Below are 43776 nucleotides of genomic sequence, written 5' to 3' on the forward strand. Positions count from 1 at the left end.
AACCGCTCGAATTCCTTGCGCACATTGGCAACGCGAACTTCCATTTAAAGAACCTTCTAATGCCCGCGCGTCGCGGCGAGTTCGGCGCCGTAGCGCATCTCCAGCAGTGTTTTCAGGACCAGCGTGACCAGCGCCAGCCCGGCCAGCAACGAGGCGACGGCGAAGGCGCCGACAGCGTTGTACTCGTTGTAGAGGATTTCGACATGCAGCGGCATGGTGTTGGTCAGGCCGCGTATATGGCCCGACACCACCGAGACCGCGCCGAATTCGCCCATGGCGCGCGCATTGCACAACAGCACGCCATAGAGCAGCCCCCATTTAACGTTCGGCAAGGTGACGAACCAGAAGGTCTGCCAGCCATTGGCGCCGAGCGAAAGTGCTGCCTCCTCATCGCCATTGCCCNACTCGTTGTAGAGGATTTCGACATGCAGCGGCATGGTGTTGGTCAGGCCGCGTATATGGCCCGACACCACCGACACCGCGCCGAATTCGCCCATGGCGCGCGCATTGCACAACAGCACGCCGTAGAGCAGCCCCCATTTGACGTTGGGCAAGGTGACGAACCAGAAGGTCTGCCAGCCATTGGCGCCGAGCGAAAGTGCTGCCTCCTCATCGCCATTGCCCNGCAAGGTGACGAACCAGAAGGTCTGCCAGCCATTGGCGCCGAGCGAAAGTGCTGCCTCCTCATCGCCATTGCCCTGTTCCTGCATCAGCGGGATCAGCTCGCGGGCGACGAACGGGAAGGTGACGAAGACGGTGGCCAGCACAATGCCCGGCACGGCGAACAGGATCTGGATGCCATGTCCCTTCAGCCACTCGCCGAGCAACCCTTGCGCGCCGAACAAAAGCACGTAGACCAGGCCCGAGATCACCGGCGAGACCGAGAAGGGCAGGTCGATCAGCGTGGTCAAAAACGCCTTGCCCTTGAATTCGAACTTGGCGATCGCCCAGGCGGCGGAGATGCCGAAGACGACATTGAGCGGCACCGAGATCGCGGCGACGAGCAATGTCAGGTGGATGGCCGAGCGCGCATCCGCTTCGCCCAGGGCCTGCGTATAGGCACCGACGCCTTTCNCGGCGAACAGGATCTGGATGCCATGTCCCTTCAGCCACTCGCCGAGCAACCCTTGCGCGCCGAACAAAAGCACATAGACCAAGCCCGAGATCACCGGCGAGACCGAGAAGGGCAGGTCGATCAGCGTGGTCAGGAAGGCCTTGCCCTTGAATTCGAACTTGGCGATCGCCCAGGCGGCGGAGATGCCGAAGACGACATTGAGCGGCACCGAGATCGCGGCGACAAGCAATGTCAGGTGGATGGCCGAGCGCGCATCCGCTTCGCCCAGGGCCTGCGTATAGGCACCGACGCCTTTCGCCAGCGCCTCATGGAAGACGATGATCAGCGGCAAGAGCAGGAAGACGCCGAGGAAGGCAAAGGCGATCGCCATCAGCACGGCCTGGGCCGGGCGGCTTTCGGTCACCGCCGCCGAGCGGCTCTCATGGTAGGGTTCCCAGGATTTGATTTCGGGATCAGCCATAGCGCTTGCGGCTCCATGTCTGCACCAGATTGACGACCAGAAGCATGACGAACGACAGAGCCAGCATGATCGCCGCGATCGCGGTCGCCGCCGGATAGTTGTATTCCTCGAGCCGGATGACGATCAAAAGCGGCGCGATCTCGGATTTGTAAGGCAAATTGCCGGCGATGAAGNATGGAAGACGATGATCAGCGGCAAGAGCAGGAAGACGCCGAGGAAGGCAAAGGCGATCGCCATCAGCACGGCCTGCGCCGGACGGCTTTCGGTCACCGCCGCCGAGCGGCTCTCATGGTAAGGTTCCCAGGATTTGATTTCGGGATCAGCCATAGCGCTTGCGGCTCCATGTCTGCACCAGATTGACGACCAGAAGCATGACGAACGACAGAGCCAGCATAATCGCCGCGATCGCGGTCGCCGCCGGATAATTGTATTCCTCGAGCCGGATGACGATCAAAAGCGGCGCGATCTCGGATTTGTAAGGCAAATTGCCGGCGATGAAGNTTGTATTCCTCGAGCCGGATGACGATCAAAAGCGGCGCGATCTCGGATTTGTAAGGCAAATTGCCGGCGATGAAGATGACCGAGCCGTATTCGCCGACGCCGCGGGCAAAGGCCAGCGAAAAGCCGGTGATGATGGCCGGCGCCAGGCCCGGGAACAGCACGCGGGTGATGATCTGGAAGCGGCTGGCGCCAAGCGTGGCGGCGGCTTCCTCGACCTCCTTGTCGATCTCTTCCATGATCGGCTGCACGGTGCGCACGACGAAGGGCAGGCCGATGAAGACCNGATGGCCGGCGCCAGGCCCGGGAACAGCACGCGGGTGATGATCTGGAAGCGGCTGGCGCCAAGCGTGGCGGCGGCCTCCTCGACCTCCTTGTCGATCTCTTCCATGATCGGCTGCACGGTGCGCACGACGAAGGGCAGGCCGATGAAGACCAGGGCGATGACGATGCCGAGCGGCGTGTAGGCGACCTTGATGCCGAGCGGCATCAGGAGTTTGCCGATCCAGCCGTTCGGCGCATAGAGCGTGGTCAGCGCGATGCCGGCGACCGCCGTCGGCAACGCGAAGGGCAGGTCGACCATGGCATCGACGATGCGGCGGCCGGGAAAGCGGTAGCGCACCAGCACCCAGGCGACCAGCGTGCCGAAGACGACATTGACGATCGCCGCGACAAAGGCGGTGCCGAAGCTGATCTCCAGCGCGTTGATGGTGCGGCGGTCGGTGGCGATCGCCCAGAAATCAACCCAGCCAAGCGCGGCCGAGCGCCAGATCAGCCCGGACAGAGGGATGAGGATGATGAGGGTGAGGTAGGCAAGCGACAAGCCGAGCGTCAATCCGAAACCCGGAATGACGCTCGGCTGCCTGAACCGCCACCCCGCCTGCGCGGGTGCTGTGNGGGATGAGGATGATGAGGGTGAGGTAGGCAAGCGACAAGCCGAGCGTCAATCCGAAACCCGGAATGACGCTCGGCTGCCTGAACCGCCACCCCGCCTGCGCGGGTGTTGTGGTCGCGAATGTTGCGGTCATCGAGTTCAGGGGAGTCCCTCCCGCTCAACCAGGATTGCCCCCGCTAAAAGCTCCAAGAGGTTGGCGTGCGCAAGTTGTTTGAACGATCCCTGCCACTACGTCTATTCGCTCAGTGGAATTTCGCCTCCGTTGCCATTCGGAATTTTTGCGGTCGTACAGCTACCACTTAGTGAGCGGATAATCGGGCTAGGCCGGGTAGGCCCCTCCCCGAAATGATAAGGGCGACCCCATTTTCAATCGGCTCATACTCCACCGCTGGAACACGCGCCTGCATATGCGGGTGCGATATCGAAAGTGTCCTGCCGTGTACCACCATGTCGATCTGCAGCGCTCCGCTGTTGAATGTCGGCACGAAAGGCAACAGGCAGGTGAAGCCGAAAGTATAGCCATCCCCAACAGAATAGGTGGGGTGAGCCTTAATAGCATCTCTCGCAATACCCTTGGAGGAGTTCTGCGTAGGGCCAAGCCAACGTAATAATAAAGGGGCTGGCTGGATATCGATCGGGGAGGAGAAGGAAATGGAGAGCATTTCAAAAGAACTGATGAAACTGGCAGAACACATCCGCCCGGCGCGAGAAGCGTTCGCTGAAGCGGATAAAAGGAGGATCGAATCCGCCTTGGAGGCGGGACGGCTTCTCTGCCAAGCCAAGCATGACTGCCCACACCAGCAATGGCTGGCTTTCCTGACATTGGCCGATATCTATGAGCGACAGGCGCAAGAGTTGATGCACCTGGCCCGCGCGGGATTGACGGCACACGTCGTTTCCGAAATCGGCGGCATCGATGCGGCGCTGGCCTACCTGGTGAAGGCAAGATTGCCCGAGCCGGGCGAATGCCTGACTGTCGGACGGATAGGCTGGCCTGAAAAGAACACGCCCTTCGCCATCATCAAGCCCAACGCCACCCATCCTGGTTACTATGACGTGGCAATCGCCGACATGTGGGCCAATCCCGCAACGGTCTTCTCCTCCACCAAGCCGCTGAAGGGGGGAAGTGTACGGCTTGCCGACGGGTCATTCTTCGACAACCTCTGGCGTATTGTCGATAGGGAATTGGACGTACCGCACTCGCAGCGCGAATTCCAAATGATGCCGGTGGATCTGTTTTCCCAGGATGGAGCTTTCCTCTTCGCAAAACCGGCCACCATTGCAACTGCTGGTTCGAAGACAAACCGGGCTCCCAACTACGCGCATTGACTTCGTCGCATGAGCCGGGCCTGTCGGCAGGTCTCCATTGCGGCCACGGAAATGAGGGGGCGCTCCAGCCAATACCGCCACAGTGGAGAGATCGATGAAAAGTCACCGTGCCAGGGCCGGCGCACTGTGCTTGGCGCTGATGATGATGTCGGAACACTCCATTGCGCAGTCCCAACTAAGCCAGGCAGAAATCTATCGAGCCCAGGCGCGGCTGTTCGAGAGCAATTTCCTGACTCGTATTCCCGACGGCAGGATTGGTCAGCGGACGTTGGATGCTCTGAGAGCCTGGCAGCTACAGGCGAAGCGGCCGCAGACCGCGGAATTGACGAAGAAAGAGTTCGACCAGCTGATGCGTTTCGATCCCGGCAAACACGCTTGGGAAGCGATATCCGGTTCAACGGACGGGACCTGGATCGCGGTTTGGGGACATCGCTCCGGGGTAGAAGCAGCCAAAAAGGCCTTGGCGGGGTGCCAGAAGAAATCGTCTCGGCCCGACGATTGTTCGTACGTATCCAATTCCGTTGATCGGAGTGGCCCAGGGTGGTCTGCTGCCGTTTTTTGCGAACAGCGAGGTCTCTTTCGAAAGAAAGGTCAGATGTTCCTGCACAATGGCTTGAGCCGGAAATCAGCCATGGACCAAGCGTTCACCGCTGCATCGACCGCGAAATTCCGCCCATCTCAATGCACTCTCGTGAAAGCATTGAACGGAGACGGACAACAGTGAACCATTTCAACAGCGTTTGCGAATGGGCGCCGAGGTATCGCTCGGGCCCAGTCCAGCGGGAAGACCATCCACATTAAGCGTAGTCAAACCGCGCTGACCGACATTTTCAGATTGCGGCGGTCTCGGAAGAGGTAATGCCATACCCGATTTCGCGCTCCATTTTCTTGATCGCTGCAGGCTTAATCGGACGGCATCATAATCAGGGTGGCGAACTCATGCGCATTGCGGTTGTCGGCTCAGGGTATGTCGGTCTCGTGTCTGGAGCATGCTTGGCTGACTTTGGTCACAAAGTCGTCTGCATCGACAAGGCAGAAGCAAAAATTGTCGATCTTCAGGCTGGAAGAATGCCGATCTATGAGCCTGGTCTCGAAGACCTCGTCGGCAAGAATTCCGCGACAGGGCAGCTCGCCTTCAGCAGCGAACTCGCGCCAGCGGTCGCAGACGCTGATGTGGTGTTCATTGCCGTCGGGACGCCTTCGCGGCGAGGCGACGGTCATGCCGATCTTTCCTATATTTACGAGGCGGCGCGGGAAATCGCGGCCGCGGTCCGCCGCTTCACGGTGGTCTGTGTCAAATCCACAGTGCCGGTGGGCACCGGAGATGAAGTCGAACGGATTATCCGCAACTGCAATCCGACGGCGGATGTAGCAATTGTGTCGAACCCTGAATTCCTTCGCGAAGGGGCTGCCATCGACGATTTCAAACGCCCCGACCGGATCGTTATCGGCCTGCCATCGGACGAACGCAGCCGCGAGGTGATGGCGGAAGTCTACCGGCCGCTCTATCTCAACCAGGCGCCGATCATGTTCACCGGACGTCGCACGTCAGAACTGATAAAATATGCGGCCAACGCCTTCCTGGCGCTCAAGATTACCTTCATCAACGAGATGGCGGATCTTTGCGAGAACGTGGGCGCGAACGTGCAGGAGGTGGCGCGCGGTATCGGGCTCGACAATCGCATCGGCTCGAAATTCCTGCATGCAGGCCCAGGGTACGGAGGATCCTGTTTTCCCAAGGATACGCTGGCTCTCGTCAAGACGGCGCAAGATAGCGGTGCGCCGCTCCGGCTGATCGAAACAACCGTCGCCGTGAACGACCAGCGAAAGCGAACCATGGCCCGCAGGATCGTCCTCGCCTGCGGCGGCAACGTGCGCGCAAAGACGATAGCCGTGCTCGGCCTCACATTCAAACCCAACACGGATGATGTCCGTGACGCACCTTCCCTCTCGATCATCCAGGCTTTGATCGATTTTGGAGCGCATGTCCGCGTGTATGACCCGGAAGGCATGGAACAGGCCAAGCTGATGCTCGGTGCGAGCGTCGAGTACGCGAAGGGAGCATACGAATGTGCCAAGGGCGCTGATGCCTTGGTGATCGTCACCGAGTGGAACCAGTTCCGCGCCCTGGATTTTGAACGCCTGTCACGCTCCATGTCGAAGCAGCTTGTGGTCGACCTTCGCAACATCTACAGGCGCGAAGAGGTCTGTAAGCATGGCTTCGAGTACGTCACCATCGGCGAGGGTGTGGCAGAAGACGGATCTGTTTTTGCCGCGGCCGCCGAATGAGGTATTTCGTCACCGGAACCGCCGGATTTATCGGATTTCATCTGGCGCGCCACCTGCTGGGCGAAGGTCACTCCGTGACCGGCTTCGACGGGATGACGCCTTATTACGACGTTGCCTTGAAGCAATCCCGACACGCCCTGCTGCAACGATACGGCGCCTTTCGCTTCCACATCGGGCAGTTGGAGGACATGGACGCCCTGCGGCGGGCAGCAGACTTGGCGAAGCCCGATGTGATTGTCCATCTGGCCGCGCAGGCCGGCGTGCGATACTCGATCGACAATCCGCGAAGCTACACCGACAGCAATCTGGTCGGTTCCTTCAACGTGCTTGAGCTTGCCCGCGATTTAAAGCCAAGGCATCTGCTGCTTGCCTCCACCAGCTCGGTCTACGGTGCGAATGATACGACCCCGTTCGTTGAGACCGACCAGACCGATTGGCCGCTGACGTTCTACGCCGCCACAAAGAAGGCGGTGGAGGCGATGTCACATTCGTATTCGCATCTTTTCCAGATTCCAACGACGTCCTTCCGCTTCTTCACCGTGTATGGGCCATGGGGCCGACCCGACATGGCGCTCTTCAAATTCGTTGACGCCATCGAGAACGGTCGCCCGATTGAAATCTATGGCGAAGGCGCGATGAGACGCGACTTCACCTATGTCGACGATCTTGTTGAAGCCATCGTTCGGCTCATCGGATGCGCGCCCGTTTCCGGCCAGCCGGTGTCGGGCCCTGATGTCATCGATACGCTGTCACCCGTGGCGCCATGGCGTGTGGTCAATATAGGCGGCGGCCAGCCGGTGGAGCTGTTGTCTTTCATCGAGACAATCGAGAACTGCCTCGCCAAACGCGCCATCCGCAAGAGCCTGCCGATGCAATCAGGCGACATGTCGGTGACATATGCCGACCCGCGCCTCCTGCAGGCCCTGACAGGCTTTCGCCCCGAGACCAGCGTCGAGGACGGGGTGGCTGCCTTCGTGCGCTGGTATCTGCAAGAACGACCAGCGCGCCCGACAATCGCCGCCTAGGCATTTCTTCGCTCCAAGCAGGCGGCAAACATGGCCCTCAGGCCGACACCAGCTTGGCATGCACTTTGGGCTTGCTACCGCGCCAGGATGTCACCTCAATGGTTTCTCCGTCGCCGCAAAGCACTGCAAAACCGCTGCCGGTATGAGCCTGGACCTGGCCACTCAGCCCTATGTAGCGCCCTCGCCCCGCAAACATGCGTGCCTGGTCGACGAAGATTTTGCTGCCCCCGTCGAGAGTGAAGGCGCCTGGATAGGGGTCGCCGACAGCGCGGACAAGGCGAAGAATGCTTTCAGCCGTTTGCGTCCAATCTATCGATCCGTCGTCCGCCGAGCGCTTGGCGCAGTAGCTGGCGAGCGAGTCATCCTGCACGACGCCGACGCTGTTGTCGCGAGCGATCGCCGACACGACGAGAGGTGTCATTTCCCGCAGGGCCTGCTTGTGCTTTTCGTAAAGCGAACGCGCGGTCTCGTCCTCCGTCACCGGAAAAAGCTTCTGCATTACAATGGGACCGCTATCGACACCTTCGTCGAGCCGAAAAAATGTGGACCCGGTCTCCTTCTCGTCGGCGATGATCGTCCACGGGATCACCGCTCTGCCCCGAAAGCGCGGCAGTGGGGCCGGATGGAAGCCTATCGACCCAAGGCGGGCGATCGCACGAAATTCGGCTCGGCAGATCTGCGACCAACCGACGACCAGCGTCAAATCGGGGCGCCCTTCCGCGAGCCAGGCGATTGTGTCGGGCGCGTTGATGTTCCTGGTCAGATGGACCGAGGCTCCCGCTGCGCGCGCCGGAGCTGACAGATCGACGAAATCGGAATGGCGTGCGGAAGCCTCGTCCGCCAAGGTGACAAGCAGCGAGGGAGCCATGCCCGCTTCGACGAGGGCGTCAAACGCAACACGGGACCCCTCCACCGCACCGACGAATGCTATGCGCATGAAATCCGGACTCCAATACAGTGCCGCCGCGACAGTGAGACACTGACCTTTTCTATTGTGCGGTTCGATCCTACGCCCAAGTCCAACTTTAGAGGTAACCGGTCGTCTCCGATGCATCCCAATGTGCAACTCTTCGCAGCGGCAAAAAGCTGGATAGTTGGGTGGATCGGAGTTGAGATTGGAACGGTTGATGGACTGTGGCGCCAGCCTGACACTTCTGGATCGCGATGCCTTCGCGGGTGAACCCCTGCGCGTCGGCTCCAGCCGGCCGCACGTGGCGATCGTCCTGCCTGGACTGGGCGCCGGCGGCACCGAACATGTCGTCAACGTTCTCGCCAACCAGTGGGCAGCAAGAGGCTGGCATGTGACGCTGGTTACATTCGAGGCCCCCGGTCCCCCGCCTTACTATCATTTCGATCCCGCGGTCAGGATAGAGCGGTTGGGATTGCCGCAGATGAAGCGGTCCAGGCTGGGGGCAATTGGCGCAAGCGCACGCCGGATATTTCTCCTGCGTCGAACGCTCAAGAAACTGGCTCCGGATGTGGTCCTGAGCTTTCTCACGCGCACGAACGTGATGTCGCTGGCGGCAAGCCGGGGGCTAGGCCTCGACGTCGTGGTTTCGGAGCGCAACAATCCTGCACTGCAGGACGTGGGCCCCGTCTGGCGGTTCCTTCGGGCAAAGCTCTATCCGTCCGCCTTCGGATTGGTCACCATGACCACCGGCGCGCTGAACTACTTCAGCCCTGCCATGCGAAGGCGAAGCTGGGTTATTCCCAATCCCGTCGATCTTCCCGCAAAAAGCAAACCGCGCCGGAACGGCGCCGTGCTCGTCGCTGTCGGCCGCCTGGTCCCGCAGAAAGGCTTCGACCTGCTGCTGAAGGCATTCGCCAACATCCGCCGCGATTTTCCCGAATGGAAGCTGGTCATCTGGGGCGAAGGTCCCGACCGTGCCGAATTGGAAGCCGAGCGGGATCGCCTGGGCCTACAGGGTTGCGTTGAAATGCCCGGGGTAACCAGCCGGCCCGGCATCTGGGTGGAGACCGCCGACGCCTTTGTCCTTTCGTCCCGCTATGAAGGTTGGGGGATCGTGCTGCTCGAGGCAATGGCGGCCGGCCTGCCCGTCATATCCTTCGACTGCCAGTGGGGTCCCCGCGAGATGGTCGATAATGAGAGGGATGGACTTCTCGTCGAGAACGGAAGTGTCGACGCGCTCGCGCAGGGCCTGCAGCGGCTGCTTGGCGATGAAACGCTCCGCAAAAAACTCGGCGCGGCCGCAGCGGCAAGTGCTGCAAGGTTCACGCCTGAATATGTGATGCAGAATTGGGACCAGGTCATTCACGCCGTCCTGGCGGCGCGCGGCAATGAAGAGCTCTCGCCATGCTAACCACCCAGCGCGCCCTGCGCAAAATGGAAACGCGCATCAAGATGACCTGGGCCGCCTCCGGGGCGGACGCGTTCCTCGTCTCCTACCCGAAATCCGGGCGGACCTGGTTCAGGCATATCCTGTCAGACTACTTCAGCCGGACGGCTCACGACGGAAATGTCGACCTCTTCCGCATGTTCGAAGTCCTTCCAAACTTCGACCTCGATCCGGAGCGTGGGATTCCGGCTTTCCGTTACACTGAACAGCGCTCCCGGGTGCCGCTTATCCTCGTTTCGCACCTCAACTACAGGCATATGCTGTTCTTGCACCGGCCGGTCATTTTCATGGTTCGCGATCCTCGCGACGTTGTGGTGTCAGCCTATTTCCACGCGACGCGCCACAAGCATCGATTCGAAGGCGATATGGATGCTTTCATCTGCGACTATCAGCAGGGCCTGCCGGCCCTTATCGTGTATCTGAACAGCTGGGCGAAGGGCCTGAAACATCACAGGCATGCCGTCTTGAGCTATGAAGAACTGACCGGTGACCCTGTCGGCACGTCCTCGCGCATTCTGAGATTTCTACGGCACGATCCGTCCGCAGCTGACCTCGAGGAGGCCATCGAGGCTTCCCGTTTTGAAGCGATGCGTGAACATGAGGTGGCGGGGGGCCTGCCGGCGCATGTGTATGACAGAGGCGACGCCGAAAGCCGGCGCATGCGCCGCGGAAAGGTCGGAGGGTTCGCCGACTACCTCACCGACGCGCAAGCCGAACTGATTGAGCGGACCTGCTCCGAGTGGTTGACCTCGGCCGCCAAGGAGTTGCTTTGCCGCGGTGGAATCCACTTCTCGCGGTACAATTGAAGTCTTGTCCTAGGTTCGTCAGTTCGAGCCTGTCTCGCCCCCGGATCGTCCGGATCGCGGTTGCCGCAGCCTGCGGCGAAGACGGCAGCCTTAAGCGCTCTGCATTGGTTCAGCGTCTCAACTTCGTGTTCGTCATTCACCCCCACGATCGTTCGATCTGCAAGGCTGGCAGGCACGCGGCGCATCGTGCCGGCGTGTCTGCGGTGAGACACTATGCGGGTCGAATACATGACCAGACGCGGCGCACCCGGGATTTCCTTACCGCTAATGGGCTAGGCCATCAGTCGTAGCAGCCATCCGATGCTGACTGATTGAGGTTGCCACAGAGCCAAACTTGGTTGTGGCGGGCTCTTCCTTTCCGCCGATGATGGGTGACGCCAGCAGCGATCTGGCGCGAATCCTGGATCTGCATTGCTCCGCAAGGACGGAGTGTGGGGTGAGTTTGGCAACCATAGCGATGACCACAGGCCTGATCGGACGTGTGATGGAGGCCCTCAAACGCAGGAGCGCCGGCCGCACGCGCCTGGCCAATATCGCACACCTTTTGACCGGCAATTTTCTCGGTTCATTGCTCGGGCTCGTGGCATTTGCGCTTTCGGCGCGCGCCCTTGGCGTGGCGAATTATGGCCAGCTTGCGTTGATTATCGCGTTCACCCGGGTGGTCGAGCGCGTTGTCAGTTTCCAGTCCTGGCAGCCAATCATCAAATATGCGGCGGGCCTGGACGCGTCCTCGGATCGCGATGCACTGCGCATTCTCATGAAATTTGGCCTGCTTATCGATGTTGGCGCCGCCGTTTGCGCCTGGGTCATCGCCATGGGCGCCGCACTTCTCGTCGCGCCGTTCTTCGGTTGGTCCGCGGAAGTCGTGCAACTTCTTGTCCTGTATTCCAGCGTCCTGCTGTTCCAGATCTCAGGCGTTCCGGTCGCGGTGCAGCGCATGGCCGGCAACTTCCGCCTCCTGGCCTACGGGCAGCTGCTCAATGCGGTTTTACGGGTTTTGCTGTGCTTGCTCGGGGTGCTGCTCAAGGCTGATCTCGCCTATTTCACCGCGGTTTGGGCGGGAACACAGATCCTCGGGTCCCTGACACTCTTGACGCTGACGATGCGCGCGCTGCACAGGCAGGGTGTTCGCAAGATCCTGCGGGCCCCTTTGACCGGAATCACAAGCCGCTTTCCCGGCATCTGGAATTTCGCCTGGTCTTCGAACATTTCGCTGACATTGCGCGTGAGCGCTCAGGAACTCGATACGCTGCTGGTCGGGTTCCTCGCCGACCCGGCTTCAGCGGGCTTGTACCAAATCGCCAAGCGCATAGGGCGCGTCGGCCAGCAGGTCGGTCCACAGGTCCAGAATGTTCTCTATCCCGACGTGGCCCGCTTTTGGGCGCAGGGAAGCATCGGAAAATTCAAACGCGCGGTCTTTCAAGCCGAAGCCATGCTGTTCGGCTTTGGCATCCTCTGCATATTGGTCGTCGCGGCGTTCGTCCGGCCGCTGCTCATGTGGACCGCGGGGCCTGCTTTTCTCGGCGCGGCCAACCTCGTCATCGTGCAGATGGTGGCGGTCGCGTTCGTGCTTTCGGGCTCCGCTGCCCGCTCAGCACTGCTGGCCATGGGCAAACAGCGCGAGGTGTTGCGGATCGTCGTCGTTGCGACGGCCGCCTTCCACATCACGGCACTTCTGCTGATCCCGCGCATCGGTGCGATGGGCGGCAACATCGCCCACATCGTGCTGGGCATATTGTGGACCGCGGGCTTGGCCCTTTCATTGAAACAAGCGTTGAAGACCACCCACTCCGACAGGCTGACCAGGCCGGTGGACAGCCTCGATCAGGCAGATCTTTCTCCTTCAAAGGCAATCTAGATGACCCTTGCGACCCAAGCTTCAACCACCGTGCCCATAGCGTCGCGACGCCCTGGTCCGTCATCGCCGACCCTTACGCATCTGCAGCGGCTCGAGGCTGAATCGATCCACATCATTCGCGAGGTGGCGGCCGAATTGCGCAACCCGGTGATGTTGTATTCCGTGGGCAAGGACTCGGCGGTGATGCTGCATCTGGCGATGAAGGCCTTCTACCCATCGCAACTGCCGTTTCCCTTGCTCCACATCGACACCACCTGGAAGTTCAAGGAAATGATCCGCTTCCGCGATGAAACCGTCGCGCGGCTTGGCCTGGACCTGCTGGTGCGTAGCAACGAAGCCGGTCTTGCCGAGGGCATCACACCGTTTACCCACAACTCATCGATCTACACGCAGATCATGAAGACGGAAGCGTTGAAATCGGCGCTGTCCTCGTTCGGTTTCGATGCCGCCTTTGGCGGGGCGCGGCGAGATGAAGAGAAAAGCCGTGCGAAAGAGCGGGTGTTTTCGCTTCGCAGCGAGAACCATGGCTGGGATCCGAAGAACCAGCGTCCGGAGTTGTGGAACCTCTACAACGGCCGGCTGAGGCCCGGCGAATCCGTTCGCGTCTTCCCCCTCTCGAATTGGACCGAAACCGACATCTGGCAATACATCATGAGGGAGAAGATCCCCATCGTCTCGCTCTACTTTGCCGCAAAGCGCCCGGTGGTGGAGCGCAACGGACAGTGGATCATGGTGGACGACGATCGTCTGCCGCTACGCCCGGGCGAGGTGCCCGAAATGCGTTCGGTGCGCTTCCGCACCCTTGGTTGCTATCCGCTGACCGCAGCCACCGAAAGCACGGCCGCTACTCTTCCCGAGGTGCTTCAGGAAACACTTGCCACCCGGACGTCCGAGCGGTCGGGCCGTTTGATCGATCACGACGAGGCGGCATCGATGGAAAAGAAAAAGCGTGAGGGGTACTTCTGATGCTTGGTGTTGCTCAAATCGCGGATCTCGAAGCTTCCCTGGAGAGCCAGGCCGCTTCCCAGCATCTTCATGCCCATGAGCGGAAAAGCCTGTTGCGGTTTCTCACCTGTGGCAGCGTGGACGACGGCAAGTCGACACTGATCGGCAGGCTGCTCTACGACACCCAGCTGCTGATGGAGGATCAACTTTCGGCCCTTGCGGCCGATTCCCGGCGACACGGCACGACTGGCGACGATCTCGACTTCGCGCTTCTGGTTGACGGCCTCGCCAGCGAGCGCGAACAAGGCATTACGATCGATGTGGCCTATCGCTTCTTCGCCACCGAGCAGCGCAAGTTCATCGTCGCCGACACACCCGGCCATGAGCAATACACCCGCAACATGGCCACCGGCGCATCCAATGCCGACCTCGCGGTCATCCTTGTCGATGCGCGGCAGGGGATCCTCACCCAGACCCGCCGGCATTCCTTCATCGTCTCCCTGCTCGGAATCCGGCACGTTGTTCTGGCAATCAACAAGATCGACCTGATTGGCTATTCGCAGGCTGTGTTCGATGAGATCGAGGCGTCCTATCGAAGTTTCGCGGAACCGCTCGGCTTCCTCTCGTTGCAGGCCATCCCCCTGTCTGCCCGTTATGGCGACAATGTTCGTTCCAGAAGCGCGAAACTGCCCTGGTATCAGGGCCCGACACTCGTCGAGTACCTGGAGTCCGTCGAGGTCGACAGCGACCGCCGTGCGGCCCCGTTCCGGATGCCGGTGCAATGGGTCAATCGCCCCAACCTCGATTTTCGTGGATTTGCCGGCACGATCGCGGCCGGGGTGGTGAGGCCGGGAGATCGTGTGGCGGTGGCGCGCTCAGGCGTCACGAGCCTGGTGAAGCGAATTGTCACCTTCGATGGCGACCTCTCCGAAGCCGGCGCCGGCGAGGCAGTCACGCTGATGCTCGAGGACGAGATCGATGTCTCCCGCGGTGACGTTCTGGCAGCCGCGGCCGAGCGACCGGAAGTCTCCGACCAGTTTGCGGCGCATCTGCTCTGGATGCATGACGAGCCATTGATCCCCGGCCGTCCCTATCTCATCAAGCTTGCCACCAGCGTCGTAGGGGCAAGCGTCACGCACATCAAACACAGGCTGGACATCAACAATTTCGCAAAGCTCGCCACGAAAACGCTCGAGAAGAACGAAGTTGGCGTCATCAATTTGATGACACAGGCGCCGCTTGCTTTCGATCCTTTCAGCCGGGTGCATGAGACTGGTGCTTTCATCGTCATCGACCGTATGACCAATCACACGGTTGGCGCCGGGATGATCGACTTCAGCTTGCGCAGGGCAAGCAACATTCATTGGCAGGCGCTGGACGTGGACATGAACGCGCGCGCGATCGCCAAGGGCCAAAAGCCGGCGGCGCTGTGGTTCACCGGCCTCTCCGGCGCCGGCAAGTCGACGATCGCAAATCTCGTTGAGAAGCGCCTTCACGCGATCGGCAAGCACACGTACCTTCTGGATGGCGACAATGTCCGCCACGGCCTGAACCGGGATCTCGGCTTTACCGACGCTGACCGCGTCGAGAACATTCGTCGTGTCGCTGAAACCGCCAGGCTGATGGTTGATGCGGGCTTGATAGCGCTGGCTTCCTTCATTTCACCATTCCGGGCGGAACGCCGGATGGCCCGCGACCTTTTCGGCGAAGGACAGTTTATCGAGATCTTTGTCGATACGCCGCTGGCAGTGGCGGAGCGACGTGACCCGAAGGGTCTGTATCAACGCGCCCGAAACGGGTTGATACAGAACTTCACCGGCATCGGCAGTCCCTATGAGCGCCCCGAGGCTGCTCATATCACGATCACCCCAGATTTGAGCGCCGAGGAGGCCGCCGAACTGATCGTCAGCTACCTTGATCGTGGCAGCTATCTTGGAAGCGCAACCGGGTAGCAGGCGATGAGTGCTGAGACCGGTCGAATTCGGGTTTGCTTTCCATTTGTCGGTGACGATGTCGGCGGAAGTCACATCTCGGCACTGAAGCTTGTCCAGAATCTCGACACCTCAAGGGTCGCACCCGTCCTGGTGCTTCAGGACATCACGGGGCCGCTCGCAGACTTTCTGAAGATGGAGGGCCAGCCCTTCATGGGTTTGCCTCCTTTGACGACATTGCCCGCGAAAGGAACGACCTGGGGAGGTGTCGCCACCTATTTGACCAGCACGCTGCCGCATTTGAGCCGCTTCATCCGGGAGCAGAGGTTCGACATCATTCACACCAATGATGGAAGAACGCATATCAATTGGGGCATTGCCGCACGGTTTGCGGGTGCCCGGCTGGTCTGGCATCATCGCGGCGATCCCGATGCAAAAGGCGCCAATATTCTCGGGCCGTTCATTGCGGATCGCATGGTGACGGTGTCGCGATTCTCGCGGCCGAAGCATCCGATCAGATCCCTCAACGGACGCCTCAGCGTTATCCATAGCCCCTTCGACCACCCGTTGGACATCCCTGACAGGGCTGCGGCCAAGGCAAAGCTTCTGGAAGAGCTTGGCCTCGCGCCAGACACGCACGTTCTCAGTTTCATTGGCGGCCTGATCGAGCGAAAGCGCCCGCTTCTCTTCATCAACATCATTGAACGTTTCCGACGCGAGCATCCGCACATCCCGATCGTCGGCTGCGTGTTCGGCAACTCGCCGGCAGGCTCGCATGATCTTGAATTTGCCGCTCGCGCGCTTTGCGTCGAGCGCGGGCTGGATCGGATTGTGCGTTTCATGGGCTTTCGCAGCCCTATCGAGCCATTCCTGGCGGCGACGGATGTTCTGGTCGTTCCCGCGATAGGGGAGCCTTTTGGAAGGACCCTGATCGAAGCGATGTTTCTCGGCACGCCGGTGGTTGCGACCGATCACGGCGGCAACCCGGAAGCCATCGAGAATGGACGGACGGGATTTCTGGTCGCCCCTGAAGACACCAAAGCTTTCATGGAGCCGCTGTGGCGGTTGCTTTCGGACCCTTCGCTGTGGGCACGCATCAGCCAGGCGGCCCGCAAGCAAGCTTGCTTTTCCTATAGCACGCAGCAGCACGTCGAAAAGGTTATGGAAGTTTATGGGCAAGCACTCCGCACTCCGGCGGCGGCCAGCTTGGCTTGCAATACGACAGGTGAGAAATGATCCAAGAGGGTTCGACAATGCAGGCAGAGGATATCGACTTCCTTATCATCGGCGCTGCGAAATGCGCCACGACCTGGCTGCAGCAGTCGCTGCAGGCCGATCCGGACGTCAGCATGCCGGATCCCGAGCTGCATTACTTCAGTCGCCATTACGATCGCGGCGACGATTGGTACTTCCGCCAATTTCATAAAACTCGTCCTGGACAGCTGGTCGGTGAGAAGTCGAACTCCTACCTGGACACTCCGTCGGCACCGCAACGGGTTCACCGGCTGCTCCCCCATGTCAGGCTGATCGTGCAGCTTCGCAATCCGGTCGAACGTGCGTACTCGGACTATTGCATGCTCTTTCGCCGTGGCGAGGTCGACCGCGACATAGAATCCTACCTTGACGTGGGCAGGGATTCGCCTGGGCGTTTTCTCGCCGGCGGCCTCTACAGCGCACAGTTGCAGGCCTATCTGGATCTTTATCCGAAGGATCGGCTGCTGGTTCTGTTTTTCGAGGAAACGGTCGCAAGGCCTGTCGAACAGTTGAGCAAGGTCAGGACGTTTTTGAACCTCCCCGCGAGCGACGTGGCTTTGCCAGTGGCGAAAAAAGTGAAGGACCGCAGCGAAGCCATGGTTGGACCGCAGCTGCGCAACATGATGAAGCCGTTGAAACCTCTGGTTCGTCCCTTCCGGAACACCTCTCTCTTCGAGGCGGCCCGGGGTGCCCTGGCCGGAAAGATTGCCTATCCGCCTTTCCCCCCAAGGCTTCGATCCCAGCTCGTCGACTTTTACGCAGCCGATGTCGAGCAGCTTGGCGCACTGGTGCAGCGGGACCTGTCTGGCTGGCTTGTCCAGACTGGCGGAAGTACCTCTTTGGATTAACTCGCGAAAGTTCCTCTCGCGGTTCCGATAGCTACTCCCTGCACAAAAGCAGGTGTTGCGCCAAAAGCAGGCAAGGCGCTCCATAGCAACGATAAATCGTAGCCTCGAATCCGAACGATAGCAGGCCAACCTGTTCTTGATTGAACAAGGTCCTGGCAAGCGCGGATTTGTGTCTGCGGGGTTCAAACAGCCGATAATCTTGACGTGCTCCTGGAGCGCGGCGGCTAAGCTTTGTCGAGGTCCTAGGATGAGCCAGTTAGATCAGCCGTTTGAGGCAATCGGTCCCCTCGGAGGCCAATCGCTTTTGATAGCCACCGCAATCGCCGTCGGCCGTCTTGTCAGCAAACCACGTACAATCGTCCATGTTCTGTCGTACCTGCGTCGCAGGGTGATCGGGCGCGCCAAGGCCGTCGGCAAGAATCTTCATCTCTACATCATCGATCTGGCGATGGCGCTCGCGGCCCTGTCCTTTGCCTCATTCATGCGATTGGGCCTTGATGGAGAGGTCACCAGTCCGGAAAGCTACCATTCGCTGCTTTTTGCACTTCCATGCTTCCTGTTTACATGCGCCGTGGTCTTCCCGGTGACCTGCCTCTACACCCGCAATTGGCGATATGCTTCCGTCGGCGACATGCTCGGCATCCTGCGCGCGGTGATCGTCGCATCGCTCGCCTTCGTGTTCATGATGTTCGTGGCGACACGGCTCGATTCGATCCCGCGCTCGGTGATGGTGATCGAGGTTCTCTTGCTCGTGCCGCTGCTCATTTCGGTCCGCATCCGCTCCAAGCTCATCGAGACAGGCCGTTTTGGCCCGGCCGCGAACAGGGCGAGAAACGGACGCGACATGGTTCCCGTGCTGCTGATCGGCGCAGGCGATGCGGCTGATCATTATGTCCGGGCACTGCAGCGGGATCCGGATGCACGCCACTGGCCCGTCGGCCTGCTCGACAACGCCGCGACGACGGAGGGGTATTTCCTGCGCGGCGTGCCGGTCCTGGGCAGCATCGAAGACTTCGATACGGTGATCAGCGATCTGGAAATCCGCGGCATCAAGCCCCGGCACGTGATCTTTACCGAAAGGATGCCTGGTCTCGTCGACCCGGCGCTCGAAGCGCTGATCGACCGGGCCGAACGCCTGGGCATTGCGGTTTCGCGGCCGGCCCCCGTCCTCGAGCTGCGCAATCCCAAGCACGAGAGCCGCTTCGAGTTGCGCCCGATCGAGCTTACCGACCTGCTGGAAAGGCCTCAGACAGTGCTCGACAAAGCTGCGTTGTCCCGCATGATCGAAAACAGCCGCATCGTCGTTACCGGCGCCGGAGGCTCGATCGGCGGCGAACTCACACAGCAGATCGCCGCGCTTGGCCCGGCGGAACTGATCCTGATCGATAACAGCGAATACAATCTATACGCCATCGATCTGGAGCTGGCGGAGAAGTTCCCGAATGTGCACCGCAAGCCATACATCTGCGATGTTCGCGACCCGGCTCGCCTGGGCGAGATCTTCCAACGGCATTGCGTCGACCTGGTCTTCCATGCAGCGGCGCTCAAACATGTGCCGATGGTCGAATTGAATCCCTGTGAGGGCATTCTCACCAACGTCATCGGTACGATGAACGTGGCAGAGGCGACCCGCCTTTGCGGTGCCAAGGCGATGGTCCAGATCTCCACGGACAAGGTCGTGAACACCACCAGCGTCATGGGCGCCACCAAACGCCTGGCTGAACTCTATTGCCAGTCCCTGGACCTGGCTTTCGTCGCCGGCGAAACTCCAGCCCGCTTCATGACCGTTCGTTTCGGCAATGTTCTGGGTTCCAGTGGGTCGCTGATCCCGCTGTTCAAGCGCCAACTCGCCCATGGCGGTCCGCTGACCGTAACCGATATGGAGATGAAGCGCTTCTTCATGACGATAAGGGAGGCGGTTGAGCTCACCTTGCAGGCGTCGGCCCATGGCTTGGAGAAAAGCCTGGGACAGGGCGAAATCTTCGTTCTGGACATGGGGGCGCCAATCAAGATCATCGACATGGCGCGCCGCATGATCAAACTCGCCGGCTTTCGGCCGGATGAAGACATCAAGATCAAGATTGTCGGTTGCCGGCCTGGAGAGAAGCTGTTCGAGGAACTCTTCGACGAAAGAGAAAGACGTGTCGACGTTCCGATCTCCGGGGTCTTGGGCGCTGTGCCCAATCCGGTGCCGCTCGAGACCCTTCGCAAGGAATTTTCGCAACTGCGCCGCCTGGCGAAAGCCGGCGACACCGGGGGCGTGCTGGACCTTGTTGCCCGGTTGCTTCCCAGCTACCACCGAGAGGAAACAAAACCTGCGGCGGCGACGGCGACGCCATTCGTGCCTCACGTGATCCGCGGCTCGGCCAAGGCGGCCACGCCTCCACGCGAAGCCGCAGCCTGATGCCGGCGGGAGCGCGGCCGTGCTAAGGCATATCGCTTCGGCTCTGGTTGTCGCGCTGTCCTGCGGCACCGCACTGGCCGGCGAGCCTCAACCGACCGTCGCCGAGGCACGGGGCGCGATCGAGCACGCGGGCGCGTACTTCCGCGATCACCTCGGTGTGGCCGGAACCTATGTATGGAAATATTCGCTTGATGGCCAAAGGAGGATGGGCGAAGGCGGCGCCGTGCCCACCAGCGTTGGCTGGGTGCAGCCACCCGGGACTCCGGCGGTCGGAGCTGCCTTCCTGCGCATTTTCGAGGTTACCGGGGACAAGCAATGGCTTCAGTCGGCCCAGCTCGTGGCAACGGCTCTGGTCAAGACGCAGTTGGAGTCCGGCGGGTGGTTTTACAGCATCGAGACGGACCCGCAAAAGGCGGCCACCTGGTGTTATCGCTCACTGAAGACAGATGGAAACGCCTGTCACGACATCAAGGACAATCCGCATCGCAACGAGACCGTCCTCGACGACAACAACACACAGAGCGTGCTGAATTTCCTAATGTGGTTCGACCGGGCGAGCGGCGGCGCGGATCCGGATGTCCGGTCCTGCATCGACAAGGCGCTTCATCGATTGATGCGGGTGCAGTACCCGAACGGGGCCTTTCCGGTCTTCCTCAAGGGAGCCGCGCCGGGTGCGGATGTGGAGACGGCCGCCAAGGCGAGCATTCCGGCCAGTTGGTCGCACGAGTGGCAGAAGCCCGACAGTCCGCCCTACTTCATCGTCAATGACAATCTCCCTCGCGATATGGGCCGTCTCTTTCTCAACGCTTACCGTACATATGGTGATCCCAAATATCTCCAGGCAGCCGAAAAGGTCGGCGATTTTCTCCTCGCGGCCCAGCTCCCTGCGCCGCAACAGGGCTGGGCCCAGGGGTATGATCGTTCCATGCAGCCGGTGTGGGGCCGCAAGTTCGAGCCACCAGGCGTGGTCTCGCGCGAAACCGCCGGCAACATCGATTACCTGATCGAGTTGAACGAGCAGAACAAGGATGCGCGGCTGCTGGACGCGGCGGAGTCGGCCGCCAAATGGTTGCTGGCGGCGCGCCTGCCCGACGGCAAGTGGGCACGCTTCTATGAACTCAACACCAACCGCCCGCTCTACATCGACGATGATAACCAGGTGACCTTCGACGACAAGAACCTCCTGCACCACTACGGGATGAAAACGGGGCCCGAGATCGAGCCGGTGTTCGCCCGGCTGGAGCTTGCCAGGCGCGGCTTGCCGGTTTCCCGCCAACAGCTGTGGATCAGTGGCATGGATGAGTTGAGCGCCGGCGACCTGAGTTCGAAGGTGCGTCAGCTCATCGACAGTCAGGATGCCCAGGGGCGCTGGGTCGAGGGCCGCTTTGTAATGGGACAGGACTTCATCGACGGCGTGTTCGCTCTCGGTCGCTTTATCTCCCCGCAGGCGTCCGCGCCGGAGAAGTAGCTGCACGTCGTCCGCTCTAATCCATATCGAGATTTCGACCGGGCCTTCGCGATCGCCGACTGGCCGTGTCAGGCCGGCAAACTCAGCCGCAGTGTGACCTAGTTTGATCGACGTTGAAGAAGCTGTAGCCGGCCACGCGTGGAGCGGGCGTTACGAAGGAAGCCCACGACCGCTCCTGGCACTGGTCCCCCGCGCAAAATCGCAACGCTGGGCGCTATTCCAAGCAGCAGGGGCACGACAAAAAAGCGGCTGTAGAGATGCGGCAGCGCGTTGGCCAACGCGGCGAAGAGAAGCACTGTCGTCAGGGTGCAGATGGCGGATATTCGTCCTTGGCGAAGCCGCGCGGCGAGCATGCCGATGATTATTCCGGCGACCAGCATGAGCAGAAAGCCGATCAGCCCAAGTAGTCCCGCCTCGACCCATATCAAGAGATAGACGTTGTGGACTGGAGCATGCAGCTCGCTGAAATGTCGATACTGGTCGGCGCCGATGCCAAGCAGCGAACTGCTGTCCGCCTTGGTGATGGCCTCGTGGATAAGCCGCATGCGGTCTGCAAACGTGCCAGCCTCGTCAATGTCGCCACTCTGCAGCGCATTCAGCACGCGGCGCTGGAAGATCGGGGGCAGGAAGTCGCGGCCCCACGTGACGACGACAAAGAACGCGCCGAGCGACGACACCGCCAACAGGATGATGCGGCGCCACGAGCCCGTCATGGCAACGAAGACGGTGAGCGCGACGACTAGGCCGATCAGCCCGGTATTGGAACCAGTCAGAACAATGCCATACGCAAAGAGCGGCACTCCGATCCAGGCCCAGCGCGGCCGGGCGCCCCCTGAAGCGACCAGCCACAACAACAGGGGGACCGCGAGTGCAATCAGTGTCGCGCATTCGTTCTCGCGTTCGACCCAGCCGATAAAACGGCCATTGCCGCTGGTCAGGTATGTGCCTTGTTGCTTGAGGATGTCGATGACCACAATGCCGTGAATGCACATCAAGCCGATCGAGCAGATAAGCGCCTTCGTAAGCAGAACCGTTTCGCTCCAGGGCCTCGACGCCAGCATGAAGGCCAGGAGAAAATAGGCATACAGATACTGCGCCGAGATGATGAAGCCGCGCTGCGGATCACCATTGATCAGGCTGCTGAGCAGCAGCATGCCGCACAGCAGCGCCACCCCGGTGTTCCAGAGAAGCGTCCCGGCTGCCAGGGGGGCGGGCGAAAGGGATTTCCCCAGCACCATCGCAAAGACGGCGGCCAGGGCGAAGGCATCGCTGGCGGTGAAGTAGAACGTGTCGACCCGCAGGATGTTGAAGGGCGTGAGAAACACGGAGGCCATTGCCAGCCAGAGGCCGATCTTGCCGGTCCCATTTGACAACGACGCCGCAGCCGGCCTGCGGTCGGGCTTTGCCCAGTACCCGCGAGGGACCCCGGCATGATTCATCGTCACTCCTGAAAACTATCTTTTCACCAGCCTCCATGGACGTGCAGTTCGGTACATATGCCAAGATATGCCCGCGGCCACCTACGCTATCCTTTCGGATAATCCCATGGCCGCGACTAAGCCTCTTGAACGCGCTGGCGTCCGTGTATCCGTGCTAAAAACTTGTCGCTTGGTTGGGTCTCGAACTCGGCTTGAAGACCCGGTGAGATCGATAAGAATAGGGGCGCGATCAGTGAGCTTGGTAGACGAAAACAGCGTGTGGAACCGACTGGGGCCATTCCTTCAGGAGTCACCCGAACCCTTGGAAGAACGGACGTTCGGCGCGCGCGAACTTTACAGTCTTTTCCGCAGACGCCTGCTCCTGATCGTTGCGATCGTCATTGCAGGCACCGCACTCGCACTCATCGCCGCGGTGGAACTTCCCAAGACATATACGGCTCGTTCCATGATCGTCGTCGAAACCGACGATCCCAATCCTCTCGACACCACGCAGGCGCAGCCGAACCAGCAGCCTGACAAGTCGCGGATGGACACCGAGGCGGATCTGATCGCCTCTCGCGTATTCGCCAGCCTGGTGGTCGACAGGCTAGACCTCATCCAGGATCCGGACTTCAACACCTATCTGCCGCCAGCCGTCGCCGGAGGAACCTCGGATTCGAGCGGCGGTGTGCTGTCACAGGCAGTCGGCCTGATTGTCTGGATACCGCAAAAGCTATTCTCGCTGGTCGCCGGCTCGGGCCCGCAGGATGCCACATCCCTGCCGCCCAAGGATGTTCAGCAAGACCGGGCAATTTCGGCATATCTGGCGAACCTGTCAGTCGATCGCTCCGGTGAAAGCGCGGCCATGACGATCTCGTTCTTCAACGACGACGCAGCGACCGCGGCCAAGATTGCCAATGCAACTGCCAGACTGTTCGTGGAATGGTCTCGTGACAACAAGCGGCAGGACATCAAGGATGCCGTCGGCTTTTTGAGGCAGCAATCGACCGAGCTCGCATCACGGATTGCCGCGATCGAGGGTCAGATCGCCAAATACGCGACCGAGCATGGCGTCTCCAGTGATCCACGCGATGATCTGCTGCGCGCCTCAATCCAGCAGGCCAATGAACAGCTCAGCACCGCCAGGGGTGAATACACGCAAGCACAGGCGCGCCTTGCCCAGGTCAGGCTAGCGGCCAAGAACGGCGACACCGGGGCCGGCGTCGACCCGTTGCTCACTTCGGACTTCCTGACGTCGCTGCGCAACGATGAAGCGACGGCGATGAGGGATCGCGCGCAGCTGGCCGGCAATTACGGCCGCAATCATCCCCTGGTCCAGGAGGCCGATGCGAAAGTAGCGGCCGTCCGTGCGATGATTTCCCAAGAGATGCTGCGAACGATCGCAGTCCTGGAAAATGACGTGCGCGTCGACGAAGGCCGGGTGAACCAACTTGTCAAAAGCCTGGAGGCCTCCAACGAGGAGCTGCGTCAAAGGAGCCTGGCGGAGGCCAAGCTGCGTGAACTGAACAACAATCTGGCGACCGAGCAAAAGCTCTACGACCTCGTGTCCGGTAAACTTGGCAGTCTCGATCCGTTTTCGGAAGCGGTCGAACCCGGCGTGCGAACCGTCTCCACGGCCGAGATCCCGACGAGCCCTTCCTTTCCCAAGCTTCGTCTGATGCTTGCGGGCGGTTTGGCCGCGTCGCTTGTCCTGGCCCTGATTCTGGTGCTGACACTTGAAAGCATGGAAGTCCGGATACGGGACTTGCGGAGGGCATCGAAGCTGATACGCGCTCCCCTGCTGGCGTCAATTCCGCGGTTGCCCCAGAAATTCCTGCGTCCCGCCCTGCCCCCTCTCGAAACCCTGTTGTCACGGCCGCGGTCTGCTTTCTCCGACGCTTTCCGATCGCTTTACAATGCCTGCACCCGGATGAACGGTGGACGGAGCAAACATGTCGTTCTGGTCAGTTCCGGCTTGCCGCAGGAAGGCAAGACGACAACAGCCATGGGCCTTGCCATGGCAGCGGGCATGGATGGCGCGCTGACCGCCCTGATCGATCTGGATTTACGAACCCGCAGCCTTCACACAGCCATGGAGCTGGGCTCCGCCAGCAGGACACTCGGCGACTATCTGCAAGGCGATTGCGCTCTGGCGGAAATCGTCCAGACGCTGCCTGATATCCCGCAGCTCGATGTTCTAGCGCCATCCGCCGACGACCAGACGCTGCCGGAATTCCTCAATTCCGGCCAGCTCACCAAATTGCTGGAGGCGTTCCGGCTTGAGTACGATGTGGTGATCATCGATGCTCCGCCGGTGCTCGTTGTTGAAGACGCGATCAGGATTGCCGCCTCGGTCGACACAATCGTCGTCGTGGCCGCGTTCGACAGCACCACTCAAGAGGCTCTTTCCCAGGTTGTCGAGCGCTTGCGCTTCGCCGGCGGCCCATCGATTGGCTGGGTGTTCAACCGCGTCGACCCCTTCCAACAGGCTCGCGGCGCCCTGCGGAGGGCCTACATGAGGCGGCAGCAGATCCGGCGTTACTTCTTCGCTGATAGCCCGTGACCGCACAGCCGGTCACGCTCGGCCGGTTACAGTCCCATCGACTCGAGCAAGGTACGGTTCACCTTGTGCACATCGAAGCGTTCTTCCGCGAGCCTTCTTGAGCTGGCACCCATTCTGGCGGCGAGTTCCTCGTCTTCGAGAAAAGCCCGCTGCGCCGCGGCAAGCGCATTCACGTCGCGTGGCTCGATCCGAAACCCGTTCTCGCCGTCGATAACCGTTTCCTGACAGCCAGGCGCGTTGGTCGTGATGATCGGCCGGCCCGTCGACAAGGCCTCCAGCGCGCTGCGGGGAATGCCCTCACGATAGTAGGACGGCAGCACAAACACCGTGGATGCGGTCAGATAGGGGCTGACGTCGTGCGTTTCGCCGAGATACTCCACGGCTCCTTCCCTGGTCCACTGGTCCATCTCGGCTTTCGAGATGGCGAGAGGACTGGGATCGAACGGACCGAGAATCTGGAAACGCGCGGTACGGTGCTTGGCCTTCAGGATGCGCGCGGCGGCGGCAAACTCGGCAATCCCTTTCTCGCGCAGCAAGCGAGCAATCAGCAGGAAGATGGGCGGCCCGGGTGGGGGCCGGCTGGCTGCGAACAGTGTCAGGTCCACCCCGGAACCCGCAACCTTGATCACCGGCGTGGTCGCGGAAACCATCCCGTGGCACCGGATGTCGAGAGCATCGGCTTCATTGTAGGCGAAAACAGCTTCGCAGCCCTTCAGGGCCGAGCGGTAGAGACCAATGCTCAACCGGCGCAGGACAGTTGCACGCAGGCCCGTAACGCTGCCGCTGAATATGAAGCCGAATCCCGTGAAGAGGGCAAACCGCCGAGGCACGCCGGCAAGCCGCGCCGCCAGCCCGCCATAGATGATCGGCTTCATCGTGTAGGGCAGGACGATGTCGGGAGCCAGGCGGCGCATCAGCCGGTAGAGCGCCTTGAGCGTTCGCAGATCGGCCAGCGGATTGGTACCCGTCCTGGCCATCGGAATCTGTTGGAAGCTGACGCCGATCGCACCCAGCCTGGCGATGGCCTGCTCATCATTGTCGGGGGCGAGCGCGATGACCTCGTGCCCGGCGGCGAGCATCGCTTTCAACAATTCAAGGCGAAAATTGACGAGCGAACGCGTCAGGCTTGCGATGACGACGATCCGCTTGCGGCGCATCGCATCGTTCCCGCCGGCGGGAAAATGATCTCGACCATTCGCGTGCATGACAACCACCAGTCACTCCTGTCAGCTCGAGATATGGCGACGACGGCCCAGAGCTGTTGCGTAGAGTTCCAGGTGCCGATCGACGTAAAGCGATAGTGAGAAGTTCTCCATGACGCGGCGACGCGCCTGTTGGCCCAGAGCGCGCCGCTGGGCCGGTTCAAGGCCGACAAGCCTGACCAAGCCGGCGGCCAGTGCCTCACTGTCCCGGGGCGGAACGACCACTCCACTGTCGCCGACGAGCCAGCCGGAGTCGCCGACCGCCGTCACCACCGCCGGCACGCCACTTGCCATCGCCTCGCCGGCAGCAAGGGAAAAAGCCTCGCCCCACGCTGAACAAAGCGCGTAGACATCGAAGCCGGGCATAAGATCGGCAACGTCACCGCGGATGCCCGGCGTCGTAATACGGTCATCTATGCCGAGATCGCGGGCGGCGCGCCGCACCGGCCCATCGGCATGCCCCTCCCCGATAAACACGCCCTGAACGTCGTACCCCTGCGCCAGCACACGGCTGATGGCCCGAACCAGGCTGATCTGGTCTTTCATGGGATGAAACCGTGCCACATGGCCGATGATCAGCCGTTCGGGCGGCAAGCCGAACAGATGGCGCAATTTCGCACCGGCGTCGGCCGCGGGAGAAAACTGATCGCAATCCGTTCCGTTCGGAATCACCACCCTGCGGCGCGGATCAAAGCCCAGACGCTCGTGATCGTCGGCGGCCACGCGCGAGCAATACGAGATTGCGCTGGCGCGGCTCGATAGCCGGGCCGAGAGCCGGATCAGCTGGCGCGTCAATGGTTTCTCGTCGGCGAGGTCGCGAACCGTGTGATGGATACTCCAGATTACCGGCGAGAAGTTGAAGCCCAGCACCGAGCCGAGCGTTGCCGCGACGTTGCCGTGATACATCCATCCGTGAAGAAGGTCGGGCGCCGCCCTGCTTATCGACCGGGTCAGCCGAAAGACATCGCGCGGCCGCGGCCGCTCCGTCATGCTGATCGACACGAGCCCGGAATTTGCATGCTTCACCTGTGCGGCCAACGGCCCAGGTGAAAGCAGCGATAGAACCGAAGACGAGAAGCGGTTTTGGTCGATCCGGCCAAGAAAACGGGCAAGCATGACCTGGGCGCCGCCAACGTCGAGACTGGTGATCGTGTGAAGAACACTTGTGTGCACGCAAGCTTCCCAGCTGTCTGCGGCGCTCCGCCACAAGGAAGCGTTCAATCGGCCGACAGTATCCAGCCGCACCATACGTTGGTTACGATCGACATCCAGTTAGCCAAATTGGGTGGGCACGAGACCGAAGGTTGTCTCTGCTCCACCAAAGGTATGACTCATTGTCCGCGCACAGGTGTCGCTAAGGTCTTCACAGGAAATTTCTGTGGTGGGCTTCCATGGCGTCTTTTTGCAATCCGGCACGGAGCGGGCGATCGATAGGCTCGTGGACCAGTATCCTCGCGAAAGCGTTGAAACGTGCCCGGATCACGGTCCCCGCAGTTGTTGCGATCCTGGCTTGCCCGATCGCGGCCAGGGCCGCGGCTGACGACGGCTACAAGCTTTCGGTCGGCGATGTGGTTTCGTTCGACTTCATCGACGATGCGCTTCCTGCCGAACAGCTGACAGTGGCCAGCGATGGCGCGGTCAACATTCCGCTGATCGGCAGCTTTGAAGTCGGCGGCCTGACGGTGCCTGACGCTTTGAAGCATATCCGCAAGGCGTTCATCGACCGAGAGTTCTTCAACGACCCGCATATAGCCCTGGCGGTGGTCAGCTTCCGTCCGATCTTTGTCCTTGGGGATGTCAAGGCGCCGGGCTCGTTTCCGTACCAGCCAGCACTGACCGTGGAGCAGGCGGTGGCGCTTGCCGGTGGTCAATCGACGGGCGGGGCCACTGCCGAGGATCGCGTGGTGACGCGCGCCCGGCTGCGTGGAACCCTTGATGAAAGCGTGGTGCAGATTGCCAAGGAAGCCGTCGCCGCCGCGCGCATCAAGGCTCAGTTGGCAAACAACGACAAGATCTCGGAACTGGATTTGCCTCCCAAGATCAGAGGCCTCATGAATGCCAATCTGCTCGCAACGTTGCTTCCGACGGAGCAGCGGATCCTTGAAACGGATCAACACGCACTGACCACACGTCGCAAGCAGCTGTTGGCGGGAATCGACGAAGTGAACATCGCCCTCGCCAATATTGAACAGCTATCGGACATACAGAAGACTGTGATCGCTTCGTCGCAAGCCGATCTCGAGCGTGTCAGGGCCCTCAACAAGAAAGGCATCGTCACGCTTACGGATCTCTCGAACGCCGAGCGCGAGGCGACCACGCAGCAGTCGCATCTGCTTGAAATCTACAATCAGGCGTCGACGGTTCGCCGGGAATTGAGCCAGTTGCAGCGTGACCTGGACGACGCCACCCAGACCTGGACGCACACAGCGCTGACGGAGCTTCAGGCCCACAACTCTGAAATCGAGCGCCTGGTCTCGGTTCGCGAGTCGACCGAAGAGCAGATCCTGCTGCTGAGCACGCTGGCGGCGGAACAGACACGCACCAACAACACTATCGCGTTCACTTACCAAATCCGCCGCAAGCAGAACGGCCAGATCGCCACCAGGGTGGCGACCCTCGACGATCCGATTGTAGCCGGAGACACGATCCTGGTGTCGATAAACCGTCTGGACAACGCCCTGGACCTGGCCAGCCGTCTGGACGCTCCTGTCGCGGCGCCCCCTGCCGCCCAGGTGGGGCCGTCACAATGATCGGCCTCAGCAATCCGATGGCCCGGTCTTCCGAATTGACCGCTCGCGTGCCGATAGGCCGGGCGATGCCCAGCCGGATCGCTGCGGTGGTGCTTTTGATCCTCAGCCTGCCGCTATGGATGGTGGCCGCCGCAATTGTCTGGGCGAGTGTCGGCCGCCCACTGTTCTTCCGCCAGACCCGCAGCGGCTTGGCAGGCCGTCCCTTTGTCATCTGCAAGTTTCGTACGATGCGTGAAGGGCGCGATGCGGATGGCGTGCTGCTGCCCGACGCCTTGCGCGAGACGCCCGCCACCCGGCTGATGCGCGCCATCCGTATCGATGAGCTGCCTCAACTTATCTCCATAGCCAGGGGCGACATGGCGTTCATAGGGCCACGTCCGCTGCTGCCAGCCACCATCGCCGAGTTCGGCGACCTGGGACGTGTTCGCTGCACGGTCCGTCCGGGCCTGTCCGGCTGGGCACAGGTGAACGGCAATACCCGCCTCACCAACGGTGAAAAGCTGGCGCTTGATCTCTGGTATGTGCGCAATCGCAATCTCTGGCTCGATCTGCAGATACTGATCCTGACCGTCCTTGTGGCCCTGTTGGGCGAACGCATCGATCGCCGCCATGTCGATCACGCGTTGAAGGCGATGCCCGCCGGGACGGTTCGGTCATGAGCCCGGCCCTTGGTCGGCTCCTGGTGATCGCGCCGCATCCCGACGATGAGGTTCTGGGGTGTGGCGGCACGATAGCCCGGGTCGCCGCGGAAGGCGGGGAAGTCCATGTCGCAGTGGTTACGCGAGGCTGTCCGCCTGCCTTCACAGAGGAGATGACGCAGCAGGTCCGAAGTGAGGCGAAGGCGGCCCATGCCGGCCTGGGCGTGCGACACACGCATTGGCTTGATCTGCCCGCCGCGCAGCTCGGCCAGACACCGCACTCGACCGTCAATGCTGCATTGCAAGCTCTGCTGCAGGCGGTCAAGCCGGACACCTTGCTCATCCCCTTCGTCGGCGATGTTCATATGGACCACCAGCTGATCTTCCTGTCGTCGCTGGTTGCCGCCCGTCCCACCCAGTCCCACTACCCGCGGACGATCATGGCCTACGAGACGGTGTCTGAAACGAACTGGAATGCACCCTATGTCACGCCGAGCTTCGTGCCGAATGTCTTCATAGACATCCAGGCGACACTCGACCGCAAACTCGAAGCCGCGTCGATGTTCGCTTCGCAGATCAAGAATTTCCCGCACGAGCGTTCGATCGAAACATTACGGGCGCTGGCGATCGTCAGGGGCACCGCCGTCCATTTGAGGGCGGCCGAGGCCTTTGTCCTTCTGAGAAATGTCATCTGAATTCTAGCTGGAGTGTTCCGAGATGAAACGCTGGCCGATTTACGACGAAGAACAGATAGCCGACGTTGTGGACGTTCTGCGGTCTGGCCGGGTGAACGCCTGGACCGGCGACCATGTGAAGACCTTCGAACGCGCTTACGCGCGCAGCCTCGGCCGGCGTCATGCCGTGGCGCTGGCCAATGGCTCCCTCGCGCTGGACCTTGCGATGAAGATCCTCCACATCGGCGCCGGCGACGAGGTGATCGTAACGCCCCGCAGTTTCGTCGCGTCGGCCGCTTGCGTCATGTTTGCCGGTGCGACACCTGTCTTCGCCGATGTCGACCCGACCTCGGGCAATCTTTCCGCCGAAACGATCGCGCCGAAGATAACGGCGCGGACAAAGGCCGTCATTGTCGTGCATATCGCCGGATGGCCGTGCGACATGGCGCCGATCATGGAACTTGCAAAGCGCAGCGGCATCAAGGTGATCGAGGATTGCGCCCAGGCGCATGGCGCCGAATATAACGGGCGACCGATCGGCTCCTTCGGTGACATAGCGGCATTTTCGTTCTGCCAGGACAAGATCATCACGACGGGCGGTGAAGGCGGGCTTGTCGCGATGGACGACAGGAAATTGTGGCTCGCCGCCTGGAGCCTCAAGGACCACGGCAAGAACTATAATGTGGTCTTTGCCCCTCATCGGCCGACCGGATTCCGCTGGTTGCATGACAGCATCGGCACCAATTGGCGCATGACGTCCATCCAGGCCGTGCTTGGCTTGCGGCAGCTCGAACATCTGCCCGACTGGATTCACCAACGCGAGCGCAATGCCGCCATCTGGATAAACACGCTTGCTGATTTGCCGATGCTGTACACGCCCCGGCTCGATCCGGCACACAGGCATGCCTGGTATCGATGCTATTTCTATATCAAGCCGGAGATGTTGTCTTCGGGATGGTCGCGGGACGAACTGATCGCGGCCGTCAACGCGGCAGGCGTTCCGTGCTTCTCGGGCAGCTGCTCCGAAATCTATCTCGAGCATGCCTTCGCCGATGCCGGCGTGGCGCCGTCCGAGCGACTGCCCGTCGCGCGGCAGCTCGGTGAAACGAGCATCGCGTTCCTGGTCGACCCGTCCTGGACGGTCGAGGAAACGGCGGCGGCAGCGTCGACGACGCGGTCCATCCTTGTCGCGGCTGCGCGCCAGCTCGAGGCGGCCTGATGAACGAGCACGCGATCAGGAAAGATGGAACCATTCCGGCGTCTTCCTTTGGAGAGCTGAAATTGGTGCCGTTTTCAGCATTGCAGAACCTCACCCTTCCTCAGGAAAAAAGAACGCTGCTCGGGTTCGAACTGCCGACCGTGGCCCGGCTTTATCAGCAGATGATCCTCATCCGGCTTGTCGAGGAGCGCTTGCTGGAGCTGTTTTCCCAAGGGCTGCTGTTCGGCACCACGCACACATCCATCGGACAGGAAGCCAATGCGGTGGGGGTGGTGAACGCTCTTGACCGGGATCGTGACATTGTCTGGAGCAACCACCGTTGCCACGGTCATTTCATTGCCTACTCGGGTGAAGTCGAGGGCCTGATTGCCGAGATCATGGGGCGTGTAACCGGCATTTGCGGGGGGCGCGGCGGGAGTCAGCACCTGTGTTTCCGCAACTTCCACTCCAATGGAATCCAAGGCGGCATAGCGCCCGTGGCGGTTGGCTGCGCGCTGGCACGAAAGGACGATGGCGCCGTGGCAGTGGTTTTCCTAGGCGATGGAACGATGGGTGAAGGGGCTGTTTACGAGAGCCTGAACCTCGCTTCGGTTTTCGGTGCCCCGGTGCTTTTTGTGGTCGAGGACAACGACATCGCCCAAACCACCCCAAAACATCTCACCGTTTCCGGTTCGATCATCGCCAGGGCCGAACCTTTCGGCATCCGCACGTTCGCCTATGATGGCAACGATCCGGTCGAAATATGTGAGCTTGCCCAAGAGGCTGTAGCCTATATTCGCACCGAGGGCCGCCCGTGCTGGCTCTATTTGCGGACCGAACGGATTGGTCCCCACAGCAAGGGAGATGATACCCGGCCGCCCTTGCGGCTTGAACAGGCTCGCGCCCGCGATCCGATCCCCCCGATGCGCCAGCGCGTCGCGCAGTTCGAGGAGATCGACGCCTTTTGTCGATCTGCTGTGGATCGTGCCGTCGAATCAGCAGCCGCGGCTGCCTTAGCGCGAGGCTGACCATGCGCGTCGTCGAATCGATCAACCGTGCGCTCCACGATCTCATGCAAGCCGATCTCCGGCTGGTGGTTATGGGCGAGGACGTCCTCGACCCCTATGGCGGCGCCTTCAAAGTGACCAAGGGCCTGTCCACGGCCTATCAGGATCGTGTCTGGACCACGCCGATCAGCGAAGGTGGCATCGTCGGCATGGCGGCGGGCATGGCCCTCAAGGGCAGGCCTGTGATCGTCGAGCTCATGTTCGGAGATTTCATCGCCCTTGCCGCCGACCAGATCATCAACCACGCGGCCAAGTTTCGTTGGATGTACAACGATCAAGTCGAGGTGCCGATCATCATTCGCGCGCCCATGGGTGGACGGCGTGGCTATGGGCCGACGCACTCGCAGAGCCTGGAAAAGCATTTTTGCGGCGTGCCGGGCCTTACCGTGTTTGCAACGCATGAGTATGCGGATCCAGGGGCGCTCCTGCACCGGGCTCTCGCTTCTCGGTCCCCTCACCTGATAATCGAAAACAAGGTCATGTATTCGAGGCCCGTGCTCGGCACGGCCGCACTTCCACATCCGGCGGATTCGGACATCGTGATCCTGACCTATGGGGGTTGCGTCGAGCACGCGGTTGCTGCCGCAAACAAGCTCGCCGAAGAGGAGGAAATCGCAACCACCGTGGTGGCCGTTGAACAGCTGTCGCCTTTTCCTGGCGAGGAGGTCCTGAGCCAGGTCGGCCAGTGCAGCCGCGTTCTCGTCGTGGAGGAAGGCTCTCCTGGCTGGGGCTTCGCGTCCGAGTGCGCGCGCGCCTTGATCGGCCGGGTCAAGCACTTCAGCGCGTTGGCCGGACCAAACCACCCTATTCCCTCAAGCCGCGAATGGGAGGACGATCTGCTGCCAGGTGTGAACGCCATCCAGGCGGCCTGCATCGATCTGTTCAAGAAAGGCTAAGCTTTCATGACTGTGCTTGTCGAGGCCCCGCGGGTTAACGCCAACGAGGACAATCTTCAGTTGATCGAGATCAAGGTCGCGCAGGGTGAAAGTGTAGAGCAAGGGGCTCTTCTTTTTGTCCTTGAGACCACGAAGGCTGCCGTTGAGGTCAATGCCCCCGAGGCAGGGGTAATCGGCCGGCTCGACGTCAAGATCGGCGACTTCGTCGCCGTCGGCTCAACGCTGTGCGAGATCGTCGACGATAATGCGAGCGCATCCGCAGCGGCCAGCCCAGCCGATAGCGCTGTCAAAGAGGTCGCGATAACGGCCAAGGCCCGCAAGGCCGCGTCCGAGCTCGGGATCGACCTGGCGGATGTCAGGCCCTCCAACGGCCGCATCGGCGAAGCCGAGGTGCGCGCGGCGGCCAGCTGCCGATCCGAGGCAATAGTTGCAGGTTCGCACGGGGCGCAGTCCGCCGCTCCTTCCGCGTCCACGCGGCGGGCGGTCATCATCGGCGGCGGCGGCCACGCCGCCTGCTTGATCGATGCTCTCGATGGCTCCGGATACGAGATCCTCGGCTGCACCGATCAGGCCCTGCCCGTTGGCCACCACGTCTGCGCCGGCATTTCGGTGATCGGTACGCAGGAGAGCCTGGAGCGTCTGCTTGCCGAGGGCACGCGCTACGCCTTCATCGGCATCGGCGGAGCCCAGTCCAGCGAAGCGCGGCGGGCAATGTTCGAACGCGCCGCGGCCATGGGCTTCATTCTGCCGCCTGTGATCCACCCATCCGCGGTCGTGTCCAAGGCGACCAGGATCGGAGATGGCTGCCATATTCTGGCCGGCACGAGCATCGGTCCCCGCTGTACGATCGGCAACAACGTGATCGTCAACCAGGGGAGTATCGTCTGCCACGACAGCGTCGTGCAGGACCATGCGCACCTGACCCCGGGCGCCATCGTCGCCGGCGGGGTGAGCGTCGGGGCGATGTCTGTCGTGGGCATGGGCGCAACGGTGCTGCTGGGCGTCCAGATCGGTGCCGGTTGCCTGATCCACAACGGCGCGCACATCAGTGCAAACGTCGCGGACAACACCATCGTCGACGCTCAGGGCCGCCGGCACCTCCGCTAAAGCGATTTCCAGCAAAGTGTAAGACGGCTTTCTGCGTTTCCGTTCAAACGCTACGCGCTTTGAGCCTCGGAACTTCAGGCGCCTTGTCGCAGAGCTCTTGCTAGCAATGGCTCGAGTGCCTCGGACCCGGGGATGCTGAGGTGGTGGCTGTCAAAATACAGCAGTTTTCCGCCCATCATGACAACGCACCGTTCCTGCGGACAAAGCGCCTGCGTCGGATAAACGCGAACGAGGCCGCGATGTTGGCCCAGCCTGTCTAGAACGCCAAACGCAATCTGCTGCCGCTCCCGGTAGAGGCGCTCCGACACGTTGAAGCCAGACAGGTCATGTCCCTGCGCTACGAGTCGAGCTGCCGTGGAGGGGACGTCATAGCCCACCTCTGGGACGGGATAGACGATGATCACGTTCTTGCCGGCATCGAGGAGCCGACGCACGGTTTTTCTCAGGGATATCTCGAATGCCTCGCGCGCCTCGTTTGAGAAGCGATCGAATTGAACGCCGTTGCGGTCCTGCAACTGGGGAAGGTCGCCGTTGCGTTCTGCCGGTCCAAGTTCGACCGCACGACCCTCCAGATAGAGAGACCACCTGGCAGCAATTATGACTGTCTTCAGCTCTGGGCGACCGAGGACGTATTTGAGCCGTAAATCGTTTCCCTGGATGCACGCTCCGTCGGTTCCGACCCCAAGCAGAGGGGGGCAGCGGGGAGTGGCGCCGTAGACCGTGCTTGCGCCATTTGCAGCCAATTCGGACATCGCGCCGAATAGCGCTCCGGCGTGCGAATCCCCCCACAGGAAGATGCGGGCATTTTCAGAGGTGCCTATTGTACAGGGAGACTTTGCCGCAAGCTGAAGCAATACGTCTGCGCATTTATCCGCTTCAGGGTTGGCGGAGAAAGCATAGCTGGACAACACATTCACGTCCTTGGAGAAGCGCGTCGGCCAGCCATTGTCGTGGTAGATCACGGCACCGGTTATTACCGCGGCGACGATGGCCAAAGTACCTCCAGCCAAGACGGACACAGGGCGGCTTACGCGCGACGGCACCCTGAGCGGCCGCTCAATGTATCGCCAGGACAGCAGCGCCAGCGTGAATGAGGCAGTCACCAGGCCAACAGACTGAAGCGAACTCAGCTCATCGATTGCCAGGTAACTGCCCAGAACAATCAGCGGCCAATGCCAAAGATACAGGGAGTAGCTTATCAGGCCCACGCCGACGAACGGCCTTGTCGAAATCAGCCGCGTGACCCAGCAGCTCGCTTCACGTCCTCCGTGAATGACAAGGGCAGCTCCGATGCACGGAAGGAGCGCCGCGATACCGGGGAATGAAGTCGTCTCGGAATAACCCAGCACGGCAGCGGCGATCAGGAGCAGTCCCGCCCAGGTAGCCACCTCACTTTGCCAGCGCTTGGTGAGGCGTGGGAATGCTTCGAGCGCCATGAGGCTGCCCAACAGAAGCTCCCACGCCCTGAATGGGGTCAGGTAAAAAGCGGCAGCATCGTCGTACTGCATCACCACGATGGTTGCGATGAACGAAATTCCCGCGAGGCTCGCAATGAGACTGCGAACATTGCCGGCTCCCAGGCGCCAGATTGAGACAAGGAATATCGGAAACAGGATGTAGAACTGCTCTTCCACCGCCAGTGACCAGGTGTGGATGAGTGGCTGGTCGTACGTTTCTCCATCAAAATAGCCCGTCTTCAGCCAAAAGCCGATATTGGACGAGAAGAGAGCCGTGGCGACGAAGTTACGGCCGAAACGTCTGAAGTCATCGGGTAAGAAGATGAGGGCGCAGGCCAGCGTACAGACCGCCAGCATGGCGAACAACGCCGGAAAAATGCGGCGTATGCGCCGCTCGTAAAAATGCCAGACCGAGAATTCGCCTGTCTGGAGATCCCTGGCGATCAATTGCGTTATCAGGTAGCCAGAAATGACAAAGAAAATGTCGACACCGACATAGCCGCCGCCGACCTTGGTGAAACCGGCGTGAAACAGCACAACCGACACGACAGCGATGGCACGTAAACCATCGATGTCGGCTCGATAGGTTGGAGCCGCCTGTGCTGAATGGAGCGATGCCGGACGAGAGGGTTTTCGACCGTCCAACATCACGCCGGCAGCGAGGCTGAGCCGATGAGCCTGAAAGCGTGACATACCGATGCTGTATAACGGCACTCTCGCGCCACTGTCCGCCCGCAATAGGAGGTAACCTGCGGCTAAATCGGACTAGCCGTGGCCCCCGCGAACAAGATCGAAATGGCCTCTGGGACCACAGGGAGGCGCGAAGGCCGGGGGCTTTTGCCAAGCGGAGCGGTTCGACGTGGCGACTTGCGGCCGTTTTGGCGTCCTGGCTGCCGAAAAAGCCCGCCAATTCCGACCCGGTGTAGGTCACGCCCCGCCCCGGCTGCGGTTCAGCTCTCGCCTGCGGCCAAGACGGATCCCGTTAATGTCCGCGATCCCGCAACGCGGCTGCTTGATCATCGGGTGGAGTTTTCCCACGCCAGCCCACTACTTTTGGGCAGGGGTGTCCTTCGAATTCCTGAGCATTGCAAAATCTGGATCGGTGTAGGTTGGAATGGTCTGCGGGGTCCAATTTGAAGGCTCAAATGGCTGTTGCGCATCCACCTTCCCTAAAACCATCGGACGCACCGCATGCCCTGCGCGACGCATCCGCGAAACCAGTTTCCGACAAGTCATTCAATGTGGCTGCGCATGGGCTTCGTGGTGTCGCTTCGCTTATGGTGTTCTTCGCGCATCTCCTGGGCGGCACGGCGGAGCATATCTACGCCTCGAACTCCGCCTATGTAGCGGCCATTGAGCCTTTCTGGAATTTCGGCACCTTCGGTGTGTGCCTTTTCTTCGCCATCAGTGGCTTCGTGATCCTTCCGAGTGCGCTGCACTACAGTCCCCGTGAGTTTGCCGCCCGACGGTTCCTGCGCGTCTACCCGCTGTTCTTCGTTCTCAGCGTGCTCTACGTCGCACTGAACGCCGCGACAAACCTCTACCCCGAGACCAACAACCTCACCGCAATTCTCGCCGGACTGACGTTCCTGAATCTTTTCGCCCACACAGAGCAGCTGACGCCGAATGCCTGGAGCCTGACGTTCGAAGTCTGGTTCTATGTGTTCACCGGTGCCTTCGTGTTCTTCGCCATCCGTCGCCCCAACAAGCTTGGGTTGGCCGCTCTGGGTCTTCTCGCGGTGCTCTTTATCGGCAGATATCCGATTGCCCTGTATTTCGTTGCCGGCGGCCTGATCCGTCTCGCCTACGATCGATATGATTGGATGCGTGTCGGTCGCCATCGACTGGCCGAGAGCGCGGCGCTGGCAACGTGCGTCTTCATATCCACCCGCGGCCACTACGACTATCACTGGTCCGATTTCCAGAATGCCGAAGTGCCATTGCTGGTCGCTGCGACGGCGCTTTACTTCGGCCTTGCGGTGTCGCGAAACAGCTTGACTGCGCTGCTTCTCGGCAATCGGCTTCTTCGCTACTTCGGGACGGTCAGCTACAGCCTTTATCTGGTGCATCCCTATACGTATTTTCTGACCCGCTCCCTCTTTTCACACGCTCACCTGTTCACCGCCAACGTCGTCGTCTCGATGGGCGCCTTCATTGTCGCTGCAAGCGCTATCACCTGGATACTCACGCATCTCGCGAACCGCAGCCTCGAACTGTGGCCCTATGAGCTGGTCTATCATCAGAAGATCTACCGCTCGACATCGCAGCATAATGCCGTTCGGACGTGGCTTGGCTTAGGCACCAAACGCTTCGCATGGCTGCGGGGATAATGCAGGGCTGCGACGGTCCATGGCCCGAGACCATGGCTGATCATGAGAGATTAATCGTCGGACTTGGAGAGCAGGTCCGTCAAGCGAGACACGTCGGGCACAAAGAGTTCCTTTGCGCGGCGCAGCACAATCCCGACACTCTGCAGATAACTGAGTTCGCGGGCCACCGCTTCCCGATGCGTGCCGATGCGATTGGCCAGATCCGTATGGGTGGGAATGGGAGAAATCATCGCCGAACCGTCAGTGTCGATACTTTCAACACACAAGCGCAGCAGTTCGCTATGCACGCGTGATCGAACGCTGAGTGTCGAGAGTTCAACGATATGCTCGACAAACGAGTGCTGGCGCTCGACCAGCATTTGGACGATGGCCTGAAGCGCCTCGGGATCGTTCTTGATTATATCCAGGAAGGCCCGATTGCCGATGGAGGCAATGGTGCATGGTCCTGCGGCTTCGATTGAATAAGGCACCGCAAGAAGGTCCCCGCTCAAAGCCACTTCATTGACGAGCGATCCCTCGTGCGCCGATGGGAGCCATACAATTTTGCCTGTACGGGTATAGACAGGGAAGCGAAGCTCACCCTCCAGAAGAAAAAATACTCGATCGACCCTTTCGCCGGCCGGAATCAAGACATCGCCGTCTTCGAGATGGAACCAATGACAGCGTCGGTTCATCTCGGCCAGCGTAGAAGGGCGAACGGCATGGAAATGCTCGATATCGCTCAAGTCCGGGCTTTGCGATGTGTTCCTTTCGGCTGTGGGAGTGGTTTCCCTCTCCGTCTGCGGAACAGCATATCGATCTAGCGGCTGTTTCAACTTTCCTCGCACCCTGCAAAATGTCGAGTCTTTGTCAGGCTCTCCAATTCGAGGGCCTGACAAAGCCAACCGGCACCGTTGCCGCGGGCAAAAGAAATCATCATTTTTGACCGAGGCGGCAGCCATGCCTCAATTTCGTATGCTCACACCATCATAAGGCGTTGTGTTGAGGATGTAGGCTACCTCGGTACGATTTCTCGCGCGAAGCTTTTTCATGACATTGCGAATATGCACCTTGACCGTGCTTTCGCACATGTTGAGCTCGTATGCGATCACCTTGTTTGCCTTGCCCCGCCGCAACGCTTCGATCACCGCCATCTGGCGCGACGTGAAAACATTGTCGCCCTGCGGCTGCTTCGCGGGTTGGCTGTCCTTGATCGCCTGGCTCGAACTAAAGAGGACGCTCGGCGGTACGAAAGTCCCTCCTGCCGCGACAAGCTGAATAGCCTTTGCCGCAACCTGCAAGCTGACGCTTGTTGGGATGTAACCGCGTGTCCCGCTTTCCACTGCTTTGACGATATCGTCAAAGCTTTCGATATCCGAGAGCATTACGATTCCCAGAGAGGGTCTGGTTGCCTTGAGATGGGCAATCCGCGACAGATGATAGTCCGCCTGAGAATTCGACCACATGACGCATAGCAACACGGTCGAGACGCGTTCGGTCTCCTCCGGGCTGGCAGCGTCAAACGCTTCGACCGTAGGATAGCGTTGGATACGAAATGATGGCTCGATGAGTTCGAGGCTTCTGGCGAAACAGTCGCACATCAGCGGTCTGTCATCGATGATCGCTATCTCCATCTCCTCCCGTGAGGGAGCAGGTCCGATATGATTGGCATTTGCGACAGATGAATAGGGAGCCAAGTCGGTTTTGACCGGCTGATCGGTAATGGACAGAATTGTCATAGCTTATCCCCAACCCAAAGGTTCAACTCCAGTACCCACGGAATTCACCCCAACGGAGAATCCGCTTCGAATACCCACCTCCTTAAGGTATTAGTAATAACTTGCAGATCGATGAGGCGGTGTGACAAAACGCACACCCTGAATATAATCGCATATTTTTAGCAGGATTAGAGCCGGGACGGCAAAATGTCGTAGTGGCAAGGCTGCCTCCACCAAAAGGTGTATCCTCAACGAAAAGGATGCCGGGGGTTGATCCGCATGCAATCTATAACGAATTGCAAAGGAGGATTTTACGTGACGTCGCTTTTAAAACTGTAAATTTTCACATCCATATCCAAAGCACGTAAAGTAAACCTGAAATTATGCCATTGTGAAGTAAAGTGTATCTTGGAAGACATCTCATGCCGGACTCCGAGCAACGAGCCGTCAGGCTGGTCAAGCCTCCGAGCGCGGCCTCCGTGAGCTCCTCCAATATGGAATTGACCTCTATTCGAGCCATTGCCGCAGGTGTCGGCCCAATTTAATGGCAAGCGCGACAATCGTCAGGGTGGGCATATCGTTTCCCCCGGTTGGGAAAACGGAGCTCCCGGCGACAAAAAGGTTTCCGAGGCCGTGAACCTGGCACGTGGCATCGACCACGCCAGTCCGCGGATCGGCGCTCATCCTCGTTGTGCCCATGTGGTGCCTCACCCATCGGTATGGGATATCGTCTCCGCAAGTCGGGGTCTCGTGGGTGCTCGATCGAACGTCGCTTCTGTGGCCCAGCAGCCGCATCTCGTCGGTGATGATTGTCTGCACGCGCTCGAGTGTACGCCGAACGAGAGGCCCCACCCTCCATTCCAGCTTCACGCGCGGAAGATTGAATTCGTCAAGTCTTGTATCGAGCGTAACCCGGCTTTCCGGGTCCGGCTCTTGTTCGAGGATCGTGTCAAAATGAAAATGTCTTACGCGCCCGCGTGAGTGCCCAAGGCGCTCGATGGCTGACGCGACCGACGCTGCGGGATGTCTGAGGATGGTGCGGCCACTTTTGATGAGGTCGCGATGGAGGCGTCCCTTCCGCAGCCAGAAGGCAAGATAATGCAACGCCTCGGAGCCACCCAGATCATTGGCGCAAGGTCCCGGCTTGATCCACGTCCGGGAGCCCAGAAGGCGTTCACTTTCACGAATCTCAGGGCGCAGCGCCAGCCCGAATGCACCGGTCACGCCGCAGTGCTCTTGCTCCGACAAATAACGCCTCCGCGCCACAATGGATGGCACGTGAAGGGCCAGCGCGGTGTCGGGATGGCAGACCTGCAGGCTCCCCCATTTCACGCGCGGATGCTCCATGAAATAGCGGCCGACCAGGTCATGCTGGTTGCCTATGCCATTCGGCGTCTGCCGGTTTGAAACCAGGAGCAGGCGCGCGTTTTCGATCCCGCCGCAGGCCAACACAAAGGACCGTGCCTGGATCCGGAATCGCCTGTTTGGCGTACTGGCCACCTCGATGGAGCGAACCCATCTTCCCGCAGAGTCGGTGTCTAGCCGCAAGGCCGTGGCGTGCAGGAAAACCTGCACGTTTTTTGCCCTTTGCAGCCTGGCGCGCAATGTCGCCCCCAAATCCGGGATGGGACTGAGAAAGCATCGTTCGGAAAACAGTGGCCCGGTCATAGGCAGAACCGCGGAGGCAGGCCATTCAGCTTGCAAGTCGTCGATGCCCAGCAAATCGGCGGCCGCCTCATAGTGGGGGAGGAGCGAGTTGCGATCGACAGGCCATCCGCTCATCGGAATCCAGGACCGAGGCTCGAAATCGGCGTGGTCCAGCATCTTGCACCACCCACCCCAACCAGCCCTGCCGGTACTTCCGCCGAACTGGCGGATCCTGCAAAGGTCCAGCGCCTCATAGGGTCTGCCTACAGAGCGGCCTCGCGACAGTCTTTGGCGCCAGTGTTCGTATGTCAGACCGCCGCTTTCGATGATGCATATGCGATGCCGTGTTCCTTCGAACTGCGAGGCGAGCGCCAAGCCCGCCGCACCGGCGCCCACGATGCACAGATCTGCCTCCAGGCAAGCGCCTTGGGGAACGCCGTCGCAATCCTCAATCATGGCGACGTTGAACGGACAGCAGGCGCGGCAAAATCGTCACCGGTAGGACCATACGGTCAGGTTCGTGAGGTCTGATCACTGGCGATCCGTTGTCCAAGCCTGATCCTCTTTGCCGCTTGCGAACGCAGTGCGGTGAAATTCGGCGCCACCAACGGGTAGTCAGGCGGCAAACCCCATTTCCTGCGATAGTCGGCCGGTGTCATTCCAAGCGATGCCAGATACCGCTTCAGCGATTTCATCCTGCGTCCATCCTCCAGGCTGATTATGAAATCCGGAGTCACCGATTTGCTGATTGGTACGGCGGGAACGACCTTTGGTTTGCTTTTTTCCGAGCCTCCCGCGAGGGCCTGCAAAGCGCGGCCGACATTTTCCACCAAATCCACCAGATCAGAAGGTGAGGCCCGGTTCCTGCTGACAAAGGCCGAAACAATCTTGGCAGTTGATTCCAGGTGATGGACGGGGTCAGTGGCCATGGATCCGCTCTCGACTGACGATGGTTATCGTCCGTGGCCAAATGCGGGGCCTGTTTGGATCACTCGTTTGCCGAACTTTCCAGCCTCAAATCGGGAGCAGATGCTCCTGATCCTCCCCGCCTTTGGAACCCTTCAATGGCATCCGCAGGGGCCATTTCTGTCAATTGCCCTTGGCGGCGCTGAATCCATCCAAAAGTGGTAACCGGCAGTGACAGCCAATGTGCCCCTCCATTGGCATCGCGGCCCGTCGTGCTGCGTTTGCTTGACGTTTTCTTGAAGATCGCCAACATCAACGCGCCTTCTACACGACGGCGATTGAAATATCGGCTGCATATTTCCGCATTATTAGGCGTATGCCATTTTAACAGCGGCCGACTGCTACACAATTACGATAGAGTCATGATGGCATTTATCTTTTTATTACTTCATATAAATCGAGATTTTACAGGTATAATCTCGTATCAAACTGTCATTAAATGTGTCCGACTCGATCATGATTGTGAATAAACTTTCTTCGAGAATCTGATTATTAAGTATGCGGGGGAGCTTGGCTATCAGGAGACGATATGACCATTAAAGTTACAACTACGGCAAAGTTGCTGGTGGGGGCGTTCTTTGCTCTGGGAACCATAGGGATTTCCAATGCCGGCGCAGCCGGGGAGTCTGGCGTCCAGGTAGGCTCGCCTAGCGAGACCGGGGCCAAAGCTGGCGGCGCCGGTGAAACCGGCGGCAAGGCTGGCGGTGCTGGCGAGACCGGCGGC

The 43776-nt window shown here is 60.4% G+C and carries 32 protein-coding genes and 7 pseudogenes; 23 read left to right on the top strand and 16 right to left on the bottom strand.

The annotated features are described in order from the left end of the window. Window positions 1–56 precede the first annotated feature (56 nt). The 6 pseudogenes from X741_RS1000000170145 to cysT all read right to left on the bottom strand — a co-directional run. Window positions 57–395 (bottom strand): annotated as a pseudogene (locus X741_RS1000000170145) (ABC transporter permease subunit); the annotation flags it as partial. Between the two features lie 669 nt (window positions 396–1064). Beyond that, window positions 1065–1535: pseudogene (gene cysW, locus X741_RS1000000171255) on the bottom strand (sulfate/thiosulfate ABC transporter permease CysW); the annotation flags it as partial. Next, window positions 1528–1707 (bottom strand): annotated as a pseudogene (locus X741_RS1000000169240) (molybdate ABC transporter permease subunit); the annotation flags it as partial. The pseudogenes X741_RS1000000169240 and cysW, both read right to left, overlap by 8 nt. A gap of 147 nt (window positions 1708–1854) precedes the next feature. After that, window positions 1855–2034: pseudogene (locus tag X741_RS1000000171715) on the bottom strand (molybdate ABC transporter permease subunit); the annotation flags it as partial. A 124-nt stretch (window positions 2035–2158) separates the two neighbouring features. After that, window positions 2159–2272: pseudogene (locus X741_RS1000000171720) on the bottom strand (ABC transporter permease subunit); the annotation flags it as partial. 47 nt (window positions 2273–2319) lie between these two features. After that, window positions 2320–2883: pseudogene (cysT, locus tag X741_RS0136090) on the bottom strand (sulfate ABC transporter permease subunit CysT); the annotation flags it as partial. A 696-nt stretch (window positions 2884–3579) separates the two neighbouring features. Here cysT and X741_RS138190 point away from each other — a divergent pair. The 4 genes from X741_RS138190 (at window position 3580) to X741_RS138175 (ending at window position 7571) form a co-directional block, all read left to right on the top strand. Continuing rightward, a complete protein-coding gene (locus tag X741_RS138190; protein ID WP_023768907.1) occupies window positions 3580–4257 on the top strand; it encodes a hypothetical protein in 678 nt (225 codons plus the stop codon). Between the two features lie 94 nt (window positions 4258–4351). Beyond that, a complete protein-coding gene (locus X741_RS138185; RefSeq protein ID WP_023768906.1) occupies window positions 4352–4981 on the top strand; it encodes a hypothetical protein in 630 nt (209 codons plus the stop codon). 215 nt (window positions 4982–5196) lie between these two features. Further along, window positions 5197–6546: a UDP-glucose/GDP-mannose dehydrogenase family protein gene (locus X741_RS138180; RefSeq protein WP_031250651.1), complete on the top strand. Its 1350-nt coding sequence runs from the start codon at window positions 5197–5199 to the stop codon at window positions 6544–6546. Then, entirely contained in the window at window positions 6543–7571 is a 1029-nt protein-coding gene (locus tag X741_RS138175) for an NAD-dependent epimerase/dehydratase family protein (protein ID WP_023780646.1), read from the top strand. The genes X741_RS138180 and X741_RS138175 overlap by 4 nt, the downstream gene beginning before the upstream one ends. 37 nt (window positions 7572–7608) lie before the next feature. Here the strand turns inward: X741_RS138175 and X741_RS138170 are convergent, their stop codons facing one another. Next, a complete protein-coding gene (locus tag X741_RS138170) occupies window positions 7609–8625 on the bottom strand; it encodes a formyltransferase family protein (RefSeq protein WP_348625707.1) in 1017 nt (338 codons plus the stop codon). A gap of 73 nt (window positions 8626–8698) precedes the next feature. Here X741_RS138170 and X741_RS138165 point away from each other — a divergent pair, with 73 nt between their 5' ends. The 7 genes from X741_RS138165 (at window position 8699) to X741_RS138135 (ending at window position 17570) form a co-directional block, all read left to right on the top strand. Beyond that, window positions 8699–9892, top strand: coding sequence for a glycosyltransferase family 4 protein (locus X741_RS138165; RefSeq protein WP_023780648.1), 1194 nt, complete (start codon window positions 8699–8701; stop codon window positions 9890–9892). After that, window positions 9886–10734 (top strand): sulfotransferase domain-containing protein, encoded by an 849-nt coding sequence (locus X741_RS138160; protein ID WP_013893312.1) that lies wholly within the window; start codon window positions 9886–9888, stop codon window positions 10732–10734. Before X741_RS138165 ends, X741_RS138160 begins: the two co-directional genes overlap by 7 nt. A gap of 436 nt (window positions 10735–11170) precedes the next feature. Beyond that, entirely contained in the window at window positions 11171–12592 is a 1422-nt protein-coding gene (locus X741_RS138155) for a lipopolysaccharide biosynthesis protein (RefSeq protein ID WP_084018930.1), read from the top strand. Further along, window positions 12593–13558, top strand: coding sequence for a sulfate adenylyltransferase subunit CysD (gene cysD / locus X741_RS138150; RefSeq protein ID WP_023780651.1), 966 nt, complete (start codon window positions 12593–12595; stop codon window positions 13556–13558). It abuts the gene before it with no gap. Then, window positions 13558–15489 (top strand): sulfate adenylyltransferase subunit CysN, encoded by a 1932-nt coding sequence (gene cysN / locus X741_RS138145; RefSeq protein WP_023780652.1) that lies wholly within the window; start codon window positions 13558–13560, stop codon window positions 15487–15489. Before cysD ends, cysN begins: the two co-directional genes overlap by 1 nt. 6 nt (window positions 15490–15495) lie before the next feature. Continuing rightward, window positions 15496–16704, top strand: coding sequence for a glycosyltransferase family 4 protein (locus tag X741_RS138140; protein ID WP_051410534.1), 1209 nt, complete (start codon window positions 15496–15498; stop codon window positions 16702–16704). Between the two features lie 17 nt (window positions 16705–16721). Continuing rightward, window positions 16722–17570, top strand: coding sequence for a sulfotransferase (locus X741_RS138135; protein WP_031250655.1), 849 nt, complete (start codon window positions 16722–16724; stop codon window positions 17568–17570). Window positions 17571–17826: 256 nt separating this feature from the next. Here X741_RS138135 and X741_RS1000000171265 read toward each other — a convergent pair whose 3' ends face one another. After that, the gene (locus X741_RS1000000171265; RefSeq protein WP_245272803.1) at window positions 17827–17997 is read right to left on the bottom strand and encodes a hypothetical protein; all 171 of its coding nucleotides are present in this window, start codon (window positions 17995–17997) and stop codon (window positions 17827–17829) included. 204 nt (window positions 17998–18201) lie between these two features. Between X741_RS1000000171265 and X741_RS138130 the strand changes: the two genes are divergently transcribed. Together X741_RS138130 and X741_RS138125 are read left to right on the top strand one after the other, a co-directional pair. Further along, window positions 18202–19974, top strand: a complete 1773-nt coding sequence (locus X741_RS138130) for a nucleoside-diphosphate sugar epimerase/dehydratase (RefSeq protein ID WP_245272801.1) — start codon at window positions 18202–18204, stop codon at window positions 19972–19974. 19 nt (window positions 19975–19993) lie between these two features. Further along, window positions 19994–21442, top strand: a complete 1449-nt coding sequence (locus X741_RS138125) for a hypothetical protein (protein WP_023780656.1) — start codon at window positions 19994–19996, stop codon at window positions 21440–21442. Window positions 21443–21540: 98 nt separating this feature from the next. Here the strand turns inward: X741_RS138125 and X741_RS138120 are convergent, their stop codons facing one another. Beyond that, window positions 21541–22881: an O-antigen ligase family protein gene (locus X741_RS138120; protein WP_023780657.1), complete on the bottom strand. Its 1341-nt coding sequence runs from the start codon at window positions 22879–22881 to the stop codon at window positions 21541–21543. A gap of 301 nt (window positions 22882–23182) precedes the next feature. Between X741_RS138120 and X741_RS138115 the strand changes: the two genes are divergently transcribed. Next, entirely contained in the window at window positions 23183–25423 is a 2241-nt protein-coding gene (locus tag X741_RS138115; protein WP_023780658.1) for a polysaccharide biosynthesis tyrosine autokinase, read from the top strand. 26 nt (window positions 25424–25449) lie between these two features. On the opposite strand, the gene X741_RS138110 is transcribed toward X741_RS138115, so the two are convergent. After that, window positions 25450–26628 carry a glycosyltransferase family 4 protein gene (locus X741_RS138110; protein WP_245272802.1) on the bottom strand — a complete coding sequence of 393 codons (1179 nt, stop codon included), beginning with the start codon at window positions 26626–26628 and terminating at the stop codon, window positions 25450–25452. Window positions 26629–26649: 21 nt separating this feature from the next. Further along, the gene (locus X741_RS138105; RefSeq protein WP_198024014.1) at window positions 26650–27846 is read right to left on the bottom strand and encodes a glycosyltransferase; all 1197 of its coding nucleotides are present in this window, start codon (window positions 27844–27846) and stop codon (window positions 26650–26652) included. A gap of 170 nt (window positions 27847–28016) precedes the next feature. Between X741_RS138105 and X741_RS138100 the strand changes: the two genes are divergently transcribed. The 7 genes from X741_RS138100 to X741_RS1000000167735 are packed head-to-tail and all read left to right on the top strand — an operon-like array spanning window position 28017 to window position 34955. Beyond that, complete coding sequence (locus tag X741_RS138100; protein WP_084018934.1) at window positions 28017–29375, top strand: polysaccharide biosynthesis/export family protein; 1359 nt, start codon at window positions 28017–28019, stop codon at window positions 29373–29375. After that, window positions 29372–30034 (top strand): sugar transferase, encoded by a 663-nt coding sequence (locus tag X741_RS138095; protein WP_023780662.1) that lies wholly within the window; start codon window positions 29372–29374, stop codon window positions 30032–30034. The genes X741_RS138100 and X741_RS138095 overlap by 4 nt, the downstream gene beginning before the upstream one ends. After that, entirely contained in the window at window positions 30031–30708 is a 678-nt protein-coding gene (locus tag X741_RS138090) for a PIG-L deacetylase family protein (RefSeq protein ID WP_013893298.1), read from the top strand. Before X741_RS138095 ends, X741_RS138090 begins: the two co-directional genes overlap by 4 nt. A gap of 22 nt (window positions 30709–30730) precedes the next feature. Beyond that, entirely contained in the window at window positions 30731–31906 is a 1176-nt protein-coding gene (locus X741_RS138085) for a DegT/DnrJ/EryC1/StrS aminotransferase family protein (RefSeq protein WP_023780663.1), read from the top strand. Further along, on the top strand, window positions 31906–32913 hold the full coding sequence (locus tag X741_RS0136095; RefSeq protein ID WP_023780664.1) for a thiamine pyrophosphate-dependent dehydrogenase E1 component subunit alpha: 1008 nt from the start codon (window positions 31906–31908) through the stop codon (window positions 32911–32913). Before X741_RS138085 ends, X741_RS0136095 begins: the two co-directional genes overlap by 1 nt. 2 nt (window positions 32914–32915) lie before the next feature. Continuing rightward, the gene (locus X741_RS138080; RefSeq protein WP_023780665.1) at window positions 32916–33848 is read left to right on the top strand and encodes a transketolase C-terminal domain-containing protein; all 933 of its coding nucleotides are present in this window, start codon (window positions 32916–32918) and stop codon (window positions 33846–33848) included. Window positions 33849–33854: 6 nt separating this feature from the next. Continuing rightward, complete coding sequence (locus tag X741_RS1000000167735; protein ID WP_023780666.1) at window positions 33855–34955, top strand: NeuD/PglB/VioB family sugar acetyltransferase; 1101 nt, start codon at window positions 33855–33857, stop codon at window positions 34953–34955. Between the two features lie 74 nt (window positions 34956–35029). On the opposite strand, the gene X741_RS138075 is transcribed toward X741_RS1000000167735, so the two are convergent. Continuing rightward, window positions 35030–37105, bottom strand: coding sequence for an acyltransferase family protein (locus X741_RS138075; protein WP_051410535.1), 2076 nt, complete (start codon window positions 37103–37105; stop codon window positions 35030–35032). A 452-nt stretch (window positions 37106–37557) separates the two neighbouring features. Here X741_RS138075 and X741_RS138070 point away from each other — a divergent pair, with 452 nt between their 5' ends. Continuing rightward, the gene (locus X741_RS138070; protein ID WP_084018935.1) at window positions 37558–38742 is read left to right on the top strand and encodes an acyltransferase; all 1185 of its coding nucleotides are present in this window, start codon (window positions 37558–37560) and stop codon (window positions 38740–38742) included. A gap of 50 nt (window positions 38743–38792) precedes the next feature. Here X741_RS138070 and X741_RS138065 read toward each other — a convergent pair whose 3' ends face one another. From X741_RS138065 to X741_RS138050, 4 genes are all read right to left on the bottom strand, one after another. Beyond that, on the bottom strand, window positions 38793–39467 hold the full coding sequence (locus X741_RS138065) for a Crp/Fnr family transcriptional regulator (RefSeq protein WP_051410536.1): 675 nt from the start codon (window positions 39465–39467) through the stop codon (window positions 38793–38795). A 219-nt stretch (window positions 39468–39686) separates the two neighbouring features. Then, window positions 39687–40460 (bottom strand): response regulator transcription factor, encoded by a 774-nt coding sequence (locus X741_RS138060; protein WP_084018938.1) that lies wholly within the window; start codon window positions 40458–40460, stop codon window positions 39687–39689. Between the two features lie 486 nt (window positions 40461–40946). After that, window positions 40947–42263, bottom strand: coding sequence for a GMC oxidoreductase (locus X741_RS138055; RefSeq protein WP_198024015.1), 1317 nt, complete (start codon window positions 42261–42263; stop codon window positions 40947–40949). 335 nt (window positions 42264–42598) lie between these two features. After that, a complete protein-coding gene (locus X741_RS138050) occupies window positions 42599–43015 on the bottom strand; it encodes a MucR family transcriptional regulator (RefSeq protein WP_023780671.1) in 417 nt (138 codons plus the stop codon). A gap of 566 nt (window positions 43016–43581) precedes the next feature. On the opposite strand from X741_RS138050, the pseudogene X741_RS1000000170670 reads away from it, so the two are divergent. Beyond that, window positions 43582–43776, top strand: a pseudogene (locus X741_RS1000000170670) (hypothetical protein); the annotation flags it as partial.

Origin of the sequence: Mesorhizobium sp. LNHC221B00 (assembly GCF_000502935.1) — a bacterium.
Taxonomy (GTDB): Bacteria; Pseudomonadota; Alphaproteobacteria; order Rhizobiales; family Rhizobiaceae; genus Mesorhizobium; species Mesorhizobium opportunistum.

What these genes read in the sequence shown, in the direction of transcription:
- X741_RS138190 (WP_023768907.1), top strand. Translation starts at nt 3,580, where the DNA reads ATGGAGAGCATTTCAAAAGAACTGATGAAACTGGCAGAACACATCCGC.
- X741_RS138185 (WP_023768906.1), top strand. Translation starts at nt 4,352, where the DNA reads ATGAAAAGTCACCGTGCCAGGGCCGGCGCACTGTGCTTGGCGCTGATG.
- X741_RS138180 (WP_031250651.1), top strand. Translation starts at nt 5,197, where the DNA reads ATGCGCATTGCGGTTGTCGGCTCAGGGTATGTCGGTCTCGTGTCTGGA.
- X741_RS138175 (WP_023780646.1), top strand. Translation starts at nt 6,543, where the DNA reads ATGAGGTATTTCGTCACCGGAACCGCCGGATTTATCGGATTTCATCTG.
- X741_RS138170 (WP_348625707.1), bottom strand. Translation starts at nt 8,625, where the DNA reads ATGCATCGGAGACGACCGGTTACCTCTAAAGTTGGACTTGGGCGTAGG.
- X741_RS138165 (WP_023780648.1), top strand. Translation starts at nt 8,699, where the DNA reads ATGGACTGTGGCGCCAGCCTGACACTTCTGGATCGCGATGCCTTCGCG.
- X741_RS138160 (WP_013893312.1), top strand. Translation starts at nt 9,886, where the DNA reads ATGCTAACCACCCAGCGCGCCCTGCGCAAAATGGAAACGCGCATCAAG.
- cysD (WP_023780651.1), top strand. Translation starts at nt 12,593, where the DNA reads ATGACCCTTGCGACCCAAGCTTCAACCACCGTGCCCATAGCGTCGCGA.
- cysN (WP_023780652.1), top strand. Translation starts at nt 13,558, where the DNA reads ATGCTTGGTGTTGCTCAAATCGCGGATCTCGAAGCTTCCCTGGAGAGC.
- X741_RS138140 (WP_051410534.1), top strand. Translation starts at nt 15,496, where the DNA reads ATGAGTGCTGAGACCGGTCGAATTCGGGTTTGCTTTCCATTTGTCGGT.
- X741_RS138135 (WP_031250655.1), top strand. Translation starts at nt 16,722, where the DNA reads ATGCAGGCAGAGGATATCGACTTCCTTATCATCGGCGCTGCGAAATGC.
- X741_RS1000000171265 (WP_245272803.1), bottom strand. Translation starts at nt 17,997, where the DNA reads ATGAAGATTCTTGCCGACGGCCTTGGCGCGCCCGATCACCCTGCGACG.
- X741_RS138130 (WP_245272801.1), top strand. Translation starts at nt 18,202, where the DNA reads ATGCTCGGCATCCTGCGCGCGGTGATCGTCGCATCGCTCGCCTTCGTG.
- X741_RS138120 (WP_023780657.1), bottom strand. Translation starts at nt 22,881, where the DNA reads ATGAATCATGCCGGGGTCCCTCGCGGGTACTGGGCAAAGCCCGACCGC.
- X741_RS138110 (WP_245272802.1), bottom strand. Translation starts at nt 26,628, where the DNA reads ATGCACGCGAATGGTCGAGATCATTTTCCCGCCGGCGGGAACGATGCG.
- X741_RS138100 (WP_084018934.1), top strand. Translation starts at nt 28,017, where the DNA reads ATGGCGTCTTTTTGCAATCCGGCACGGAGCGGGCGATCGATAGGCTCG.
- X741_RS138095 (WP_023780662.1), top strand. Translation starts at nt 29,372, where the DNA reads ATGATCGGCCTCAGCAATCCGATGGCCCGGTCTTCCGAATTGACCGCT.
- X741_RS138090 (WP_013893298.1), top strand. Translation starts at nt 30,031, where the DNA reads ATGAGCCCGGCCCTTGGTCGGCTCCTGGTGATCGCGCCGCATCCCGAC.
- X741_RS138085 (WP_023780663.1), top strand. Translation starts at nt 30,731, where the DNA reads ATGAAACGCTGGCCGATTTACGACGAAGAACAGATAGCCGACGTTGTG.
- X741_RS0136095 (WP_023780664.1), top strand. Translation starts at nt 31,906, where the DNA reads ATGAACGAGCACGCGATCAGGAAAGATGGAACCATTCCGGCGTCTTCC.
- X741_RS138080 (WP_023780665.1), top strand. Translation starts at nt 32,916, where the DNA reads ATGCGCGTCGTCGAATCGATCAACCGTGCGCTCCACGATCTCATGCAA.
- X741_RS1000000167735 (WP_023780666.1), top strand. Translation starts at nt 33,855, where the DNA reads ATGACTGTGCTTGTCGAGGCCCCGCGGGTTAACGCCAACGAGGACAAT.
- X741_RS138075 (WP_051410535.1), bottom strand. Translation starts at nt 37,105, where the DNA reads ATGTCACGCTTTCAGGCTCATCGGCTCAGCCTCGCTGCCGGCGTGATG.
- X741_RS138070 (WP_084018935.1), top strand. Translation starts at nt 37,558, where the DNA reads ATGGCTGTTGCGCATCCACCTTCCCTAAAACCATCGGACGCACCGCAT.
- X741_RS138060 (WP_084018938.1), bottom strand. Translation starts at nt 40,460, where the DNA reads ATGACAATTCTGTCCATTACCGATCAGCCGGTCAAAACCGACTTGGCT.
- X741_RS138055 (WP_198024015.1), bottom strand. Translation starts at nt 42,263, where the DNA reads ATGCTGGACCACGCCGATTTCGAGCCTCGGTCCTGGATTCCGATGAGC.
- X741_RS138050 (WP_023780671.1), bottom strand. Translation starts at nt 43,015, where the DNA reads ATGGCCACTGACCCCGTCCATCACCTGGAATCAACTGCCAAGATTGTT.